Below are 57,671 nucleotides of genomic sequence, written 5' to 3' on the forward strand. Positions count from 1 at the left end.
CTCGGTATCTCAGCGCTATCAGCACACGGAGTCGATTGGGGACGTAATTGCCCGGCATGTGCTGGTAGAACTGTGATTATCGCCAAGTGGTGTTCTGCGGAGAGGTCTCGAGATCGAGACGTATAACTAGAACTATTGGTCTACTGAGCGTTTCGCCGGTACGCCTCTGGAGTCATTCCAAACCAGCGCTTGAAAGCACGCCGAAAGTTGTTGCTGTCGTGATAGTTGAGCAGTTCAGCTACCGACTGCACCGTCATCCGCTCGTCACGCAGATACCGCTGGGCTTGTCCGGCCAATACGTCGTCTCTTATTCGACGAAAGCTGGTCCCCCCTTCCTCGAGGCGCCTGGCCAGCGTGCGCTTGCTCATGAAAAGTGCAGCAGCGGCATCGTCTTCGGTCAAGGCTCCTCTGGGGTGGGTGAGCATCATGGTTTCGATCTGGCGCCGTATGCTGGGTTGCGGACTTTGCAGCTCGGCGAGCAATGCCTCGCACTGCGCCCAGGCCAGCAGGTACGTGTCGCGATTCGCTGAAGCGTTGGGAATTTCGCAAAGCTTGGTCGGCAGGCGAATCTCGAAGGCCGGGCACGAATACCGCAGCCGGCCGGGAAGATGCTCACCGTAGCCTGCGCGCGGGCCAGGATCAGGGTGAGTGAAATCGATTTCGGCCATGTCGGGGACGCGGCCGATGATGAATTCAGTAATTGAGTACAGTGCCATCGCGCTGACTTCAGCCATAAGCCGAACCACCTCGGCCGGGACGTCGGTGGTGAGCCGAAATCGAATCACTGTGACGTCTTCCCCGCGGTCATGCGTAACGTGCCACAGCGGCATCTGCGTGGCCGTGAACTGCCCGACCGCTGCCAGTGCCGTGGACAAATCCGGACTGCTGCTCGCGACAAACCCCATGGGCCCGTGCACGGCCGGGGTCAGCCGGCGGCCCAGCCGCATCCCGAAAGACGGGTCACCGGACAGACGCAGGGCGTTGCGCGCAATCTGGATCTGCTGAGGCGGCGTTAGCCGCGTTTCCTCGTCGAGTAGCTGCTCCGGCGTGATCGCCGTACCGGACAGCAATGCCGTGAGATGGGGGGTGCGCATGCCCAGCTCTTGGGCGATCAGGCGTGAATAGACCGGGGGGATGCACGCCTGCGCCACCTTCACAACAGTAGATTGTCTTGAAATGACCCCTTCGGTGTCAACTGATGACCTCACGGGCAGGCCTGGGGTGGGGGACAGTAAGCCACATGGGGAACGTCACCTTCACCGAGCATGACGGCACCGAGCACGAGGTCTCCATCGAGGAGGGCAAGTCCTTGATGAAGCACGCCGTCGACAACATGGTGCCCGGAATCGACGCCGACTGCGGCGGCGACGCGGCCTGCGGAACCTGCCACGTGATCGTCGACAGCAAATGGTTCGCCAAGATCGGCTCCAAGAGCGACGACGAGGAGCAAATGCTGGAGATGACGCCCGAAGCCGCGCCCACCTCGCGGCTCTCGTGCCAAATCAACGTCACCGAGGATCTCGACGGGCTGGCTGTGACGCTGCCCGAATTCCAGATGTAGCGAAGGGCTCGATCATGAATCTGTCAGCGACTCTCATGAACGCGACGGCGCTGGTGGTGCCGATGCATTGGCAAATCAAGGCCGCACACCTGGCCCAGAAGGTGATCGACAGGTCCGGGATCAACCCGCCGGTGCCGACATTCACCGAGACACCGCTGCCCGACGCGGACACCCTGGCGCTGAGCGATATCGACCTCAGTAATCCCTTCCTGTGGCGGCAGGGCAAGTTCGACTCCTATGCCAAGCGGCTACGCGACGAACAACCCGTCCACTACTTGGCCGATAGCCCGTTTGGTCCGTTCTGGTCGATCACGCGGTATGAGGACATCGTCTTCGTCGACAAGCACCACGAACTGTTCTCGGCCGAGCCGATCATCTCGATCGGGGATGTGCCCCGCGGTCTCGAAGTCAAGATGTTCATTGCGATGGATCCGCCGAAGCACGATGAGCAACGTAAGGCCGTCCAGGAAGTGGTGGCGCCGAAGAATCTCAAGGAGATGGAGGCGTTGATCCGCACCCGCACCCAGGACGTGCTGGACAATCTGCCGACCGATGAGCCGTTCGACTGGGTCGAGCGGGTCTCCATCGAGCTGACCGCCCGAATGCTGGCCACCCTGTTCGACTTCCCCTACGACCAGCGGCACAAGCTGGCCGAGTGGTCGGACATCGCCTCGGCCCCGCCCGAGGCAACCGGCGGGTTGGCTGATCGCGATGCGGCGTTCCCGGCAGCGACTGAGATTGCCAGGGCGTTCTCGCAGTTGTGGCGGGAGCGGGAGGCCCACCTCGAGGCGGGTGGTGAGCCCAGCTTCGACCTGATCACCCTCATGCTGACCAACGAGGACACCAAAGATCTGATTCACCGGCCGATGGAGTTCTTAGGCAACTTGGCGCTGCTGATCGTCGGTGGCAACGACACCACCCGCAACTCCATGAGCGGCGGCGTGCTGGCGCTGAACCAGTTCCCCGAGGAGTTCGACAAGCTCGAGGCCAACCCGAAGCTGATCCCGAACATGGTCTCCGAAATCATCCGCTGGCAGACCCCGCTGCCGTACATGCGCCGGGTGGCCAAACAGGACGTCGAACTGGGCGGAGCCACCATCCGCAAGGGCGACAAGGTGGTGATGTGGTACGCCTCGGGCAACAAAGACGAACGCTCCATCGACAACCCGGATCAGTTCATCATTGATCGCAAGGGCGCCCGCAACCACGTGTCGTTCGGCTTCGGGATTCACCGCTGCATGGGCAACCGGCTGGCCGAGATGCAACTACGCATCTTGTGGGAAGAAATTCTGCCGCGCTTCCAGCACATCGAGGTACTGGGTGAACCGGAGAAAGTGCAGTCCAACTTCGTGCGCGGCTACTCGCGCATGATGGTGAAGCTGACTCCCAAGAGCTGACCGGTGTCAACAGATCAGGCTTGCGTCATCGTGGGCGCCAGTCATGCGGCAGCACAGCTCGTCACCAGCCTGCGCCGGCGCGGCTGGTCCGGGCCGATCAGGCTAATCGGCGATGAGGGACGGGTGCCCTACGAGCGACCGCCGCTGTCCAAGGCATACCTCGCAGGAGAAGTCGACGCCGAAAAGCTGGCGATCCGGCCCGAGGCGTTCTACGCCGAGCACGGCATCGACATCATCGCAGACCGAGTCACCGCGATCGATCGCGACGCCAAGGCTGTGACCCTGACAGGCGGCAAAGCCGTCGCCTACGACAAGCTGGCCCTGTGCACCGGGGCCAGTCCGATCCGGCTCCCGCTACCCGGTGCCGACCTGCCCGGCGTGCACTACCTGCGCACCCTTGCCGACGTCGAAGCCATTAAGAATGGCCTCGCAGCGGTCAAACGGGCCGTCGTCATTGGCGGCGGCTACATCGGCCTGGAGACGGCAGCCTCACTACGCCAACTCGGCAAGGACGTCGTTGTCTTGGAGATGGCTGATCGGCTGCTGCAACGGGTCACCGCGCCGGAGGTCTCGGCTTTCTATCAACGCCTCCACACCGAGCAGGGCGTTGGCATCGTGACCTCTGCCGCCGTCGCACGCATCGAGGGCAAAGGCCGAGCCGAGCAGGTGGTGTGCCCTGATGGCAGCGTGTTCCCCGCTGACCTGGTGATCATTGGTGTCGGAATCAGGCCGGTAACCGAACTCGCGCAGGCGGCAGGGCTCAGCGTCGATGACGGAATCGTCGTCGACGAGTTCTGTCAGACCGCTGATCTTGACATCGTGGCGGCCGGCGACTGCGCATCCCAGCGCGATCCCCACACCGGTCAGCACCGCCGCCTCGAATCAGTTCCGTTCGCCGTCGACCAAGCCAAGAGCGCAGCCGCGGCAATATGCGGCGAGCCGATTGCTCAAACGAGCCTTCCCTGGTTCTGGTCGGACCAGTACGATCTCAAGCTCCAGATAGCCGGCCTCGATCGAGGACATGATCAGATAATCATCCGCGGGCAGGTCGACAGCGGTGATAGCTTCGCCGCGTTCTACTTCCGTGCGGGGCGGATGATTGCCGCTGACTGCATCAACAGGCCACAGGAGTTCATGCTGGCCAAGCGACTGTTGGGCAAGGGCCAGTCAGTTGATCCTGAAACCGTGGGAGATGAATCGCTAACGGTCAAGGAGCTCCTGGCTGCCGCAAACTAACTGGACGGATGAACCCCGCCGAGAAGCGGGCGTCAAGCCGGAACGGCTAGGAAATGAAGCACCCCGTGAAACAGGACAGGTCGAAGGCGCTGTGAGACAACACGAAAGAGTGCACGTCAGGGCGCCTGTCAAATGCAAACGGAATCCACGGAAGCCAGGTGCGGGAAGAGCAGGAAGGAGTCGAGAGCCGCTCTACCGCCGGACACTATCTGGCGATCGCCGCTGCCGCTGCCTCGCCTGCCTGCTCCAGCGTGAACGACTGCCCTAGCTGCAGCGACGCCAGATTGATATCCATACTCTGGTTGACCAGCGAGTTGAATTCGACGGCCATGAGCGAATCCAGTCCCAGCTCCGGTACGGGTACGGTCAAGTCGATCTTTTCGGCGGGCACACCCATGATCGATGCCAGTTGTTCGGCGAGCATATGCGCGACCGCCTCCCTGCGTTCGGCCGCATCGAAGCCGATGAGCTCGGCTCGCAACCGAGCGGTGGCCGAAGCATGCTGCGCCGCATCCGCGAACATGCGCTCGTTACGGCCGATTAAGGCCGCTTGTGGTCCAATGGTCATGGCCCGAGACCAATCGATCGGACAGATATTGACCCTGGAGACGCCGAGCCGCAGTGCCTCCTCCAGATACTGCGGTCCCTCTTCCATATCAATAGGGTCTAATCCGGCGTTGATCAGGTAGCGGGCGATATCTTGGCCGGCAACCATGCCCGCCCCGGTCATATGTCCCCAACCGACCGCAAGCACGGGGACACCTCGGCGGGCCAATGCCTCCGCGTAGGAGTTGATCGCGAGATTGGCCGCAGTGTATGGATAGAGACCGATGCCGCTCACCAGGGTGCTGACGGAAGAGAACAGAACAAACTGCTCCAGTCGCGCCCCTGCCGCCACGACCCCGTCCCATAACGCGCGGACACCAGTGAGTTTGGGTCCGAGTACCTCAGCCAAGTCGGTGCGATCCAGATCACCGATGCGTTTGTCGATCGACACACCCGCGACGTGGAAGATACCTTTCAACGGATGCGCGGCAGTATGCGCTCGCTCGATCACCGCGGCCACTGCCGCTGTATCGGTCACGTCGACCGATTCGCTGACTACTTCGATACCCTGTCGCTGCCATGTGGCGAGTTCGGTTCGGGCCGCATCCGTGGTAGCGCCCCTGCGCCCGAGCAGAGTCAGGTGCCGAGCCCCCTTGTCGACCAGCCAGCGACCGAGGGCCAAACCGAACCCACCGAACCCACCGGTGATCAGATACCGCGCATCGGCATCGATGACCACCTCCTGGATTCGCGGCCGCACCAACGGCGCTGCCTCGGTCATATCAAGCACCACTCGCCCGATTCGGGTAGAACGCGCGACCTCCTCGAAAGCCTGCCCGACATCCGCGGTGCCATACTTCTTGTAGGGCAACGGCCGGTATATACCGGCGCTGAACTGTTGGTTCTGCTCGGTTCTGATCTCGACCATCAGCTCGAACCGCCGCTTCAGCATCCGGTCGATGTCGATCGATAAATAGGTCACGTTCTTGACGAAGTGCCGCAACTCCAGCGCGCCTCCGAAGTAACTATCGGCTTTACCGAGCTCGAGAATGCGTCCGCATTCCGCGACCGCGTTGAAGTTCTGCACCAGGATCTCGCCGGGCGCGGTACTGACCACCACATCCGCGCCTTTGCCGTCAGTGAGGGCAAGCACCTCCTCGACGAAATCCAGCGACCGGGAGTCCACCGCATAATCGGCTCCCTGCGCAAGCACATAGGCACGCCGCTCAGCGGTACTCGCGGTACCGATCACCCGCGCACCGTAATGTTTGGCGACCTGTACTGCCGCCGCCCCCACCCCACCGGCCGCCCCGTGCACCAGCACCGTCTCTCCTGACTGCACCCTCGCCGCATCCCGCAGCGCGTAGATCGCGGACATGAACACGATGAAACTACCGGCCGTGCCGGGATCCATGGTGTCCGAGAAGGGGGACACCCCGCTCACACCGAGGGTGTTGTAGCGGCGAATCATATCCGGGCAACTCACCGAGACCCGGTCGCCGACAGCGAACTGGGTGACTCCTGGGCCGACGCGGACAACTGTGCCGACACCCTCCATCCCCGGATCGAGACCGAAGTAGGTGTCGCCGAGTTCACGGGTACCGAGCACACCCATGACCTTCATCGAATCTTTGTACCCGAGGCCGATTGTGATCATCTTTACCTCGACTTCTCCAGAACCAGGCGTACGCCGATCGCACTGCCGCCACCCCAACTGGGCCAAGATCTTGGTCTTGGGCAGTTCCAGCCGGAAGTTGGCTTCCGGATCGGTCAACGGCGCGGGTTCGTCGCGGGTATCCAGGCGATCCTGCAGCGTGCGGATCACCCTCGGCACCCACCGTATCCCGGCACGCAAGAACACCTCGTCGGCGTGATCGTCAGTGAAAGCACCGGGAATCGACAGCTCCGCGATGAGGTCGCTATCGGCGGTCCGGCCATCGAGATCGATCAATCGCCAACGCAACCACGGCTGTTCGTTGATCAGCACCCGGCAGGCACCTGCCAATGCGGCGTGGCTCGGATTCGGCTCGAAGTCCGCCTCCGGGTGGGTGAAAGTGTTCTCGGTGATCAGCGAGACGTAGAAGTCGCTGTCGCCCAGGTCTCCTACCTCGATCTCGTGCTCCGCCAACCACGCGGTGCGGAACTCTTCGGCGGTCACTGCGATGCGCCGCAGGGTCCACAGATTGTCCGTATCGCCATAACCGGTACCCGCGACCACCACCAGATGCAGCCGCTCGGCCCCCTCGCGGGTACCGGCCGTCCGGAGCCGTTCAGCGAATTCGGCTTCCAAATCCGCCCGTCCCGGTTCGCCCGCGATAAACAGTTCGGCACCTGCCGAGTTCGGCATGGTGATGCGCAGGATCTGTTCGGCAGTCGGATTCGGCGCGGTGTCCATCACCACGACCAGAGTGGACAAATTCGCAGTGGCGGGCAGGTCTACCGGATTGATGGGATCACGCATCTCCCAGACTTCTTCGTAGAAGAAGTCGATCATGCGCTGCAATGGGGCAGGTCGGGACGCGATAGCGCGGTACTTCATCCCGAAGATCCGCATACAGAGGCTACGATCGGTATCCAGCACATCGATATCCACAACCGGCTCGCTCGTGGAACCCAGTTCCGCGCCGGTAGATTTCAGCCGCGCTACCACAGTGACCGCTTCCGGCAGTGGTGCCAGCAGGTGCACCCGGCCGACCTCGACCGGAACCAGAGGACCTTCCTCCTTGCCATATGTTCCGATGAACAGCAAAGAGCTACTCTGCACGGCGGCATCGACGACCGCCGCATGCGCCGCGTACCGGCCTCCATCGGCGATGGTGCCGTCCACAGTGGCCAACACCTCGGTATCCGAGAACCGCAACGAAGTAACGCGCTGGAACAGCGGCCCGTACCGCAGCCCGTGCTCGGCCAGCATGGCGTAGAAATCGACCGGATCCATCTCGGTCATGGCGGCGGAAGGGACGTCGGCCTTGCTTTGCACGAAGGCACCTTCGAGGAGCCTGCCGGTAGCGTTCACCGTCCACACCGAACCGGTCCGGCTGCGCGAGCGGATGGTGAAACGGCGGATCGCTTCCTCCAGATCCATTCGCATAAGCGGTGTTTCACCGTCCTCGATAACCAGCGGGGCCACGAACCGCACATCCTCCACCCCGGCCTGCGTGGACTCGGTACGTGCCAAAGCGGCACTGAGAGCGGCATCCAGATAGCCTGCCCCCGGCAGAATCCGGCTACCACCGACCACGTGATCGGTCAGCCACGGCAATGCGGCAGTGCTCAACTGAAGTTGCCAGCTCGTGGTGTCGTCGGGGTCCTGATCACCGAGCATGGTGTACCCGTCCGGGGTGCCGTAACGACGGAGCTGGTCATAGGTCAACTCGCTACGCAGGTGAATGTGCTGCCACGGATAAACCGGCAGATCCACATGTGGGGTCGGGGAGGACAGATCAGCGAACACCCCCTCGGTATCCAACGCTCCAGTAGCGTACAGCCCGGCGATGAGCTTTCTGAGACTTTCGGCATCGTGCTGTTTGCGATTGAGCGTCGCGACGGCAGCGCCGGTCTCGCCGGTCGCACGCAGAATCTCCCGGATATTGGCACCAAGCACCGGATGCGGACCGATCTCGACGAACACTCGACTGCCCGCAGCGACCAGTTCGGTGATCGCATCGGCGAACCGTACCGGTTGGCGCACATTGGCGCACCAGTACTCGGCGTTGGCCGCCGCGTCGGTGCAGCGGGTACCGGTAACCGTGGAGTACCACGGAATCCGCGGCGGTGCGGGGCGCAGCCCGGCAAGAGCCGTGCGCAACTTATCCGGGACCGGGTCCATAAAACGGCTGTGATAAGGCGCTTCAACCTGCAAGCGCTTGGCGAAAATTCCCTTCTCCAGGAGAGACTCGGCGATCTCGTCGAGGCGGTGGACATCTCCGGCCAAGGTCACCGCCGAGGGACTGTTCACTCCCGCGATGTCCACCATGGCATCCCCGGCGATGAGCTCGCCGGCCTCCTTGGCAGACAACCCGATCGCGAGCATGCCGCCGGACCCTGCGGTGGCGGCCTGCAACCGGGCCCGGTGATAGCCCACCAGTATCACGTCGTGCAGCGACAGCGCCCCAGAGACATAAGCGGCGGCGACCTCGCCGACACTGTGCCCGATCACCGCGGCCGGGCGGATCCGGAATTGGTCCAACTCGGCCACCAGCGCCACCTGCACCAGGAAATTCGCCGCCTGCGCGACCGCGGTATCGGTCACTCGCGATTGCTCTTCCGGTCGGAGCAACTCCTCGATGATCGACCAGCCGGAGATCTGCTGGAACTCCGCATCCACCCGAGCAGCCTCGGCTGCGAAAATTCCACCGGCCGAAAGCAATCCGCGGGCCATGCCCCACCACTGCGGACCCATTCCGGTGAACACGAATACCGGCTCCGGCGCCGGGCCTACCACCGTCCGGCTCACCCGCCCGCTGCCCTCGGCCAACTCCATCAGGCCTTGCACCACATCGACATCATCGGCGAAATCAATCCCCGTCCGGAACGGATGATGATTGCGCCGCGTCCACGCCGCCTCGGCCAACCACCCCGGATCCTCATCCTCGGCGAGCCGCTCGAGGAACCCGCGCGCCAGCTCCCGCACTGCCTGCTCACTACGTGCCGACAGCGGCAACACCCCGAAATGCCGAGGTGTTCGCACCTGCCCATTCACACCGGAATGTCCGGGAGCCCGATACTCCTGCAGGATGGCATGGGCGTTGGTTCCGCCGTAGCCGAACCCGTTGATCGCGATCGTGACTCGGTCGACCTCCGACCCTACCGGTTCGGCCTCCAGCTGCAACCGTAGGTTCAACTCCTCGAACGGGATATCCGGATTCGGGGTTTCCAGCCAATACTGCGGGGCAATAGTGCGGTGAGAGATCGCCAAAGCGGACTTGATCACACTCGCGATCCCCGCCGCGGCTTCGGTATGCCCCAATTGTGTTTTCACCGACCCGACCCCGAGCGGTTCGGTACGTCCCGCCACTGCCCCGTAGACATGGCCGATCGCCTCCAGCTCCAACGGATCCCCCGTCGGGGTGCCGGTGCCATGCGCCTCCACATAGGTGACCTCATGCGGTTGGATACCCGCCCGCTTCGTGACGTCCCTGGCCAATTTCTCCTGCAAGTCGGCGTTCGGCACCGTGATCGCGATGGTGCGCCCGTCCTGATTCGAGCCGGTCGCTTTCACCACCGCGTAGATCCGGTCCCTGTCCCGTTCGGCGGCGTCCAGTTTTTTCAACACCACCATCCCCACCCCTTCGCCCCGACCATAGCCGTCCGCGGACACGTCGAACGCTTTACTGCGCCCATCTGGGGCCAAGAACCCCCCTTTGCACATCGACACGAACGCCTCCGGCTCTCCCAGCACCGTCACCCCGCCCGCCATAGCCATATCGCAGTCGCCGTTCTCGATGCCCTGACACGCCAGGTGCAAAGCGACCAACGAGGACGAGCACGCGGTGTCCACCGTGATCGCGGGCCCCACCAGATTCAGTGCATACGCCAGCCGATTGGAGATCATCGTGTACGACGACGCCGCCGCCGCATGCATATCGGTGAACGGCAGCCGGTACGGAAACACGGAGACATTCATCTGATCCATGATGAACGCACCCACATACACCCCCAGTGAAGAGCCGAGGATCCGGCCTGCGACCCCGGCGTCGTCGAATGCCTCCCACGCCACTTCGAGCACCAGTCGTTGCTGCGAATCCATCGCAGCCGCCTCTCGCGGCGAGATACCGAAGAAGTCCGGATCGAACGCCCACGGATCACTGGCCAGGAACGCCGCCCGCTTGGTGTAGGCCCGACCGGGCACGCGTTTATCCGGGTCATAGAATCGTCGCCAATCCCAACGCTCCGGTGGAATCTCGCGCACTCCGTCTTTTTTGTCGAGAACAAAATCCCAGAAAGTTTTTGGAGATTCGATACCACCGGCATAACGACAGCCGATACCGACAATAGCAATATCAGACATCACTGACTCCAGCAATAGACATGTGGTTACACGTCCACGCGCCCGGATATCCAGGCCCGGCGGTGACGACAGACCTCACGGAGGCGGACTTCGGTACAAATATTCACTTCGGTGCAAATATTCCAGGAATAATAGCTACTAGTCCGGCAGTGTAGTGGAAATGCGACTTCGAAACACAGCATTGCAATGTCTCAATATTGTTATCCATAAAATCTCGAACCGACGACTACCGAAGGTTTCGTGAATTCTTCGTTATGGAGTCTGTGCTTACTCCGAGAGCTGCCCTGCCTGAACTACCACCTCCACGAACAGATCGGCGGTCGAAACCAGCTGCTCCGACGTGTGTTCCTAGTTCACGAAGAACCGCAACCGCTCCCGGCCCGCAGGGATAGTCGGCGCGACGATAAAGGTGACATAGACGCCATATCGCAACATCGCTGAGGCGGAGACGAAGGGGCGGAGCTCGCCAAGCACGGTGCCAGGGCAGATCAGGGTGCCCGCGGAGATCCCGAGAACCAGGCCACGCTCGGTGAGTAAGGTATGGAAATGTGCGGCATTGGCCCATAGCCGGGTCAGTCGTTGCGACTCGTCTTCTATGACCTGACTTGCACAGATTCAGCACCCCGATCAGCGGGGAGATAAATCCAGTTCGGTGAGGATAGCGACGGCATCGGGGGTGGTCGGGTCGGTGGCTGCGTGTGGTTGGTCGGCGATGGTCACGCTGATCTCCTGTAACGGGCGCAGGGTCTTTACGATGCACCCGATCGAGATTCCGGTCGCGGTCCGCAGGTAGCTGGCGACGGCGAGTGCGGTGAACACTATGGTCAGGTGAGCTTCGATCGCTTCTCGGGTGGTGGAATATCGGCCGGGCAGGAAAATCGGTTTTGACGTGCTAAACGACTGCTCGACATGCCACAGATCGTGGTATTTCGCGATGACCTCGCCGGGCCCCATGGTCGTGGCGAGGATGTTGGTGACGTGGCCCTCGGGCCCGATCAGCGATCGGGCCCGTTCCAGAGCTGAAGTGTCGCGGACCGCACGCTTGTTCGAGTACTGCCATACCGCCCGCCACGCACTCGGGTGGCTGGTGGGGGTTTCAGGTCGGTTCAGTGCGCTTTTCACGTTGTCGACGATGCTGTTCCCGTGATGCGATGTGGCAGTGTCGATGATCTGACCGTCGGTGAAAACATCACCATTCCAATGAAAGTGGTTCGCGAGGTCACCGGGTGCCTTGGTAACGCGGGAGCCGACGATGAACGTCAGCCCGACCTCGTCGAGGGCAGCGAGATTCACGACGGAGACCATGCCGGTGTCGGCAGCGATGACCATATCCACCCCGTTGATGTGGTGGTCCTGGCACTGGCGGATGATCGGGACAATGATGTGGGTTTCGGCCTTGTTCCCTGCGACCGCAAGGCCGCGCACTTCCTCGCCTTCCTCACCCTCGCCGCCACGCTGACCTGCTACAAGAAGCTCGCGAATCAGCGATATGCGACACACTCTAAGATCCAAGCGGATAAACACTTCCTGAGATCACTTGAGTAGCGCCGATCCCGGTACCAGCACAAGATACCCCATACGCCTTTACTATAACAACGATTATAGTAAATTGAATTCTTTTGGCGTTTGAATCGAAGGTCGACCATTGTGCCGAGTTTGAATGATTTGCACTTTCAGTGATCCCATTCTCAAAGAATGGGATCACTCGCGTTCGAATTGCAGAAAGGCAATCACATCGCGCAGCGGGCGGGCGGCATTGCGCGCCAGTGTCGGCGTCGGGTTCGGGGCGCGGGTGTAATCGGCGGGAACATCGCGGCCACGCGTCTGCTCGTAGCTCACTCCGCAGTGTAGACAGAACAGGAAAGGGGAGGGGATGAATACCGCGTCGCGCCCGTCGGCTTCCTCGACGCCGAACGGGTCGGCGGTGACTCGCCGCAGCAAGCGAGGCAGGTAGGGCTTACGTACTATCTCTTGTCCGTCGGCATCCGGTTCCAGCCAGGATTCGGGAAGACGCCGCTGTTGGATGGCCTCGGTAATGGTGGCAGGCCAGGGCTCGCCGGACCGAGCCAATTGCGCCGAAACCCTCTGCGCTGGGGCGGTCGTGACTCGGCGACGAGCTTACAACCGAGTCACGACCGCTCCACACTTACCTGCTGTTCTCCGGGGATATCAACTGATGGCCTCGATAACGCGTGGGCGGAGTTCGGCAGCGCGAATAACGGCGTCGACCGAACCGACCTCGACGGCGCGATGAATATCGTGCACGCGGTCGAATTCCGCGGCGACATCACCGAGTTTCTCCGCGCGGACCGTTGAGCGGACCTCGTCGAGTTCCGCGGACAGGGCCGCGCGGTCGATGCCGGACGCGTTCGTGACGCGCGCCTCCAGCTCGCGTACCCGAGGATCGGCCGTAGTGCGTGTGTCGACCTCACTGGAGAACACCACCGCGGCGGCAGGCGCGCCGCCGAGCACCGAGGCGAACGAACCTTCCAGTGCGAGCACGGTCATATTCGGGTTCAGCGCCTTGGAGAACACCACGAACGCACCGCCGTGATACCGGGAGATCACACAGAACGCGATGGGTCCTTGGAAGTTCACTATCGCGCGGCCGATTTCGGCGCCGTACTCCAGCTGCAACTTCCGCATCGACTCGGGCGAACCGTCGAAGCCCGACAGGTTTGCCAGCACGACCAGCGGTCGATTGCCACTGGCCGTGTTGATTGCCCGTGCGGCCTTCTTCGACGACTGTGGGAACAATGTGCCCGCAGTGTAGGTGTCCGGGCCATCGGTGGGGGTGAAGCCGCGCCGCGGCACCCCCCGTGATTCGATGCCGAGCAGGCACACCGGGATGCCACCGAGATGTGCGTCCAACACCACCGCGGTCTCGGCGTCGGCCATCCCAGCCCAACGTTCCAGCACAGGGTGGTCCTGATCGGCGACCGCCCGCAACACAGTCCGGATGTCGAAGGGCTTCTTACGATCCGGGTTGGCGGCGGCGGAGAAGATCTCGCCGACAGTACTGAAGTCGCTGCCCGCCAAGACATGCGGAAAGCTGGAGATGTCACGATCGACCGGATCGCTGGTCTGCGCACGCCACGGCGCCTGCTCACCAGGAACGATGTACGTGTGGTCGTAGTGCGACATCAGCACATCTCGCGCGGCGGGCAGGTTCGGCGTCCAGTACTGCGCCTGACCGTTCGGACCCATCACCCGGTCGTAGCCGCCGATACCGAAGTTGTCCTCGGCCGAAACTCCGCCGGAGAAGTCCAACGACTGCTTACCAGTGAGCACCATCGCGGAGTCCGGCGTCATCACCAGAATGCCCTTGGTGTGCATGAGCATCGTCGCCTCGGCGTTCCAGTACGGTTGCGCGCCGACGTTGATGCCCGCGACCACGATGTTGATCTCTCCGCCTGCCTGGGTGAATTCGACGATCCGTTTGAGCGCCGCCGCCACCCAATCCATGTTCTCCGTACCCGACTGCATGGAGATCCGCGCGCCTGCGGACAAGGCATACCACTCCAGCGGTACTTTCATTTGCTCGGCCAGATCCAATGCGGCGACCACACGGCGGCATTCCGGCTCCGACAGCGCGCCCAGCGACTTGGTCGGATCACCGAGTAACACCACCCGCGTGACACCCTGCGGATACTTCTCGGTCGGCGTGGTGACCACACCCGCGACGATCGCTGCGGTGTTGCGCCCCTTCGGCCGATCGACCGGCACCAGCGCGTGGTCGGCGTCGAGGTCGTACTCGGCGAACTCACCGAGCAGAGTGGTCAGCTCATAGGGGTAGACGGTATTGCGGCTACTGGCGCGCAACACCTTCTGCCGGTACGCGTCGAGCGGTTCGACCGGCTCATTGGAGGGCGCGCCGACAGTCACCTCAGTGCCGCCGGTGGCATCGAGGCGGATGCGCACGGCGACCTTGGTCAACTCGCTGGTCTCCGGATCACGCTGTCGTGCGATGAGCAGAATCTCCTCGAGCCCGGCGCCGGCGGTCGTGCCGAGCACATGCCCGGCGATCGCCTCCAATTCAGCGTGGGTGACGTCGATCGGAGGCCAGATGTACATCACGATGCGATTGGTGTTGAAACGTTTGGCCGACGGCCGCTGCGACTGTGCCCGCCGGATCGAGTCGAGGCAAGTGGCGATCATGATCTCGGCTGTCGGCAGTGCGAGCAGCCGACCGTCTTGCTCACGCAATGCCGCCAGGTCACGCACCTGCGCGAACGCGATGAGGCGATCGTCCGCCGGATTCTCTTTCGCGACGCATCGGAACAGGTAGATCTCCTCGTCGTCCGAAGATGGCAGCCTGGTGAGGTCGAACTTGCGCAGCCGCTCTATCTGCATCCGCTGCGCGATGTAAGGGTGCAGGCCACGAATCAACCGCTCCTCGACCATGCCGGTGGCCGACGGCCGGAAGGTGAAGTGATGGTGCATCACCGCACCGCCGCTACCCGCGACAGTAGCGGTGATCCGGTACACCTGGTTGGGCACCGGACGCGCGCTGAGAACCTCGTGCAATGCCGCTGCCATCGCATCGAAATCTTCCGGCTGTTTCTCCCAGCTGAGATAGATATCGGCATCGATAGCCGCAGTGCCGCTCGCCAGTTCGGTGAGCCCGCGCAGCACGGTGTCGAGCGCATCGAAGCTCACCGCGGCGGACACCAGGCTGGAACCATCGCGTTCGGCGATCACGAATGTGCAATCACCCACTCGGCGGGTACGAGCGCTGGTGATCCCCTTGTTTCCGTAGTACCGCCGGGTCAATACCTCCAACATGACTGTGTTGTCCGAATGGCCGCGCACCAACCGCTGGCCGAGCAGCCGCACCAGCGGCTCGGTGCTGCGCACCATATCGGAGATGCGCTCGGCGCGATCGGGTGCGTCCGGGTGCGCGTCCAGGTGACTCAGGTGCTTGCGAACGTTGGTATAGACCCTGGCGCGATTACGTCGCAGCAACGGCTGGCCGTACCAGGCGTACACCACGCCGCGCGCGAGGTCCGCGATCACAGGGAAGCGCACCTGCGCTGCCGCCACCAGCCGCTCCAGCGTCAGACCGACCGGCTCACGCAACGCCTGGTCCGGCATCGGCTCCCGCAGCCACTCACGCAACAACGTCACTATGACAGTAACGGTGTCGGCCGGGCGTTGCTGGGCGAGGAAGACCCGAAAGACCGCTGCTTCGAGTTCCGGGGAACGCTCCAGATCGGTGACACCGTAGTGCCCGAGCGCCTTGGCGAGTTTGCCCTGGAAAGACTCGGACAGTCCGGCTCGTTCGACATCGAGGCTCTGCAGGTAGGTGTGGAAGTACTCACGCGCGCTATGGACACGCACCTGGCTGCCATCTTCGCCCGACGGCCGATTGTGGCTCAGCTCGGCGAGGTCGGCGAACACTTCGATGAGTTCGAGCTCCTCGGTGAGCGGTCTACGGCCATCGGCGAGGGCCGCCCGGCGTGCGGTGAGGTAATCGTCGAGTACTCGGCGATTATCGTGTGGGTCGACGTCGAAACCCAGCAGCAGGCTGCGCAGATCCTCCTGACCACGGGTGGTGCGCTCATGCGGTTGGGCTTGCGCAGGCGCTGAGGGCAGATCCAATTCGACAGAACCGACCGCGACTTCCTCGGCCTGCTCGTCTTCTACGAGCGGCTCCAACCTCAGCAGCGGCGCACCGGTCTCCACTTGCGTACCGACGGACACGGCGCATTCCTTCAGCCGTGCTTTGAACGGCGCGCGCAGCACCGTTTCCATCTTCATACTCTCCAGCACCAGAACCGGCGCGCCCGCCTCGATCTCGGCGCCGACCTCCAATGGCGTGGCGACGACCAGAGCGGGAGCCGGCGACCGGACGACACCGCCCTCATCGCGACTGACCCGGTGCGCCACACCGTCGACATCGACCAGGTGGATCGGTCCATGCGTGCCGATGATCAGGCGGTATCGGATGCCGTTGACCACAATCTGCCCGGTATGCCGATCGAAGCGCTCCAGGTCGACATCGGCAGTACGGATGTCGGAACCCGCCTCGATGCCGATACGGAACCGATGCGCGCCGATACGCGCGACGCGCACGCGGTAGCCGACACCGCGTAGCTTGAGATCGAGCGGTCGGCCGCTCTCGTGCTGCACTTGCGGACGTCCGCCGGACGCGGTGGACAGCAGCCGGTGCCGCTCGACTCGTTCTTCCTCCTCGTAAGCATCAATGGCGGCAGCGGCCAGAGCGATGGCGGAGTGCTGGTGCGAAACCAGCCTGCCCTCCCCGCGGACGCGATCGATCCAGCCGGTGTCCGCACTCGCGTCGATCACTTCGGGCTGGTTCAGCAGGTCGAGCACGAAGCTCTTGTTCGTCGCGCCACCCTCGATGATCACTCTGGTCTGGGCCACTGCCCGGCGCAGCCGACCCAGCGCCTCGGTGCGGTCCCGGCCATAGGCGATGATCTTGGCGATCATCGAGTCGAAGTCCGCGGGGATGGTGTCGCCCGCGCTGACGCCGGTGTCGACGCGGATACCTGGCCCTGCGGGCAGGTCCAGGCGCGCGATACGGCCAGGAGCGGGCGCGAAATCACGGTCGGGGTCTTCGGCGTTGAGCCTGGCCTCGATGGCGTGCCCGCGCTCATTCGGCGGGTCGCCCTCCAGCCGACCGCCCGATGCCACCCACAGCTGCGCCCGAACGAGGTCGAAACCTGTGGTGTATTCGGTAATCGGGTGTTCGACCTGCAGGCGAGTGTTGACTTCTAGGAATGCGAACAGCTTTTTACCAGGGTGGTAGAGGAACTCGACGGTCGCCGCACCGCGATAGCCGACCGCAAGCGCCAGCCGCTCGGCCGACGACTTGAGCTCAGCGGCCTGCGTCTGGCTGAGCACGGGTGACGCCGATTCCTCGATGATCTTCTGATTGCGCCGCTGTACCGAACAGTCGCGGACACCGAGCGCCCACGCGGTGCCCGCGCCATCGGCGATCACTTGGACCTCGACGTGCCGAGCACCGGTGACCAACTGCTCCAAGAACACCACAGCACTACCGAACGCTCGTGCGGCTTCCTGGCGGGTGCGCTCATAGGCATCGACGAGCTCGGACTCGTTGGTGATCACCCGGATACCGCGCCCACCACCCCCTGCCGTCGCCTTCAGCATCAGCGGGTACCCGATTTCGGCCGCGGCGGCCAAGGCGGCGTCCACGGTCTCGACCGCACCACGGCTCCAGGGCGCGACCGGAACTCCGACCTCCTCGGCGATCAGTTTCGCTCCGATCTTGTCGCCGAGCTTGCGCATGGCCTCTGGGCTCGGGCCGATGAAAGTGACGCCGATCTGTTCACACAGCTCCGCGAACGCCGGATCTTCCGCGACGAAACCCCAGCCGACCCAGGCGGCATCGGCTCCGGTCGCCACCAAAGCTCGTTCGAGTGTCTTCAGATCCAGATATGGGCGTGCGGCTGCCGGACCGATGTCATAGGCGATATCGGCCTCGCGCACAAATGTCGCGTTCCGGTCGACATCAGTATGTAGAGCGACGGTCTCGATCGTGCGCGCGGACTCTGCGGCCAAGTCCCGGACCGCGTGGATGAGGCGCATGGCGGCCTCACCCCGGTTCACAATGGCAATGCGGCTGAACACTCGCCAATTCCTTCCTGTCCGAAGCATCGCCCGGTCGATGGGCGAGTGGGTGCGGCTCTCAGTTGGGCGTAGTGTGCGCTTTTATCCGCTACATGTACACAGCGCGCGGGTGTTACTCGCCCGTATCGGTAGAGCGGTCGGCTCGACCTGATCCATGCGCGCAAGTCTACTAAGTAGGAAAGATCACCGAATGCTGTGGCAACAGCAATCCGCAGCAATCCGCTCGCCCGAGTAACACCCTTCGCACCGACCACGACGTCCCTGTTAACACTTGGCCCGCCGGGGCCTGCCTACCCACTTGTCGGTGAGGAATGGAAATCGGGACATGACTCTTTACGCGTTCTTTGCGCGGCATCGCCTCGCTTCGACAGTTGTCGCACCTGCGGTATTGGGGGTGGCTGCGATCGTCGCGGGATCGTGGGCACTGACCTCGGCACCGCGCACCGACGATACGCGGCTCACCACGTCCGTCACGGAGTGTCGCGACATGGTGACCATATCGGTGGCGGGCCGCGGCGACACACCTGCCAAAGGGACCACGAAGCTGCTCGTTGGAGCTGATGGCGCGGCCTTGCCCGCCGCATTGTCTGGCGACTACAGCAGCAAGTGGGTCGATCCGGTGGTCAATGCCCCTGCCGCTACTGTCGATCCCGGCTCCTACGCCGCGATCTACATCGCCTATCCGGCGAACCTGGCCACCTACGAAGACGCCGTCAACACTGGTGTGGCGAATACCGAGCAGGTGATGCGCGAAATCTCGGCGGCATGCCCCGGCACCAAGTTCTCGATCGTCGGATACAGCGAAGGCGCTGATGTCGTGCGCCGCGTCGCGACAAAAATCGGACACCAGAAATCCGGCCCGGATGGTGGATACGGGATCGCCGACCCCGCCAATGTCGTCGGTGTCGTCATCCTCTCCGACGCGGGGCGTTCGGCGGGGGAGGGACCGTTCCCCGGCGCACGGAATCCGTTCGGCAATCCGGATGGCTTCGACAAGAAGTATCAAAACAGCGCCGACCCGACCTCCGGTCGGGGCGTCTTGCCGGACACCAGCGGTAATTTCGGCGCGCTGAACGGCAAGATCGCCTCTTTCTGCTCCGACGGCGATCTCACCTGCGCGGCGCCAGACAACATCTCGCTATTGCAGTTGGCGGTCAACGTAGGCAGGCAGCTGAACGCCGACGCACTCGAACGCGACGGGCTCACCCCAGCGACCGGGCAGGATGTCGCCGTCGTCCTGGGCCGGATCGCCATGTCGGCGTTCGCGGATATTCAGTCCAAGCCGAACTGGATGCAAAGCGACGAGACTTTTCTCCACGTGTTGTTACGAGTGTCAGATCCGGCATACCAACCGGGAAAAACGCCGAAAAAGCCGGTGCAAGCGGCGTCGATCTCAACCGACGAGATGTCGCCACTGGCCTACTTGCCGAAAAAGGTGCTGAACGAGGTCATCGGTCTCATCGTGACGAATCAGAACACGATCCCGGTGATCGCGAGCGACCCTTACCAGCTCACGTTCGGACCGAACGCGACCGGCCACCACTTCGACTATTGGCGAAACGCCAATCCGAATAACGGTAAGCCGCTGTCCTCCTCCGAGTATGCGGCTGCCTGGCTCACCCACCTGGCGCGGCAGGCACAAGCGGGCAAGCCGGTCGATACCATGGCCAAGCCGAAAGCGGCTGACCTGGCCGCCGTATACCAAGCGGTGGCGAGCTCCTCCGCGGCGCCGACCAGCACAACGGCTGAAGGTGCGGCTCCGACATCTGAGACCACCAGCACTGATCCCGCGAAAACTGCCGGTACTGCGCCCACCGAGACCAACTCGAGTGCTAGCCGAACAACCCTGGTACCGACTACTTCCGTGCCGACGACTTCCGTGCCGACGTCCACGCCCCAGAGCACGACAGCCACACCGAAGGTGACCACTCGACCAGCTCTGTCCCCGATCGCTTCGTCCACCGAGTCCACAGCACCCAGCACCGCCGAATCCACTACGCCGACTACCACCACAGCATCCGTGACACCCGCCACCGGCACGAGCCATGCGGACAGTCCATGATCAACCTATGGAATCCGGCCCGCGCACGTAGCCAGAGGACGCGACCACCAGTGGCATAGCATCCCGACGGACAGATATCGCAGCGTTTCCGCTGCTTCAGGAGAGGCGCCGGATTATCCGGCACGGATTTCCCGCGGCGAAAACTCCCGACGGTAGTCCCCGCGTGACCACACTTCCAGCCCCGACCACAGTGTTCGCGCCGATCGTAACCCCAGGGCAAACGATAACGCCGCCACCCAGCCAGGCATTGTCACCGATGGAGATCGGCGCCGCAGTCTCCCAGCGCTGCCGCCGCAGTTCGTGGTCGTCTACCGGGTGCAGCGCCGTCAGCAGTTGGGCGCGCGGACCAATGGACACGTCGTCCCCGATGACGACCGGAGCGCAATCCAACACGATCGCGTCGTAGTTCAGGAAACTATTGCGGCCCAAGCTGATCAGGTAGCCATAGTCGCATTGGAAGCGCGGCATGATCCATGAGCCCGCACCGAGCGTGCCGAGTAATCGTTCGAGGATCTCGCGGCGTTGTATGTCTTGGCCCGCGCGCGTCGCGTTGAAGCGATCCAGTAGCGACTGACAGCAGCGCCGTTCGTCGACCAGTTCGGGATCACTGTCACGATAGGGCTCCCCACTCAACATCCGTTCCTTGTGCGTACTCATGCCAACCCATGGTGCCCGAACCACATCGGCCCACCACCGCACACAAGGCGCAGAACTCACGCGTTGTTCGAATTTCGCACCAGCGAAGGCGAATTCGGAGTCCGCATCGGTATCCACGATCTCGGTCGCGGTATCCGAGTGTCCCGATATCAAGTATCGAATGGTCGATGAAGACCTCCACCTGTGACGAATAGAACACGCACAGGTCCGGCAGCGGCCGCACCTATCGGACTGGAGTCCGCCACAACCCGGCCTTCGTTACTTACTCCCCACAAAAACTAGAACATGTTACTGTCAAATAATGGTGCGGAGTGCGTACACGGCAGCAACTGGTGCTTACTGGGGATACCAGTGCTTGCGTCCGCACTGGCCTGTGACATGCCTCGGCAACCGAGCGACAATAATGCAACTAGTTCTAGAACATCTGCGCCGCGCCGTTCGCGGCGGAGCAGTGAGGGAGACCAGCACGTCATGCGTACCGAAATCTGCGAACGGCTCGGGATCGAATTCCCCATCTTCGCCTTCACTCATTGTCGTGATGTGGCAGCCGCGGTCAGCAACGCCGGTGGTCTCGGCGTACTCGGCGCGGTCGGCTTCACCGCTGAGCAGCTAGAGGTCGAACTGGCCTGGCTCGATGAGCACGTGCACGGCGGCTACGGTGTCGACCTGGTGATTCCGTCCAAGTACGAGGGCAAGGGAATCGAAGGCCTGACACCTGAACAGCTGGAAGCCAAGCTGGCCGAAATGGTTCCGCAAGGTCATCGTGACTTCGCCGAGAAGATCCTCGCCGACCACGGCGTGCCGAAACTACCCGAAGAAGAGCACCACAATCAATTGCTCGGTTGGACCGCTACTACCGCGGGCCCCCAGGTAGAAGTGATTCTGCAACATCCGAAAGCAAAGCTGGTCGCCAATGCGCTCGGTACCCCACCCGCGGACGTGATCGAGCAGGTGCAGGGCTCCGGCAGGCTGATCGGCGCACTGTGCGGTTCGGTCAAGCACGCGCTCAACCACAAGCAAGCGGGCCTGGATTTCGTAGTCTGCCAGGGCACTGAGGGCGGTGGCCACTGCGGTGAGGTCTCCTCGTTGGTGTTATGGCCACAGGTGATCGACGCGGTCGGCGATCTGCCGGTGCTGGCCGCAGGCGGCATCGGCAATGGCCGTCAGGTAGCCGCTGCCATGGCGATGGGTGCCGCAGGCGCATGGACCGGATCACTGTGGCTGACCGTGGAGGAGGCCAATGTGCCGCCCGAACAGATGAAGACCTACATTCAGGCCACCAGCCACGACACCGTGCGTTCACGCGCATGGACCGGCAAACCCGCCCGCATGCTGCGCAATGACTGGACCGATGCTTGGGAACAAGCCGATACCCCGGATCCGCTGCCGATGCCGCTGCAGATGATGGTCGCGTTGGATGGTGTGAAACGCGGCCACCGCTACCCAGAGGCCGCCAAGAACGTCAACTTCAACCCGGTCGGCCAGATCGTCGGCATGATGAACCGAGTGGAGCGCTCCGCCGAAGTAGTGAACCGGCTGATCGAGGAATATGTCGAGGCGTGCGAGCGGCTCGACAAGATCAACGGCGGGCTCTGAGCCTATCGGCGCGAGCACACAGCAAGATCGGAATGGGCGGCCGCGCAATACCGACGCGGCCACTCACCCAGCTGAAGCGCGTTGGCAAGGATGCTCCCGGCCGAGTCTGGTAACCCTGCTCGCAGCTCCTATGCCGTCGCAGCGCAGGTTTCGTCGATGCGCTCCTCGATCCCACCCACCAGCTCCTCGAACCGGGTGACGACCCTCTGGTGGTACGTGGCAAACAAATCCTCGAACAAAGCCAGCTGCGCATCGGTCGGGCCGGAACCTGAATCCCATACTGCGGCAAGCGCTCGCCAGACCAACACATGCAGATCAGGGGAACTCGCGAAGAACGCCGCGACCGCCTCCGGCACCTCAAGCACCATCTCACCGATCGAGTTCAAAATCGCGCGCTGCATAGTGAGTCCAAGTGCGGTCAGCAGTCTGCGCACTAATGTGACCTCGATATCCAGGATGCACCGCAGGTCTGGAACAGCTTGCCTGGCAGCTTTTTCGAGTTCGCCGATAGTACCCTTCAGCTCGTCCGGATCGATCAGCTTCGCACTGCTGGTGTACTCGAGCAGGGCTTGGAGCACGAGAGTACGTTCGATCTCGACAATGTCACGAAACATCTCGATTGCGGTGTCGGGCATTGGAATCGAGAACCGGAACAGCCGACGGTATACATCGACACCGCCCGTCTCTCGGACATCCCGAATCGTAAATCCCTTACCGCGTCTGGCTTCGACGAAACCGTACGATTCCAACCGGCCCAGAGTCAGCTGCGCGGTGGCGCGATTCATGTCGAACTCTTCTGCGACCTGACGCACCGATGGTACGAGTCCCCCCTGCCGATAGTCTCCGGCGACAACCCGGCGCGCCAGCTCATCGGCGGCATCGGCGACTACTGTCCGGGATCCCATCGAAGTCACCTTCCGCCAGCATTCGACTATATCCCGGACAGACTAAGCCTCAGTATGGAGTGGTGCATCCCAGCCGCGTCTGCCCGCGCATATGCGCGGGCAGACATGCCGCATCAACCCTACGACTATTTGCCCGATTCGATGTCGGTGAGCCGTTCGGACATCGCCCACAGTCGCTGCGCGAGCTCGGCATCGAGCGCTTGCCTGTTCTTCGGCCGCTCCAGCTCGACCACGTGGAAGTACTGGCCATTGCTTGCCGTGCTGTCGGCAGTGGTGGCCAGATTCACCAGCGACTCAGCGCCTTTGTCGGGGCCGATGAAGAATGGGCGCGACAGCGGGGAACGAAGGAGCCAACGCAGGAAGGGCGGAAAGTTCTCGTAGATATTGGTCGCGACCGAGCCTGGGTGAAAAGCCACAGTGGTCAGCCCTGTGCCCTCGGTGCGGCGGGCGAGTTCCCTGGTGAACAGGATGGTCGACAGCTTCGATACGCCATAAGCACCGAACTGACTGTATGGTCCCGTCGCCGCGTTGACCGTATCCAGGTTCAGCTTAGCCCTGCGGTACATCATACTTCCGGTGTTGACCACCCTGGCCTGCGACTGCCTCAGGCGCTCCAGCAGCAGGTTGGTCAGCAAGAACGGCGCCAGATGGTTGACTTGAAAAGTCAACTCGTTGCCGTCTTCTGTGACAGTGCGTTCGGGCCAGATACCGCCAGCGTTGTTGGCCAGGATATCGATCCGCGAATAGCGGTCGAGCAACCGACCGGACAGTTCGCGCACATCAGCGAGCCGAGCAAAGTCCGCGACGAACGACTCAGCACCCAGCTCGGCAGCGACCTTCGCCGTGCGTTCCTGCGATCGGCCGACCACCGCGACAGTAGCCCCACGGGCGACGAACCGCTGTGCCGCCGCAGCGCCGATGCCCGAACTGGAGCCGGTCACCACCACTGTCTTCCCGGACAGATCCCTGCCCTCGGAAATCTGATCCCACGCCGTCATATTCCGCCTCCAGAACCTCGACCAACGGCCCGATTGTTATCGGATCGAGCACACTCGGCAAGCAGAGCGGCAGTCACATCGGGTTCGGCGACCTCCGTGCCCGCCGATGGTCACGCCGCATGATCTGGCACACAATGCGTGTCGCAACAGTGGTAGCGGCCAATGCTGGGGCAGCGTGTTGATGTGTATCGTCCACGCTGGTCACCAGCGTAGAAGCTCCCATCGATCCGAAAGTACCTGAAAACCATGCGAGTCGACGGGCGGGAAATCCCGGTTACGGGCAGCCTGCTACAGCCGCTTATCCGGCGGACAAGTGACATCGTCCGAGTTGTCCTCGCGTCGCTATGGGTAGCCGTTGTCATCGCGGCTTCTCTGATCACCCGCCCGGAATGGCTGGCCTTGGAACGCTCGGTCTCCAATATCGTCGGCTTTCTGAATCCCGAGCAATCGAACCTGGTGTATCTGGTCTACGGCATGGCGATTCTGGTTCTGCCGTTCGCGATCCTGATCGAGTTGATCATCGGCAGACAATGGAAGTTGCTCGCCGGCTATGCCGCAGCGGGCGTGCTCGCCGGACTACTACTTTCCATCACCGGTACCGGCCTGTCCGCGCCGAAGTGGCATTTGCAAGTACCGGACCGATTGGACACGTTCCTGTCACAGTTCCTGGATGACCCGCGCTGGATCGCGATGATCGCCGCAATGCTCACCGTCTCCAGTCCATGGCTGCCCACGCGGCCACGGCGCTGGCTGTGGGTTCTGCTGCTCGCGTTCGCACCGATCCACCTGGTGGTCAGCACGGTGGTGCCCGCGCGAGCGATGTTCGGCCTTGCGGTCGGCTGGCTGGTCGGCGCGGTAATCGTGCTGGTGGTCGGCACGCCCGCATTGGAGGTTCCGTTGGATGCCGCCGTCCGGGTACTCACCAAGCGCGGCCATAGCGTCACCGGGTTCACCGTGGTGCATCCCGCCGGCCGTGGGCCTTTGGTGCTCGCTGCCGCTGTCGAAGGGCCGGAACGCGAGCTTGTCGTCGAGATGTTCGGCAAGAACCAGCGCTCCTTCGGTGCGCTGCGCCAACTATGGCGCTGGCTCACTTTCCGCACCAGCGAAACCGCGGCCATCCATGGTTCCATGCACCGCGTGGTCGAGCATCGCGCACTAATGGCTATCGCGGTCGGCGACCTCGGGCTCGCAGGCTACAGCCCAATAGCGGTGGCCGGGCTCTCCCGCGGCTGGGTGCTGCTCACCCACACTCGGCCGCTGGGCGCGCCGATCACCGAACAGTCCAGTGATGTGCTGCCCGGAATGTGGCAGGCACTCGGCACCCTGCACCAGCAGCAAATCGCGCACGGCGACCTGCGCCCGGCCGATATTCGTATCGACAACGGCGCAACCAAGTTCAGTGGCTTCAGCAGTGCTGAGTTCGGGGCCTCGGACACACAGTTGCAGTCCGATATCGCCCAGCTGCTCGTGACGACCACCGCGGTATTCGGCAGGGAACAGGCCGTGCGCGCGGCCATCGAAACGCTCGGTGAAATGCGCGTGCTCGCCGCGGCGGGCCGATTGACCAAGTCCGCCATACCGGCGGGGATCCGCAAGTCGGTTCCGGAATGGAAGACCGCGCTGTCCGAGGCGCGCGAGGAGCTGCGTGAGCAAACCGGCAAGGATCGGATCGAAGCTGAACAGATCACCCGATTCTCCCGCAACCAGATCATTCAGCTGGCGCTGCTGATCGGGCTTGTATATGTCGCCTATCCATTCATCAGCGCGGTCCCGACCTTCTTCACTCAGCTGAAAACAGCGAACTGGTGGTGGGCGCTGCTGGGGCTATCGATCTCGGCACTGACCTATATCGGCGCGGCGGCAGCCTTGTGGGCTTGTGCGTTCGGCGTGGTACGCCTCGGGAATCTACTGGTCATGCAGGTCGCCAACACCTTCGCCGCGACCACCACCCCCGCAGGCGTCGGTGGGCTCGCGCTGAGCGTGCGTTTTCTGCAGAAAGCAGGTATCGGCACGGTACGTGCCACTGCGGCCGTGGCCCTGCAGCAGGCGGTGCAGGTGATCACGCACATCGGCCTGCTGCTCATATTCAGCATCGTCGCGGGCACTTCGGCGGATCTCTCGCATTTCGTTCCCGACGTCACAGTTCTGTATCTGCTCGCTGGGGTCGGCGTCGGTATCGTCGGCACCTTCATGTTCGTGCCGAAACTGCGTCGCTGGCTGAACAACGCCGTCCGCCCACAGCTACAGGAAGTCCTTGGTGAACTCGTCGCGCTCACCCGCGATCCGCGTCGATTCTCGGTGATCGTCCTCGGCTGCGCCGCGATCACCCTCGGCCTCGCAGGCGCACTGTGGGCCAGCGTAGCGGCGTTCGGTGGCAGTACCACTTTCGTCACTGTCACCATCGTGACCATGATCGGCGGTACTTTGGCCGCGGCCGCGCCGACCCCGGGCGGTGTCGGCGCGGTCGAAGCCGCGTTGATCGGCGGTCTAGCTGCCTTCGGCCTGCCTGCGACCATCGCGGTGCCTTCGGTGCTGTTGTACCGCGTACTCACCTGTTGGCTTCCGGTGTTTTGCGGCTGGGCCGCCATGCGTTGGCTGACCGCGAAGAATATGGTGTAGAGCTCGCGGCCCTCGGCACAGCTACACAAGGACGCGCTCCGTCGTGACAAGTTCCTGATCGACTCGCGTATCTTCATGTGCCGCTGAATCAGCGGCCGCTCGACCGCCCGAACGGATTACCCGGCCGCGCGGGCAGTGACGGCCTCGTAATCGTGGGCTGCGATGAGTTCGATGCCATCGGGCAACATGTGCAGACGGTGAATCGTAGTGAACGAGTCGTCACGGTCGATATCGACCACCCAGCCCGGCATCGGTGCCTTCTCCCGGAGCAGATCGACCTGCAGCTTGTTCCACACGGCATCGCCGGCGAACAACACCCGGCTGCCGTCGTCAACCGCGAGTAATATGCCGATACTGCCCGGTGTATGGCCGGTGAGATCCACCAACAACACCGAACCGTCACCGAATAGATCTTTGCTGCGCGGGAAGGTCAGCACTGGCGGCCCGTCCAGTTCGAGACGGTCGAAGCTACGACCACGAAGTGGTCCACGCGCCACACCGGCCGGAGCATGCGGTCCACTCATCGCCCAATCGTATTCGGCCGCAGGCAGGCGGACCTCGACCGAGGGCGGCAATTCCAACAGGCCAGAGACATGATCCCAATGCAGATGAGTGGGCACCACGAAATCGATATCGCAGACCGTGACGTCGTGCGCGGCCAGCGCGTCGGACAGGCCGAGTACCGGTTTTTCCGGCGCGACCAGCTCCGAGATCGGAAACGGCAGCTCGGGCAGGACACGATCGTGTACGTCCGCGCACAAAGCCGGATCGATCAGGAAACGCGCCCTGGGATGTTCTACCAGGAACGTTCCCATCGACATCGGTATTCTCCGCAGGCTATGCACGCCCTCGGCCACGATGGTGGCCGGGGCCGACATAGTGCCCTGCGTCAGCACGGTGAGCCGCACTTCGGCGCTCGCCGTGGGCGGCGGGCGCACTTCGAGGCGCGCCAGCAAATCGTGGTCGGGGCGGCGCGGCCACAGTAATCGGCCTGGTGTCGCAGCCAGTGCGGCACAGCAGCGCAGCACGGTGGGCAGAGTAGGTGTGCGCTCGGAACGGGTGTCGACACCGCTGTCCGGTTCGGTCACAAATGCCACGATAAGCGATTACTGCCTCCGGGCACTGGCAGACATCGGAATACCTCTTGCCCCAAGCCGTTTCTCCGGCATAATCGCCTGAGTACTGTTCTCTGTGGGTAGCACCGGCCGGGAGATGGGTAGAGGGACGCGATATAACCCGACTTCCGGATGAAAGGTAGCGATACGCGAGAGGGCGCGTGGGTGGTCGGCGGTTCGATCGGTGCTCGCCGACGATCCGCATCCCCCAGCCGCTGTCCTCGCGGTCGCTGATCTGCTAGGCGTCGACGCCTCGGCGGTGTCGGCGAGTTCCACCTTGACCGATCTCGGCCTCGGTTCCCCCAGCGCGCGAGGCTGACCGCACATCTAGAGGACACCATGGCAGTCGAAGTTGCACTGATCGCGCTCTACCATCATTCGGTTATCGAACAGCTTGTCGAATATCTCGCGATGCGATGAGTGGCGCGCCTACCGACTCCGCCGGCTCATATCCCCACGTCGCCATCATCGGCATCAGTTGCCTACTGCCCGAAGTGGCGAACTTCGCCGAGCTCTGGCGACTATCGCTCGACGGCCACGACTCCACCCCCACCCCGCCTATCGGACGGCTCGGCATCCGACGCAGCGGTCAACTCGCCGATGTCGAATCATTCGACAACGATCAATTCGATACCTCCGAGCGAGAGGCCGCCGTCACGGACCCGAGACAGCGGCTCGCCCTCGAGGTCGCGGTAGCAGCACTCGACGACGCCGGAATCGGTTATTGCGCGCGTGGTTCCGGAGCCACGGTTGTGTTCGGGGTGTCCGGATACGACCACGGCATCACAATGCTCGACCGGACAGGACACAATGCCGGGTACACGGCGAGCGGGACCACGCTCGGTGACATCGCCAATCAATTGTCCGCTGTACTCGACCTACACGGGCCGAGCCTGGTGCTCGACAGTTCCTGCTCTTCCTCACTCGCCGCAGTGGATCTCGCGGTCCGGCTGCTCGCGGATAGCACCGTGCCTTTCGCCATTGTGGGCAGCGTCGATCTCATGCTCCTCGAGCACCTGTCGGAGTATCTGGCCGAGAACGTTTCCCTATCCACTGATATTTCCCCACCCACTATGGGACGAATCTCGGCAAGACTAACCGAGCCATTCGATATAGACACCAACAGCTACCCTCGTGGCGAAGGTTGCGCTGTGGTGATCCTGCAGCGGACTGTGGACGCTCAGCGTGCGGGCAACCGAGTGTACGCGGAGATCGTCGGAACAGGCGGGCACTCGAACGGCTCGGTGAGGTCTGATATCAGATATCCGACGGATGCTACGGGAATCACCGGATTGATCAGAACCGCACTGTCTATTCAGCACAGCATGCTCGCGCCGACCAATGCTGTTCGCAGCGGGCTCCCGCTGCTGAACCCAGCCGAGCTGGGACCGCACGCGTCGAGCAAGCCGGTAGCTCGGCACCGAGTACCCGCGCACGAAAGCACAGCAGGCGTCAGCTCATTCGGATCCCGCGGCACGCACGTACGCGTCGTGCTGCGCGGAGTGGCCACCGCGCGATACGAACGAGGCGAACAGTTCCCGGTACTGCTCGCGCTGACCGCCCACGACGAGCAAGAGCTACGCGAACACGCGCTGCGATGGGCCGACGAGCTGACAGCCACGCATCCGCCACTGTACGAGTTCGCCTCGGCCTTAGCCAGATCGCTTCCGGAGCCGACAAGGGCCGCGGTCGTGGTGCGCGACCACGACGACGCGATACGCCGACTGCGCGCACTCGGTCGTGGCGAAGCCGACGCCGCACTCGGTCCGACGTCCACCCGCCGCTACGGTGGCCTGTTGTTGCTGTTCTCCGGAGAGAGTGACCACCATGCCAGGATGGGCCGCGCGCTGGCGGCCAGATATCCGGTATTCGCCGCCGCGCTCGCCGAAGTGACCGAAGCGATCACGGCAGCGGGTGGACCACGGATCTGGACGCCACGGTATGGCTTCGCCGCCGCCCACGAGATGTACACCACCGAATCGGTACAGCCCGCCCTGTTCGCATTCCATGTGGCATTGGCACAGCTGTTGGCGCAGTGGGGTATTCGTCCTGACGCGGTGGCCGGGCACGGCTCGAGCGAGATCGCGGCAGCTGTCGTCGGTGGCGCGCTGACCCTGCGCGACGCGGCGCGCATCGTAGTATCGCGCTGCGCTACCCAGACCAGCCCTGGCAGTCATGACGTGCAGGCGGAGCTGAAGTCAGACCAGGGCAACGTCAAGAGATTGGTGGAGCCGATGCGCGGAGAAGTGCGCATCGCCGCGGTCAACGGTCCCCGATCAGTGGTCGTGTCCGGCACACCGCGCTATATCGACACCCTGCTGCGCCGCGCTGCCCGACGCGATATTCTCGCGCATAGGTTAGTGGTCGATTCCGCCGCACACAGTCCGCGGACCGCCACTGTGCTCCCTCAGTTCGTCACGGCCCTGGCTGAAATCACCCCGTTGACACCGCACGTGCCGGTGTATTCGACAACCCGGCGCGGCACGAAAATCACCACTGCGGTCATGGATCACGCCTACTGGGCCGAGAATGTCACAGCTACCGTCGAATTGACAGCAGCACTGAACCATGCAGCCGAAGACGGAATCTCGACCGTGCTCGAACTCGCCCCACATCCGCTGTCACTCTCCGCGGTACAGAAGCACCCGGCCTTCCGAGAAAGCACCCATCCGGTCGCACTGTCCGAAGACGAAGTGAGCGGGTTCCTCACCTGCCTGGCCCGGCTGCATCTGGAAGGACGGTCGATCGACTGGTCGGCGCTCGGCCCCTTCACCGCGCCATTGCCGCGGCAGTGGCGCCCCCGGAATTCTCCGCTGTTCGCGCCGAGTCCAACAGATCATTTTCCGCCGGCCAGTCGATATAGCGCTCAATTATCCTATTTCCCAGAAGAACTCGCCGATCATGTGGTGGGGGGAGAAAGCACAGTACCCGCCGTGTACTGGCTGCGCAGGCTGCTGCGTCTAGCCCACGACACCACTAGGGCGACCGCCCTCGCCGACTTCGTGATGCACGAGAGAATCGATCAACGCGTGCTGCCCGAGGTCGATTACCATGGGCCTGGAAATGGAGAAAACGTACGGGCGGAGGCCACTGGCCCCGGAACGCTGGCTTCGGCCCGGCTCACCGGTGACCCCACACCCGCGGATATCGTCGCATGGATGCGGGTGATCGACGCAAATCGGGCCGCTCATCACCACATGCGCGTCATCCCCACCGGAACTTTCTACGAGGAACTGCGCCGCAGACGACTGGAGTACGGCCCACGCTTCCGTGCATTGCGCAGCATTGCCACAGGAGAAGGCCGAGCGCTCGGCCTGTTCGCCGCCGCCGAATTACATCACGACGCGACTCTGGACAGTTGTCTGCAATTGCTGATCGCCACGATATTCGACAAACTTCCTGGCACAGCGATTCCGCTGCCGATCGGCATGGATTCCGCCTGGCTGTCGCACGAATCGAATCGCACTGTGTTCGAAGTGCACGCGCTCGTTCGAGAACAGACGGACACCGAACTGGTCGGCGATGTCATAGCGACCGACCAGCACGGCGTACCCTGCCTCGCCTTCTCCGGCGTGCACATGCACTACACCGACCCCAGTATCGTGAGTGGAATCGACATGCTTCGGACACCACGCGCAGTGCATGGTATTTACCCGGTGCTGTTCCGCCAGGAGAGCTGGGAGCCGAGCGATCCGGGGTCATTCGGGATCGGCGATGCGCCCGAAACCCACCCACGACGCGCAGTCGTGATCGGCGCCTCCGATCTGGCCGCGCAACTCGAAAGAACGCTGAGTGCCACTGTCGCCACCGAGCTGATCCCACAAGAACCCGACGAGACGAGCTCGCTCGTTACCGCGGCACTGTCCGGGCACGGTAACGCAGACACCGCGATGGTGGTGGTCTGGCCCATAGACGCCTTCGAAGGAAGAGAGCTCACCGCAGCGCTGGGCCGAGTCCTCGCTCTGCTGCAACAGATCTGTGCCGCGACTACCCTCAGGTCCGCGATACTCATGCTGCCACAGCACGCTACCGCTTCCTCACCCATGCGGACCTCGATGTGGACTTCGGCGATCGCGGGACTGGTGCGCTCGCTGCAACTGGAGACAGGCCGAGCAATACGCCTGGTCTGGACCGACACCGACCCCCGAAATCTACCACTACTCAGTCGCCTGGTGATCGCCGCGGGTGCTACTACTCCCGACGAACTGCGCCTGTTCGCGGGCGAAGTCGCTGCCCGGCGCTTCACCCCCGCACGAGCGGAGGCGCTGCCAGGCACGAACATCGATACGAACGGGACCTACGTGGTTACCGGTGGGCTCGGAACTCTCGGCGCGGTCGCTGTGCGCTGGCTACTCGACGCGGGCGCCCGAGACGTCGTAGTGCTGACGCGAGCGCCACGCCCAGTACCCGCACTGCTCGACGGAATGGAGAATCGCCTCGTCGTGATGCGCTGCGATGCCACCGACCGGGACGATCTGGCCAACGCGCTCAACGATATCCGGGACTGCGGCTCCACTATCCGCGGCGTCGTGCACGCTGCGGCGACGCTGGAGGACACCGCGTTCGATGCGGTCACGGCAGGGCAACTGGCCAGAGCGCTCGCTCCCAAAATCACCGCGGCGAGCAATCTGATCGAACTCACCGCAGCTGACGCGACCGACTTCGTCTTGCTGTTCTCCTCGGCGACCGGCGCACTCGGGGGACCGGGACAGGCCGCCTATGCCGCGGCCAACGCTGCCATGGACTCCTTGGCACAGCGCGAACCCGGTAGGAGGATTCTCAGCATTGGTTGGGGGCTCTGGAATTCCGGCCCAGCCACAGCGGCTGATGGAGCGAAGCAGCTGCGACAAGCCGACGTCGGGACGTTCGATCTCGACCGGAGGACCGCCGTGCTGCGCCAGGCTCTGCGCTATGCGGGTCCGTATCTGCTCGCGCTGGACTACACTCCGACCGCCGACACGTCGCCGTTAGCGATGCGCCTGGCATATCTGCTGATGCCGTTACCTGCTTTTGGACAAGCGCCGCACCACAGCCGGAAGCACCACCCGGTTGGTACCGCTCGGCGCTAGATCAATGCTCGGATCGGCCCATGAGACGGTCGGTCTCGCGGCGCTCACGCTTGGTAGGTCGCCCCGCACCGCGATCACGCCGGGGCATGCTCGCCAGGATTTCCCGAGGCGGAGGTGGTGGGCTGCGATCTATCAAACATTGCGCGGCGAGGGGAGCGCCGACCCGCTTGGTGACGATGCGTTCGACTACGACGATGCGCTCGACCCCACTCACCCGGATACGCACCTCGTCACCAGGACGCACAGGTTGCGCGGGTTTGGCCGTAGCGCCATTCACCCGAACGTGTCCGCCACGGCATGCCTCAGCGGCAGCGGATCGGGTTTTGAACAGGCGCACCGCCCAAGTCCAAGAATCGACACGAGCCTGGTCAGCAGTGCTCTGAGTACCGGATTCGACGCGGGCCACTCTTTAGACGATACGGCGCGCGGTAACCACCATGTCGGGACGTAGCGAGGTGTAGGACACCGACTGACCCGCCTGCGGCGCATTCAGCAACTTGTTGTCACCCGCATAGATGCCCACATGGCCACCGCCGTTGGTGATGACGATGTCACCGGGTCGCATGTTCTGATAGGCGACCGGAGCGCCGACGTGGGACTGCTCGAAGCTGGTGCGGGGAAGTTGGACGCCCGCCTGGCGGAAAGCCCACTGAACCAGGCCGGAACAATCAAAAGCGAACGGCCCCGTCGCACCCCAGGAATACTGGGCGCCGACCTTGGTCTTAGCGGCATCGAGAGCGATATCACCGGCGGTAGCCTGCTGTGCGAGTGGCGGTGGTGGCGGCACCGCCGGGAGACCGAGAGCCTGCGGCGGCATTGCTGGGAGACCGAGAGCCTGCGGAGCCGCCTGTGGTGCGGGGGCTGCGAGCGCCTGCTGGATGTGTTGATTGAGCTGCTCGACCGACTGCTCGAATTCGGACGGGACCGGAACGTCGAAATCGCCGACTCCGGGGACATTGATGGTCGCGGCCATGGCCGGAATCGCGGGCATAGCGCCGGTCGCGGCCACCGCACCCATGACAATCGCACCCTTGACGGAATTCGGAACTCGAGAATCCCGCTGCAAGCTATGTTTACCCACCGAGCTACGTCTCCGATCTTGCTACTCTCCCGCCGTCCGGTTCAGCTGATGGGCTCGGGCCGGGATAGCCCTACCCAGCGGCCGAAATGGCCGCAAGGACTCGCCCAGACGAACCTGCGGATCCCCAGCACGGCAACCGGGACCGAGTGTGACCCCGCATGCCGTTGAGGCGGTAACTCGTGGCGCCGTCTCTCTTGCAAAACGACTTGTTCCACGAAGTCACAAAAAGATTACGATGTCGAGGCGTTCTTGTCCAGCGCACAGAGCTGCTATTTTTTTCCTACGCCCGGTCCACAGCGCGATCGACGGCGAGCCCGCGACCCCTGATAGATAACGGTCAGGTCTCGTATACCCGCTTCGACCGCCATATCCACAAGAACAACTATGCCGCGCCGCGGTCAGTGACAACTATGCCGCGCCGCGGTCAGTGACAACTATGCCGCGCCGCGGTCAGTGACAACTATGCCGCGCCGCGGTCAGTGCTGCGCACCGTAAGTTACTGCGCACCGCGCACCATACGTTCGAGCTCGTCGATTCTGTCCCGCGCATCAGCCAGATCGACCTCCAGCCTGCCGAGCGCCATCACCAGCGGGCCCACTGCGAGGTCGGCGACCAGCTGGGGGTCGTCATAGCCCTGCTCGATCGCGACGAGGATGTTGGCCTTGATGCGTTGGGCCAACGTAGCGCCCACCGGAATGTTCCACGATCCGACGACCTCGGCAGTAGTGGCGGGGGTTACTCCCTCGGACATGCCCCTCCGTTTCCACAGATCGTTCCAGCGAACCACCATCAACGTCGAACTGACAGCGGCATCAATCGGGATCAATAGTGCAGTACGAATCACTAAGGCTCTCTAGGACACGCCGTAGATGTCCCCAGATCATCGGATACAACACGCTACGGTGTCAGAGCATGGACCCCGTGCGGAATCCCTATGCCCCCGGCGCGGGACAGCGCCCGCCCGAATTGGCCGGGCGCGATAAGCAACTCACGGCTTTCGACATCGTGCTCGAGCGCGTAGCACGCGGTCGCCCTGAACGTAGTGTCATGCTCACCGGGCTACGTGGAGTCGGAAAGACCGTGCTGCTCAACCAGCTTCGCTCAGCAGCGATCTCGCGTGGCTGGGGCACCGGAAAGATCGAGGCGCGGCCGGACCAAGAACTGCGTCGCCCGCTTTCATCAGCGCTGCACATGGCAGTACGCGCGATCGCAATGGCGCATCGGAATCCGGAGCGAGTAGATGATTTCCTCGGTATTCTCAAAGCTTTCGCGCTGAGGGCCACCTCGGATAAAGGAATGCGGGAACGCTGGCAACCCGGTATCGATGTCCCCGCGGTACGTGGTCGGGCCGATTCCGGCGACATCGAGATCGATGTAGTGGAGTTGCTGGTGGAAGCGGCTGCACTGGCCGGTGACATCGGCGTCGGCATCGCGATCTTCATCGACGAGATACAAGATCTCGGACCTGCCGACATCTCCGCGATCTGTGGCGCCTGCCATGAGCTGAGCCAGGACGCCGCACCCCTGATCATGGTGGGCGCAGGCCTCCCGCATGTCCCTACCGTACTGTCTGCCTCGAAGAGCTACTCAGAGCGACTATTCAGCTACCACCGCATCGACCGACTGGACCGGGAGTCTGCGGATCAGGCGTTGATCGCACCCGCCCAGCGCGAGAACGTGAAATTCACCAATACGGCACTCGATGCCTTGTACCAGAAGGCTGACGGATATCCCTATTTCGTACAAGCGTATGGCAAGGCGACCTGGGACCAAGCACCGGAGAGCCTGATCACAGCCGAAGATGTCGAGGTTGCCGCACCCGCTGCCGAGGAAGAGCTAGCAGTAGGGTTCTTTGGTTCCCGCTATGAACGAGCAACACCTGCTGAACGCGAATACATGCGCGCCATGGCCGACCTTTCCGGCGATGACGGCCCCGTGGCCACTGCTGCGGTCGCCAATGAACTGGGACGCAAACCGGCCTCACTGTCGCCCGCCCGCGACGGCCTGATCAAGAAGGGGCTGATCTATTCCGCCGAACGCGGCACTATCGGCTTCACTGTGCCGCACTTCGGTCGTTATCTACGCTCAGTCTGATCACCTGGCGCTGTCCGCCCGACGATATGTCACCTATCCTAGATATCTCTTCTATAAAGAGTAGATTCTCTTAGATTTCTCTCGACCAATATGCCTACCAGCGAGTAACCACCCCTCCTACACTCGAATATGATTCTGATCACCTCCGAGGGAGGACATCATGGCAACACCCGCGAAAGTCGAAGCCACCGAAGAACAGGCCCGCGCGCTGGTCGAAGAATCTCGCGAAAAAAGCTGGGCCAAGCCATCATTCGCTAAAGAAATGTTTCTGGGCCGATTCCGGCTGGATCTGATCCATCCCTACCCTCAGCCCAGCCCCGAGGACGCCGCGCACGCAGAGGCGTTTCTGACCCGGTTACGAACGTTGTGCGAGTCCCTCGACGGATCTGTGATCGAAGCCGAGGGCCGAATCCCGGACGAGTATGTCAGCGCCTTGGCCGAACTCGGCTGTTTCGGCCTGAAGATCCCACAGTCGTACGGTGGCCAAGGACTTTCCCAGTACGGCTACAACCGGGCAATGATGCTGGCCAGCTCGGCACACATCAGCCTGGGCGTCCTGCTGTCGGCGCATCAGTCCATCGGTGTGCCCGAACCGCTGAAACTGGCGGGCACCCCGGAGCAAAAGGCGGCGTTCCTTCCCCGCTGCGCGGCGGGCGCGATCAGCGCGTTCCTGCTCACCGAGCCCGATGTGGGCTCCGATCCGGCCAGAATGGCCAGTACCGCGACCCCCATCGAAGACGGCGAGGCCTACGAGCTCAACGGTGTCAAACTGTGGACCACCAACGGCACCGTCGCCGAACTGTTAGTGGTGATGGCGCGCGTACCCAAGAGCGAAGGACATAGGGGGGGTATCTCGGCATTCGTGGTCGAAGCCGATTCACCGGGTATCACCGTGGAACGACGTAACTCGTTCATGGGCCTGCGCGGCATCGAGAACGGACTGACCCGAATGCACAACGTCCGGGTGCCCAAAAGCAATCTGATCGGTCGCGAGGGTGATGGCCTCAAGATCGCGCTCACCACGTTGAACGCAGGCAGGCTCGCTATCATCGCGACGTGCACCGCGGCCGCGAAGTGGTCGTTGAAGATCGCGCGGGAGTGGAGTGCGCAGCGGGTGCAGTGGGGCAGACCGGTCGGAGAGCACGCGGCCGTCGGCCAGAAGATCGCATTCATCGCGGCCACCACGTTCGCACTGGAGGCGACGCTCGATCTGTCGGCCATCATGTGCGACGAGGACCGCAACGACATCCGGATCGAAGCAGCGCTGGGCAAGCTGTGGGCCAGCGAGATGAGCTGCCGGATCGCCGACGAACTCGTGCAGATCCGCGGTGGCCGTGGCTACGAGACGGCGGCCTCGCTCGCCGCTCGGGGTGAGCGCGCCGTCCCCGCCGAACAATGGTTGCGCGATCTGCGGATCAATCGCATCTTCGAAGGCTCCAGCGAGATCATGCGACTTCTGATCGCCCGAGAGATGGCCGACGCGCACATGGCGGCGGCAGGCGCGCTGGTCGACCGCGATGCCGATCTCAGGGACAAAGCGAAGGCAGCGGCCGGGGCGACCGGTTTCTATGCCAAGTGGTTCCCTCAACTGGCCGTCGGTGCGGGGACGGTGCCCGCGGCCTATACCGAATTCGGCGTGCTGGCCCGGCACCTGCGATTCGTCGAGCGCAATGCGCGCAAGCAGGCCAGGTCACTGATGTACGCGATGGGACGCTGGCAGACCGGGCTGGAATACCGGCAGAATTTCCTGGGCCGGATCGTCGATATCGGTGCGGAGCTGTTCGCTATGTCGGCTGCCTGCGTGCGCGCCCGGGAAATGCGTACGTCGGGCGCGCCGGAGGGCAAAGCGGCCGAAGAACTAGCGGACACCTTCTGCAGGCAATCACGGGTTCGGGTACGCGCCCTGTTCGACGCGCTGTGGGACAACACCGACGACGACGATCGCACTCTCACCCGTGGTGTACTCGACGGCCGCTACCAATGGCTGGAAGACGGCGCGCTCGATCCGAGTGAGGGAACCGGGCCGTGGATCGCGGAGTGGCAGATGGGTCCATCGACCGAGGAGAACCTCCTTCGCCCATTCCTCCCATCGACCCGTAGCAGGGCAGAGGCCTGAACTACTGGGTCTTGAACAACTGGCGAACCCTGCCGTCACGGCCGGAATCGACACGACCGCCGCCGACGGCAGGGCGCCGCACATTATTTGGCAGTATCTATTTTTTAGTAGAAAGCAGCAGATTATTCTGATTCGTTATTTTGATTCGGCCAGCACCGATTCCACCAGCACCGCGAGCAACCGAGCCAGCGGGGAAGCGATGAGGACCGTCCCACCATATATAGCAAATATGCTATTCGTTCGTAGATTTACCTGACAAGCACTCGGACAGTCTGCGACATCGGTTGTACAACTTGTGCATAACAGCAGGTGTTCAGCTGTAACAACGGGGCATTCCGATTCGACAACTGGACAAGAAGCGCAGATAAGACGCCTCGCCTCAGGAGCGCGCCATGTCCACGACTATCGCCCCGCACGCTGCGGACTATGACGGCCATCGCGTCATAGTGTCAGCCGATGATGGCGTTCCACTCGCGGTTCACATCATCGGCGCCGAGAGCACCCGAGTAACCGTGGTATTCGTCCACGGCCACTGCCTGCGCGCCGAATCCTGGTCCGCCCTGCGCGAGCACCTACTCCGACGGTGGGGAAGCGGCACCAGAATGGTGTTCTACGACCACCGCGGCCATGGCGCGTCCGGAGCAGGGCATCCGTCGACCTACACCATCGAGCAGCTCGGCCATGACCTGGACACCGTACTTCGGTCGGTTGTCCCGATCGGTCCAGTGATCTTGATCGGCCATTCGATGGGGGCCATGGTCGTGCTCGCCTACGCCCGGCTGCATCCGGAGGCCATCGGCCCGCGGATCGTGGGTGTCGGCCTCCTCGCGGGTGCGGCCAATGGACTCACCGAGGTGGGACCCGCCCGTCTCCTCAACCGGCGCACGGTGAATTCACTACAGGCCGCCGTCCTCCGCGCACCACGCGTCATGCGGGCGTCCCAGTGGCTGACCCGACATCTGCTGCGATCGATCGTGCTCGGGACAGGCTTCGGGACGAGCGGAGTGAACTCGCGTATAGCCGCACTGGCCACCGCAATCCTGAACGACACCCCACTACTGACAATGTCCGGCTTTCTACCCTCGCTGATTACCTTCGACGAGACAGCCACCCTGCACCGTCTCGGCGCCATCCCGGTTCTTGTGCTGGCCGGTTCCGCCGACATCATCATTCCGTTCACACACTCGGTGGTGCTGGCCTCCCAGTTGGCCTGCGCGGAACTGGTACGCCTGGAAGGAGCCGGGCACAACGTGATATTAGAGCGAGCCGAAGAAGTCGCGCTGTCCATTGTCGGACTTGTCGAACAAGCTTTCGCCGCGCTGCGCATCGGTTCCGGGCACACTGCCGCTTGTTGACTTACGGCAACTTTTCAGCACTTAACGACTTCGGCTGCACACAAGCCAGAATCGCATTCTTTCTGTACTGTGTTTTAGATCACGTTGTGTGGTGAGTCACACAACTCGGTAACGCATGACCCGAGGCAGACAGGCGCTCGCGTTCCACACGCCTAGTTCACTTGTCCGCCAAGGATTACAGGAGGCATCAATGACACACAGTGACTTCGCAGAATTGCGCTATGCGGTCGGCCAACTCCGGCAATCCATCAGCGCCCTGCGCACCCACTATGGCGACGCGGGCAGCGTGCGCCGCCTGGAGAACGACCTGGAGCGCCTGGTCATCGACGCCGAAGAATTCGAGCAAGCACCTCCCCCCGAGGTACGTCAGCGCGCGCAAGAGACCATCTACGTGCCGGACAGCAAATCCGACGAGGCCGCGTGGATGGGCGCGCAGGACGAGGGGCTCGGCTTCCATTCTCGCCCACGGACCATATAGCGCCCACCGTGGAATATCCCGGCTGCCTCGCGCAGCCGAAGCGGACTCGCACGCCGCTACACGCAACCGCTCGACATAGACAAGTCACACGAGCGGCACTCATCAGAGCATCCGAGCCGGATGCGGCAGGTGCCGCATCCGTCCGTTTCCACCAAGAACATCAGCGTGGCTCCAGCGAAGTTGCCGCAAAAACGAGGCGCTGCCCATTCGGCGCACGCAGGCCACCGCAGTAGCAATCTCGTCCCGCTCAGCCGAGCGCACCGGATACCCCGCTCAGCCGAGCGCCAGGCATAACCATCACCTGGTTCAACAGTCGACTCCGAATAGCAGGCCTCAATGGTCGACTTAACAGTAAATTGTGGTGCAAATCACTGGCACTGGGGGCTGATAGAGCTGCCAGGCCCACTCACCTGATAGTGGTCGTGTCGTAAGGTGCTCACCATCACATTCGATCGCGGAGGTAATGATGACCACCCGCATACAAGATCAGCGAGGCATCTTCCTGTGAGTGCCGCACCGACCGCCGCCCCGGAACTGGGTACCGGCGTATTCAGCACGACAAGAGCCCGAATATCGCAACGCACGTTACGCACCGACCGATGGTGGGTTCCCCCACTGTTCACAGTGCTGGGACTAGCCGCGTTCGTGATCTACGCGACGATCAGATCGTATGTGCGCACGGCGTATTGGGTTCCGGACTACCACTATCTGACACCGTTCTACTCGCCGTGTCTGAGTACCTCGTGCGTCGAAGGGGCGAGCCACTTCGGCACCCCGATCGGCGAGGTGCCTGCGATTCTGCCGCTCGGTTTCGTGGCATTGCCGTTCCTGCTCGGCTTCCGGCTGACGTGCTACTACTACCGCAAGGCCTATTATCGGTCCGTATGGTTCTCCCCACCCGCCTGCGCCGTAGCCGAGCCACACGCCAAGTACACCGGTGAGACCAAGTTGCCGCTGATCATCCAGAACGCACACCGCTATTTCTTCTACGTGGCGGTGGTGATTTCGGTGATCAACACTTATGACGCCATCATCGCTTTCCACGGTAAGACCGGGGGCTTCGGCTTCGGTCTCGGCAATATCGTGTTGTTGGGCAATGTGATCTTGCTGTGGGCCTACACGCTGTCGTGTCACTCCTGTAGGCATATCGCCGGTGGGCGGCTCAAAAACTTCTCCGCACATCCGGTGCGTTATTGGTTCTGGACTCAGGTATCCAAGCTGAATACCCGGCACATGGCACTGGCCTGGACCACGCTCGGCACGCTCGTGCTGACCGACTTCTACGTCATGTTGGTCGCCAGTAACACGATTTCTGACCTGCGGTTCATCGACTGACCGCCGCACTGAGGAGTTACTCCGCATGGTAGAAGTAGAAAGGCATAATTACGACGTTGTCGTGATCGGCGCAGGTGGTGCCGGATTGCGCGCGGTGATCGAGGCCAGAGAGCACGGGCTGTCCGTCGCGGTGGTGTGTAAGTCACTGTTCGGTAAAGCGCATACGGTAATGGCCGAAGGCGGCTGCGCCGCATCGATGGGCAACGCCAACGAGAAGGACAACTGGCAGGTTCATTTCCGGGATACGATGCGCGGTGGCAAGTTCCTGAACAACTGGCGCATGGCCGAATTACATGCCCAAGAGGCACCCGATCGAGTATGGGAGCTGGAAACCTATGGGGCACTGTTCGATCGGACTTCCGACGGCCGGATCAGTCAGCGCAACTTCGGCGGCCACACCTACCCACGACTCGCGCACGTAGGCGACCGGACCGGTCTCGAGATCATCCGCACCATGCAGCAGAAAATTGTCTCGCTGCAACAAGAGGATTTCGTGAAGACCGGCGCTTACGAGTCCCGCATCAAGGTATTCGCCGAATGCACCATTACCGAATTGCTCAAAGATGACGACCGGATTTCCGGGGCATTCGGGTACTGGCGGGAGTCCGGCCGCTTCATTTTATTCGAGGCTCCCGCCGTGGTGTTGGCGACCGGCGGTATCGGCAAATCGTACAAGGTGACCTCGAACTCCTGGGAATACACTGGCGATGGGCACGCACTGGCCCTGCGCGCGGGCGCGACGCTGATCAATATGGAATTTCTGCAATTCCACCCGACCGGCATGGTCTGGCCGCCCAGTGTGAAAGGCATTCTGGTTACCGAAGGGGTGCGCGGCGACGGCGGAGTGCTGAAGAACACCGAGGACAAGCGATTCATGTTCGACTACATTCCGCCGGTCTTCAAGGGGCAGTATGCCGAGACCGAGGAGGAAGCCGACCAGTGGTTGCGCGACAACGATTCCGCGCGCCGCACACCGGACCTGCTCCCGCGTGACGAAGTCGCGCGCGCGATCAACGAGGAGGTCAAGGCGGGTCGTGGCACCGAACACGGCGGCGTCTACCTGGACATCGCCTCCCGGATGCCTGCCGAGGAGATCGTACGGCGGCTGCCGTCGATGCACCACCAGTTCAAAGAACTCGCGGATGTGGACATCACGAAGGAGTCGATGGAGGTCGGGCCGACCTGTCATTACGTGATGGGCGGAGTCGAGGTCGACCCGGACACCGGGGCAGCGACAGTACCCGGTCTTTTCGCCGCGGGCGAATGTTCCGGCGGAATGCACGGCTCCAATCGGCTCGGCGGGAACTCACTATCGGACCTGCTGGTGTTCGGTCGCCGTGCCGGTCTGGGCGCCGCCGCTTATGTGGAGCGGTTGAACAAGCGTCCGTCAGTCGCCGAGGCCGATGTCGCGAAAGCAGCGAAAAGCGCACTGGCGCCGTTCGATCCCGCTGGCGAAGCCACTGGGGAAAACCCGTATACCTTGCATACCGATCTGCAGCAGTCGATGAACGACTTGGTCGGCATCATTCGCAAAGAGCAAGAAATGCATTCGGCGATCGACAAGCTCACCGAGCTGCGCTCCCGGTTCCAGCGGGTCACCATCGAGGGACATCGTCAGTTCAATCCCGGCTGGCATCTCGCGCTCGATCTGCAGAATATGCTGTTGGTCAGTGAATGCGTGGCACAGGCTGCGCTACTGCGCACCGAGAGCCGTGGCGGGCACACCAGAGACGATCACCCGGCGATGGACCCGGACTGGCGCAATACGTTGTTGGTCTGTGCGGTGGATCCGCGCACGGCCGATGATCCGGTTCCGACTGTCGTGGTGGAGAGCAAGGAACAGGTCCCGATGCGGCCCGATCTGCTCGCCCTTTTCGATCTCGGCGAGCTCGAAAAATATTACACCCCGACTGAACTCACCGGGCATCCGGCTGCGGCCGGTAATTCGACGGAGCGAGAGGCGTAGAGATGGGTTACGACGCCAAATTCCGCGTCTGGCGCGGCGATCTCGACGGCGGAGAGCTGCGCGACTTCACCGTGCTGGTGAACGAAGGCGAGGTGGTGCTCGACGTCATACACAGGCTACAGGCCACCCAGGTGCCTGACTTGGCTGTCCGTTGGAACTGCAAAGCAGGAAAGTGCGGTTCCTGTTCAGCCGAGGTCAACGGTCGACCACGGCTGCTGTGCATGACGCGAATGTCGAGCTTCTCCACGGATGAAGTGATCACCGTGACACCGATGCGCACATTCCCGGTGATCAAGGATCTGGTCACCGATGTCTCGTTCAATTATGAAAAGGCTAGAGAGATACCTTCTTTCACACCACGGGACGATCTCAAACCAGGCGACTATCGGATGCGTCAGGTGGATGTGGAGCGCTCGCAGGAGTTTCGCAAATGCATCGAGTGTTTCCTGTGCCAGAACACCTGCCACGTAGTACGTGACCACGAGGAGAACAAGAAATCATTCGCCGGCCCCCGGTTCTTGATGCGAATCGCCGAGTTGGAGATGCATCCGTTGGATGTCGCCGACCGCAGGGATTCGGCACAGGACGAACAGGGGCTCGGCCTATGCAATATCACCAAGTGCTGCACCGAAGTTTGCCCAGAGAACATCAAGATCACCGACAATGCATTGATCCCGATGAAGGAGCGGGTAGTCGACCGCAAGTATGACCCAGTGGTCTGGTTGGGCAACAAGCTGTTTCGTCGCTAGAGCCGGTCACTCGAGTTGTCAGCAGACGGATACCGCGGCTCGAAAAGTTGGGGTTCTTTCGGAAAACATCCAGTAATGAAACCGATGCGAGGCGGGCTCCGAGCACCCGCCTCGCGGCGTTCTACTTGGTGAGGGCGGACAGCTTCGGGTCGGTGGCGTACACCTTGGCAGCGTTGGACTTGGTGACGATAACCGGCGGAAGCAGATAAGCCGGAACATCCTTGACACCATTGTTGTACGACTTGGTGTCGTTGATCTTTGGGGTGCCACCGTGCTGCAGCGTTTTGATCATCTTCACAGTTTCCGCGACAAGCTTGCGGGTGTCCTTATTGATCGTGGAGTATTGCTCACCCGCCATGATCGACTTGACCGACTCGACTTCGGAATCTTGGCCGGTAACGATCGGAATCGGCTTACCCGCGGACTTGATCGAGGTGATGATCGCACGGGCAAGGGTGTCGTTCGGCGACAGTACGCCGTCGAGGGTCTTCGTACCAGAGTAAGTCGAGGTCAACAACGAGTCCATGCGCCGCTGCGCGCCTTCGGCTTTCCAGCCCTGGATCGCAGTCTGCTTGATGTCTGTCTGACCGGAACCGACGATGACCTTGCCCTTATCGATGAACGGCCGCAGGACATCCATCGCGCCATTGAAGAACATCTTGGAGTTGTTGTCGTCCGGTGAACCAGAGAACAGCTCGATCGTCCACGGCCCTTTCGGCTTCCTCGCCTTCATGCCGTCCAGCAGTGCTTGCCCCTGCAGCTGGCCGATCTTGAAGTTGTCAAAAGCGATGTAGTAGCTGACGTCTGGCGTGTTGGTGATCAACCGGTCGTAGGCGATGACAATGGCCCCGGACTGTGCGGCCTGCGTCACCTGGGTGGACAGCTGCGCGGCGTCGGCAGCTCCGATAACGATGACCTTCGCCCTTTTAGTGATCATGGCGGATATCTGCGCCTGCTGGTCGGCAACGGTGGAGGTGGCACTGGCGTACTGCACGTCGGGTTCGAAACCCGCTTCTCTCAGGTCATGGGTGAACAGGTCACCAGCGAGAACCCAGTTCTCGGATGTCTTGGACGGCAATGCGACACCGATCACCGAATCGGCCGCGAAACCGTTGGTCGTCGTACCACCGCTACCGTCGCGCTCGGTGGAGCAAGCAGCCGCGCCGAGCACTAGCATTGCTGCGGCACCGATCGCGAATGCCTTCATGCGATGTCTGTACATATTTCGTGACCTTTCTTGGCGCACAGCAGGCTTTGTCCACGGTGCTAGCGAGAGGAGAGTGAGTCAGCTTGCCGCCGAAACTTTTTCGGTCCCACTACGCGTTACGATCGGCGTGACCACCGATGGTGGCTCTTCTCGACGAAACGGGCGCATGATCGAGCCGATGATCGAAAACTGGCCCTCTTTCTTGTTGTAGACATCGACGGCGACGGCGAGCAGCAGCACCAAGCCTTTGATGACCTGCACCAGATCCGATCCGACACCCATGAGTTGCAGGCCGTTGTTGAGCAGCGCCATGACACTGCCACCGACGATCGAGCCGCTGATCGTCCCCAGTCCACCGGAAACCGCGGCGCCGCCGATGAACACGGCCGCGATCGCGTCGAGTTCCCAACCGAGTCCGTCCTGTGGGCCGGAGGCGGCGGAACGCGCCACGAAAATGATGCCCGCGAGCGCGGCAAGGACCGACATGTTCATCATGACGAAGAAGTTGACCCGCTGGAGTTTCACGCCAGACAGCTCAGCGGCTCGGCTGTTACCGCCTATCGCGTAGATGCGCCGACCACCAACGGTATTGCGGGTGTAGAACGAGTACGCGATCACCAGCGCCAGCAGGATGATGCCGGACACCGGGAAACTCGTGCCGATGCGGCCACCAGCGAAGCGCAGCGTGATGAAGATGATGACCCCCATCTGCACGGCGAGCCGGATACCGGTCACCCAGATCGGCGCAGGCTGCGCACCCATATCCCGCCTGATCTGCCTGGCACGCCACTCTCGCCACACCACCCCGGCACATCCGGCAAGGCCCAGTAGGAGAGTCAAGTTGTTGTAGCCGGTGTCGGGTCCTACCTCGGGTAGAAAACCGGCACCGACGATGCGGAAACCCGACGGAACCGGCACGGTGTCGGCATTGCCGATGTACTGGTTGCCACCACGGAACAGCATCATTCCCGCCAGCGTGACGATGAACGCGGGCACGCCGACGTAAGCGACCCAAAATCCTTGCCATGCACCGATAGCCGCGCCGACAAGCAGGCCGAACGCGATCGCCACCGGCCACGGCAGGTGGAAGTGCTGCATAGATTTGGCGACGACGATGCCGGTGAACGCGGCAACCGAACCGACCGACAAGTCGATGTGCCCGGCGACGATCACCATCAACATGCCAATCGCCAAGATGAGAATGTAGGAGTACTGGCTGACGACCGCGATGAGATTGCTGGAGGTCAACGTGAGGCCGTCGGTCAGAACCTGGAACAGCAGCACGATCGCCACCAATGTGAAGATCATGCCGAACTGGCGGGCGTTGGCGGTCACGCCTCCGAACAGGTTCTTTCTGAGAACGTGAAAGTGGCTCATAGCGTCTGCGTCTTCTTGGTAGAGGTCATCTGCTTCATGAGGAGTTCCGGCTCGGCTTCGCTGCGCGGCACATCACCAGTGATGGTCCCCTCGAACACGGTGTAGAGGCGGTCGCACAAACCGATGAGCTCGGGCAGCTCCGAGGAGATGACAATGACGCCCGTACCCTGCTCGGCGAGCCGCTGGATAATCCCGTAGATCTCGTATTTCGCCCCCACATCGATACCGCGCGTCGGCTCGTCGAGGATCAGCAGGTCCGGGCCGGTGAACATCCACTTCGCCAAGACGACTTTTTGCTGGTTGCCGCCCGATAGCTTCGCGACCCCCTGGTCGACCGTAGGCGCTTTGATGCGTAAGCTGTTGCGATACTCCTCGGCAACCCGGTGCTCCTCGACTGTGTCGACCACGCCATGCTTCGAGATCTTCGACAGCTTGGCGGATACGATCGAGGTCTTGATGTCGTCGAGGAGATCGAGCCCGATCGACTTGCGGTCCTCGCTTACGTAGGCCAAACCATGCTTGATCGCGTCGGAGACCGATCTGAGCTGAATCTGCTTGCCGTTCTTGTAGACACGTCCGCCGAGCCAGACCCCATAGGATCGGCCGAACAGACTCATCGCGAGTTCGGTTCGGCCTGCCCCCATCAGGCCAGCGAAGCCGACGATCTCGCCGCGCCGGACATGGAAGCTAGAGCCTTTGCACACCAGCCGATCGGGGGAAATCGGATGGCGCACTGTCCAGTCCCGTACCTCGAAGAAAACCTCGCCGATACTCGGCTCCCGGTTCGGGAACCGGCTGTTCAGTTCCCGGCCCACCATGCCGCGCACAATGCGGTCCTCGTTCATTCCCTTGACGCGCACATCGAAGGAATCGACCGTCCGCCCATCGCGCAGGATCGTGATCGAGTCGGCGATCGCCTCGATCTCGTTGAGCTTGTGCGAAATGATGATCGAGGTGATCCCCTGGCGCCGGAACTCGCGCAACAGATCCAGCAGATGCTGCGAGTCGTCCTCGTTGAGCGCCGCTGTCGGCTCATCGAGGATCAGCAGCCGCACATTCTTGGCGAATGCCTTGGCGATCTCGACGAGCTGCTGCTTCCCGACTCCGATGTCCTTGATGAGCGTGTCGGGATCTTCCTCTAACCGGACCTGCGCCAGCAATTCGATCACACGGCGCTGCGCGGCTCGCCAGTCGATCGCGCCGCGTTTGCGCGGCTCATTACCCAGAAACACGTTCTCGGTGATCGACATGCCCGGCACAAGTGCGAGTTCTTGGTGAATGATGACGATACCGGCCTGCTCACTAGCACGGATGTCGCCGAACCGGACCTCCCGGCCCTGGTAGACGATGTCACCACTGTAAGTGCCGTACGGATACACACCGCTGAGGATCTTCATCAGCGTCGACTTCCCGGCGCCGTTTTCTCCACAGATGGCATGGATCTCTCCAGCACGGACCACCAAGTCGACCCCGGACAGGGCGGTACCTCCGGGAAACTTCTTGGTGATCGAACGCATCTGCAAGATCGCAGTGTCACTCATGCTCACAGATCACTTCTCAGCACGTCACGACCAGCCGAATGCGGTCTTCGAGAGGCGCAGCTTGGTGGTGACATCGATGTCCTCCGAGGCCCTTGATCCACGCGCCCTACCCAGGATAGTGAGGGCGCTCACACCAACCGCCAGACTGTAAATCCATTTGCTTTATAAAGTCAACCCCTCGACTGAGAGATAAACGTAAAAATGCCCGGCAGTAGCCAGTTAGTAAATCTATTTGCTTTACTAACTCGCCAGCTTGCGGCAAGATGATCGACGAACAGCACAGGAAGGACTCCCGGTGCGGCAATCAGGCACGAATCTCCCCAAAGTGGGGCGATACAACCGGGCAGTGGTGCTCGATCGGATCCAGCTTGCTGACGGCATCAGCAGGCAAGAGATCGCTCAGCACACCGGCCTCACGGCGCAGACCGTCTCGGGGATCGTACGCAAACTGCTGGACGAGGGCATCGTGCGCAAGGACGAGACCAGCCGAGTCGTCAGTGGTGGACGACCGCGCACCCCGTTGCGGATCAATCCGGACGCCGGGCGCGCGGTCGGGCTGCATTTCGACCCTGCCGAGCTCACCTGCGCTGTGGTCGATCTGCTCGGGCGGTCGCTGGTTACCCGGCGGCAACCAGCACCGCCGGGTGCCGAGCCCGCGGAAACTGTCGCGGCGATGGCGGACCTGGTTCGCGACGTACTCACCGAGGCAGACGTGCCGAGAGATCGGGTACTCGGTCTCGGTCTGGCCTGTCCCGGCCCGATCGACCAGAATCAGGGCATTGTCGTCATACCGCCCCGGCTGGTGAACTGGACGCGAGTGCCGATCAAGCAAATGTTGAGTGCGGCGACAGGCCTACCGGTGACGATCGACAACGACGCCACGGCCGCCGCAATCGGTGAACGGTGGGCAGGCTCCGGGCGTGGTGTGGCGAATTTCGCGTATTTCTTCTTCGGCACCGGCGTCGGAGGCGGTCTCGTCCTCAACCACCAAGTTCACCGGGGCGGCTCGCTCAACGCCGCGGAGTTCGGGCACACATCCGTATTCGACGACGGTCCCCGGTGTTACTGCGGCAACCGCGGCTGCCTCGAAACTCTTGTCAGCCCAGAAGCGATCGTCGCCGAGACTTATCGGCGACTGCACGACCAGCCCCTCGATACGATTCTGTCGGAACCGTTCCGCCGTGAGCCCGCCACACTCAACCATGCCACCATCCGGCTCGCTGCCGCCGATGGCGATTCCCTCGCCACTGCCGTCATCGACCAGGCGGCACAGCGCGTCGCCACTGTCGCGGTCAACGTCGTGAACATCACCGATGTGGATTTGATTGTGCTCGGTGGTCACGGCATCCGCCACGTCGAGCAACGCTATGTCGACGCCGTCACCTCGGCAGTTTCCAGCAGACCGTTGGCCAGGCATATCCGAGTCGTCGAGGTCGCTCATTCACCATTAGGCCCGGATGCCGCTGTTATAGGTGGTGCCGCACTGGTCCTACACCACACTTTCTCACCGCAGCTGTCGGTACTTCTCCCCAACTGACCACACACGAAGGACATTCCATGAAGCAGGAAGTCGTGCTCGCGGTCGATATCGGCGGCACCAAGATCAGTGCGTGCCTTGTCGGACCAGACCGAAAGGTGCGCGAGCACAACGTGATCGCCACACCTAACACCGAGCCCGACATCAGCGAGGCGCTCCAGGGCCTACTCACATCAGTAGCAAGTGGTGCGCGGCCGAGCGCCATTGGAGTGGCCTCAGCCGGGCCTATTCATCCGCAATACGGCACCGTCAGTCCGATCAATATCCCGGCATGGCGTAACTTTCCGTTGGTCGACCTGGTCAGCGCCGCCCTGCCAGAAGTCCCGGTCACGCTGATCGGTGACGCCATCGCAGCCGCGGTGGGCGAGCACTGGGTCGGCGCCGGTCGCGGTGCGGCGGCCATGCTCGGAATCGTCGTATCCACCGGAATCGGCGGCGGTCTCATCCTCGACGGAGCGCCTTACCTCGGACCGAGCGGCAATGCGGGCCATCTCGGACACCTGGTCGTCGATCCGGCAGGCCCGTCCTGCTCATGTGGTGCGGCCGGCTGCGTCGAGGCCTACGCGAGTGGCCCTTCAATGGTTCGGTGGGCTCGCGAGCACGGCTGGATCGGACCGGACGCCCGCGCCCTCGCCGCCGATGCCGCCAACGGAGAAGCCATCGCTCTGAACGCATTCGAGCATGGCGCAACGGCACTGGCACATGTCATCACCACAGCGGCTACGTTCTGCGATCTCGACCGCGTTGTGATCGGTGGCGGTGTCTCCGCCGCAGGCCGAGTGCTGTTCGCTCCGCTGCAATGGCACTTAAGCCGCCTCGTCACACTTGATTTCACACAACGGATGACCGTCCATCCCGCTGCGCTCGGCGGACACGCCGGCCTACTCGGCGCCGCATACAGCGCACTCTCGACGCTCCGGGAACCACCCCGGTCCCGCGCTCGGTAACCCCAGTCACGGTTGGAAATCTAACTGGTACAGGATAGGCCGACCGGTTCGAACCCGGTCGGCCGATACCTTCTTATAGGATCGCCACCACACCAAGAGCCACGATCCACACCAGCAGACCGATGGACAGCGCCGACGACATCGAGCCGGTGAGGATGAAAACACCAACCGCCGATACCGCGAACAGTAACGCGAGGATCAGCCACCCCACCCGATCCCCTGGCCATAATTTCTTGTGTCGGAGACGGGAACCCTTGAGCCCTCGGTCCACAAGGAATGAAATACCCCGAATCAACCGGGGTAAACACGATTTCGTTGCCGAATCTGTGTAATTTCGTGATCTACGAACGCGCGGATTCCCTCCCAGCACATCACGAACCTGCTTCGCAAGGGCTTACGACTTCGGCCCAGTAGCTCTCCTGCTGTCACCGGTGACGCGGCGATTACCGCGGATAGTCGAACTCACCATCGTGCACACCCGCGGTGAAGGCGGCCCACTCACCCGGCGTGAAGATCAGCACTGGCCCCTCCGGAGCTCGCCCATGGCGCAAACCAACATGTCCGTCGGCAAGCAAAGCCACCTCGACGCCGTCGTTACCCACCCCTTCCGCAGACTTCCGCCAGGTAGCCCCGGCCAGTTCGACATTAGTATCGTCTCGAATGCTCACGACATGAACCCCTTCGCTTCCAGCTAGATCAGCTGCCTACGGATTACGCGAGCCGATACACCCACCGGGCGCGACTTCGCCCGATCGTACCGTCGCCCGCCATCTCCGTCCGGCATACGAACAAGCTATTGATCGCGCTGTGCGCAGTGCGATCCCGGCCGAGTTCGGCGGCTAACCCATGCGGGCGGGGCACACTCGTGCCGAACGCATCGACGGCAGTCCCGAGCTGATACGCGATGCTGCTCAGTGCCTGCTGTGGTCGGTGAGCGGGGTACGCGGACCGAACTTCGGTTTGCGCAGGTGGCCGCTGACCTCGAGGAGGCGGATCGCCCGATAGCGATGCGGGCGTAGTGGTTCCAGGTATTCGACCATCGCATCGTCATCGATGGGGCGACCGAGCAAAGTCCAGCCGACCGTAGCGGCGAGGTGGTAATCGCCGACCGACAATGCGTCCGCATCGCCGAAAGCCCGTTGCGCGATCTCCGCGGCAGTCCATACCCCGATGCCGCAGAGACTGCGCAGCATGCGCTCCGCATCGACGGGATCGGCCTGCGCCGCACGCTCCAGTGAACTGGCTATCCGGGCCGCACGCACAATAGTCCGCGCTCGCCGCGGCCCGACATCGGCCCGATGATAGGTCCAAGACGGAATCCGTCGCCAGGTATCGGCGGCCGGCGGCAACCGCATCCCTTCCGGGGCTGGGCCGGGCGCGATTTCCCCGAACTGCCGCACCAACTTTCGCCACGAGGCATGTGCGGAGCGGGTGTGCACTTTCTGTTCCAGTACAGCGGGCACCAGGGCCTCGAAGACCAAACCTGTGCGCAACATACGCAGGCCAGGGAAGCGTCGGTGCGCATCGACGAGCTTCGGATGATCCGGGACAAACCCCGAAAGGTCTTCGTCCAGGCACAGCATGCGCTCGAGGTTATCGAGGAATTCCGCCGCCCCCGGCCCCCAGGCGCGGGCCTGCACCGCGCACGGACCAGACTGGGCCAGGCAGTAGGTAACTGGTCCGGCAGGCAGCCGGGATACGTGCCAGTGCGCGCCATCACTGGTCACCCGATGACACGGATCGCCTGCGCCGCGACCGAGCGGGGCGACAGTGCCCGCCAGATCGATCGGCCGATCCGTCGTCACGGTCCGGACATATCCCGACTCGACCATCGCACTGCGCACCGCATCATTCTGCTCGTCCCCGCCGCGCGGTACCGCGTCGCGCTCCCTGAACTATCCGGGATTATCATCTGGCGTGCGAGGAAACGCTCGTTACCGCGATTCCGCATGAGCCGGACCCTCGCATTCAACACAACGCAGAATGCGGCGATACCGATTGCGATCGGCGAACAGTCAGCGCCGCCATAACGGAGGTTCTTGATGATCACCACCATGCTCAACTGGTTGCTCGATGCCTGGGGCAATCTCTTTGCCGGAAGCTCGGGCTACCATATTCCGCCGGGTACCCTACCCTTCGGTAGCTGAACCGCACGGCAAGGAAGTACACGACCGTGACACGCAGGTCACCGCACCGAGCCGAATTCGCATACCTAGCGTGTTTTCAGCTCTCCCGCCGGGGGAACGCCGTGCCCTTCGGCTCCCGGCGGGGGCGCCTACCGACGTCGGCAGTCGTAAGGGGAAACTGACTGTCCCAAGAGAAATTGCGCGAGATGCAGGCCACGCCACCCGGTCAGGGCAGCGGCCTGGGTGCGGCAGGAGAAGCCGTCGGCAAGGAGGATCGAGTCTGCACCCGCCGCACGCAGCGCGGACAGCATGCCGTTCTCGGCCACAGCGACCGAAATATCGTAATGATCGGTCCGCATGCCGAAATTTCCCGCCATACCACAGCATCCAGTGATTTCGGTTATATCTACCTGCATATCGGCCAATAGCTGACGATCTGTATCGAACCCGAGCACCGCGTGCTGGTGACAATGCGGCTGAACCACTACCGAATGTCCGGTCCGCACCGGCGGACGCCACGTCGGCTGTTCGGCAAGAAACTCGGCGAACGTGCGTATCGCGGCAGCGATCGGCGCCGACCTCGGGTCATCCGGGAGCAGTTCCGGCAAGTCCGCGCGCAGGACCGCGGTACAGGACGGTTCCAGGCCCACGACCATGCCACCTGCGCCGACGTGCTCCGCCAGCGCGGCCACCGTGGCGCGCAACCGCGCGCGAGCGCCGTCGAGCTGGCCGGTGCTGATCCAGGTGAGCCCACAGCAAACGCGGCTGTCCGGAATTCGGACGCGGTAACCCATGGTGGTCAGCAGCCGCGCCGCGGCCAGCGCAATCTCTGGGTCGAAGGCATCGGTGAAGGTGTCGACCCACAGCATCACCTCACCGCTGCCCCGCACGGTGTTCCGTTCCTCCGGGGCGTAGGACGATTCGGCGAGCGCGGCGCCGAAGTCCAGATCACGCCAGATCCGGCGGAAGCTGCGCTCGGCCAGACGGGGCAGATCACGGCGTGGGTCTATACCGGCTGCCCGCGACCCGATACGACGCAACACAGCGCGATCGGCCAGTGCATTGACCACGCGCGGCATCCGGGTCGCGACGGCCAGCCAGCGAGGCAGCCAACCCAAGGAATAGTGATCGATCGGACGAAGCCTACGACGGTAGCGGCGGTACAACATCTCCGATTTGTAGGCAGCCATATCCACACCCGTTGGACAGTCCGCGCGGCACGCTCGACACGACAAACAGAGATCGAGCGATTCGGCGACGGCCTCCGACGACCACGGTAGAGCACCGCGCACCACTTCCTGCAGGACTCTGGCGCGCCCGCGCGTGCTGTCCTTCTCGTCTCTGGTCGCCAGGTAGGACGGGCACATAAAACCGCCATCAGCACGGCATTTACCCACGCCCACACAGCGATGGACCGCCGCGCTCACATCACCGTCGTTCGGGAACACATACCCGTTCGACGATCGGACAGGTGGGAGTCCGACCAGTCGCAGATCAGCATCGAGCGGACGCGGCGCGACGAGCACTCCTGGGTTCAGCATGCTGTCAGGATCGAACAACGCTTTGTATCCGGCGAATACCTCTAGCACCGCGGGGGAGTACATCACCGAGAGCAGCTCCGAACGAGCCCGGCCGTCACCGTGTTCACCGGAAAGCGAACCGCCGTAGCGGACCACCAGCTCGGCCGCGTCGAAGAGGAAAGCGCGGAAGCGTCGCGGTGCGTCGGCAATGGGGAGATCGAGACGGACATGGATACATCCGTCGCCGATATGTCCATAAAGTAACCCGTCCACGCCATGGTCACGGGTCAGCGCGGCGAAATCGCGAAGATAGGCGCCGAGCCGGTCCGGCGGAACAGCCGCGTCCTCCCATCCTGGCCAGGCCGGACGTCCTTCCGGTGTGCGACCCGCCAGCCCGGCGCCGTCAGCGCGGATCTGCCAGAGCGCGGCGGCGGCACCGGGGTCGGTGACGATCCTGGTGTCGAGCGGGTCCGCGGTGCGGCACAGCCGCTGTGCGACGGCGACTGCCTCGGCCTGCGTCTGCCCCGCGGTCTCCACGAACAACCAGGCGCCACCACGCGGCAGGTCCGGAACAGATCTGCCGTGCGCGCGCACCACGTCGATCAACCGCGCGTCGATGCCTTCGACCGCGATCGGCGCGCAGGCCGTCACCGCAGCGACATCGTCGGCCGCAGTGGCTATATCGGAATAGCCGAGCACTGCGAGCACCGTCGCCCCAGGCAAGGCGACCAGCTCGACCGTGGCTTCCAGCAGCAGGCCGCAGGTGCCTTCACTACCGACGAATGCCTTGGCCGCCGACGCACCACGCTCGGGTAGTAACTGTGCCAAGTTGTAACCGGATGCTTGGCGGTCGAAACGTCCGAGGTCTGTCCGGAGCACCGCGAGCCGCGCCCGGCTGAATTCGACGAGGCCGGGCACTGTGGACAGATCGGCGGCCAGGGTACGCTCGGCGCCTGCGCCGTCCACGATGCGCAGTTCGCGCACAGTATCGCAGGTGCGGCCCCAGGCGACGGCCCGTGGCCCGCACGCGTTGTTGCCGATCATCCCCCCGAGCGTGCAGCGGCTCTGGGTGGAAGGGTCGGGCCCGAAGCGCAGCCCGTGCGGGCGGGCGGCGCGCTGCAAGTGCGACAGCACCACCCCCGGCTGCACCGTGGCGACACCCGCTGCCGGATCGATCGCCACGATCCGGTTCATGTGCCTGCTGAAGTCGAGCACCAGTCCGGGACCGATCGCGTTGCCCGCCACCGAAGTTCCCGCGCCACGCGCGGTCACCGATAGACCGTGCTCGCGGGCGTATTCCAAGGTGGCCAACACGTCGGCATCGGTACGTGGGAAAACGACCCCGGCCGGACGCACACGATAGTTCGACGCGTCCGAGGAGTACTCCGCCCTACGTCGCTCGGAGGTATCGACTTCACCCACAATCGTGCTGCGCAATGCCGTCATCCGGTTCTCGGTCACCTCGCCAGCCTAGGCGCGCGGTCGCGCTATCGGCGTCAGTCGTTACTCCGGGAGTTCGCCGAACGACTGACGCCGATGCCATCACTCCGATCGGTGAATCCGTCACCTCTCCGCTACCTCGAGCTCCAGCAACTTTGATCTCAACCAATGTTGAGGTTTTAGTGTCGGTGGCCAGGTGTTCGATAGCGGAATGAGAAGGAGGATGACGTGAGTATCGAATCCGTGGCGTGGAGCCAACTGTATCGGCGCGCGAACGCACCGCAGGAGCTGCGGCCGTTCCGCCGCGCCATCATCGAGCGCATCCTCGGATTCGCGGCACCCCACCGCCGTCGGATCGGCGCGTTCCTGCTGTTCAGTGTGGTGTCGGCATTGCTCGCGGTGGCCACGCCAGTACTGGCGGGACGGGTGGTCAACAACATCATCGAGGGTGCGCCTGCCCGGGTCGTGATCATCCTCGCGCTGGTGATCGGCGTACTCGCGGTGTGCGACGCCGGTCTCGGGCTGGCGACTCGCTGGATGTCGGCAAGAATCGGTGAAGGGTTGATCCTCGATCTGCGTACCGCTGTGTTCGACCATGTGCAGAAGATGCCGATCGCGTTCTTCACCCGGACCAAGACTGGTGCGTTGGTCAGCCGCTTGAACAACGATGTGATCGGTGCCCAGCGCGCGTTCAGCGACACCTTGTCCGGGGTGGTGGCCAACCTGGTGACCCTCGTGCTCACGCTCACTGTGATGGTCGGTATTTCTTGGGAGATCACTTTGCTCGCGCTGGTGCTGCTTCCAGTGTTCGTGGTCCCGGCACGCCGGATGGGCGACCGCCTCGCAAGCATGCAGAGAGAAGCTGCCCGGTTGAACGCGGCGATGAGCACGCAGATGACGGAGCGATTCTCCGCGCCTGGCGCGACACTGGTCAAGTTGTTCGGCCGGCCAGAGCGTGAGTCCGGCGAGTTCGCGGTGCGGGCGCGCCGGGTCGGGGATATCGGCGTGCGCACTGCGATGCTGCAGACAGTATTCATCACTTCGCTCACGCTGGTCTCAGCGCTGGCTATCGCATTGGTATACGGGCTAGGCGGCTGGTACGCGATACGCGGGCAGCTGGACGCGGGCGCGGTCGTATCCCTGTCGCTGCTGCTGACCAGGCTCTACACTCCGCTGACCGCGCTGGCGAACGCCCGGATGGAGATCATGGCCGCGCTGGTGAGCTTCGAGCGAGTTTTCGAAGTGCTCGACTTGAAACCATTGATCGAGGACGCACCCAATGCAGGCCCGGTCCCGGCCGGTCCAGTTTCGGTGGAGTTGGACCAGGTCAGCTTCAGCTACCCGACAGCAGACAAGGTGTCGCTGGCTTCGCTGGAAGATGTGGCGACCTTGGATTCCCGCGGCGGAGTGGAGG

General features: G+C 62.8%; 38 protein-coding genes (1 of these 38 running past the window's edge). 18 read left to right on the forward strand and 20 right to left on the reverse strand.

Annotated elements, in window-relative coordinates:
* Positions 1 to 140 precede the first annotated feature (140 nt).
* A complete protein-coding gene (locus ACX4ZE_RS17670; RefSeq protein ID WP_480274556.1) occupies positions 141 to 1,157 on the reverse strand; it encodes an AraC family transcriptional regulator in 1,017 nt (338 codons plus the stop codon).
* An 83-nt stretch (positions 1,158 to 1,240) separates the two neighbouring features.
* On the opposite strand from ACX4ZE_RS17670, the gene ACX4ZE_RS17675 reads away from it, so the two are divergent.
* The 3 genes from ACX4ZE_RS17675 to ACX4ZE_RS17685 are packed head-to-tail and all read left to right on the forward strand — an operon-like array spanning position 1,241 to position 4,194.
* The gene (locus ACX4ZE_RS17675; protein WP_480274557.1) at positions 1,241 to 1,561 is read left to right on the forward strand and encodes a 2Fe-2S iron-sulfur cluster-binding protein; all 321 of its coding nucleotides are present in this window, start codon (positions 1,241 to 1,243) and stop codon (positions 1,559 to 1,561) included.
* A gap of 14 nt (positions 1,562 to 1,575) precedes the next feature.
* Positions 1,576 to 2,958, forward strand: coding sequence for a cytochrome P450 (locus ACX4ZE_RS17680; protein ID WP_480274558.1), 1,383 nt, complete (start codon positions 1,576 to 1,578; stop codon positions 2,956 to 2,958).
* 3 nt (positions 2,959 to 2,961) lie between these two features.
* Positions 2,962 to 4,194, forward strand: coding sequence for an NAD(P)/FAD-dependent oxidoreductase (locus ACX4ZE_RS17685; RefSeq protein ID WP_480274559.1), 1,233 nt, complete (start codon positions 2,962 to 2,964; stop codon positions 4,192 to 4,194).
* Positions 4,195 to 4,399: 205 nt separating this feature from the next.
* On the opposite strand, the gene ACX4ZE_RS17690 is transcribed toward ACX4ZE_RS17685, so the two are convergent.
* From ACX4ZE_RS17690 to ACX4ZE_RS17710, 5 genes are all read right to left on the reverse strand, one after another.
* Positions 4,400 to 10,750 carry a type I polyketide synthase gene (locus tag ACX4ZE_RS17690; RefSeq protein ID WP_480274560.1) on the reverse strand — a complete coding sequence of 2,117 codons (6,351 nt, stop codon included), beginning with the start codon at positions 10,748 to 10,750 and terminating at the stop codon, positions 4,400 to 4,402.
* A 348-nt stretch (positions 10,751 to 11,098) separates the two neighbouring features.
* Positions 11,099 to 11,224, reverse strand: a complete 126-nt coding sequence (locus ACX4ZE_RS17695) for a hypothetical protein (RefSeq protein WP_480274561.1) — start codon at positions 11,222 to 11,224, stop codon at positions 11,099 to 11,101.
* A gap of 153 nt (positions 11,225 to 11,377) precedes the next feature.
* The gene (locus ACX4ZE_RS17700) at positions 11,378 to 12,250 is read right to left on the reverse strand and encodes a transposase (protein ID WP_480274562.1); all 873 of its coding nucleotides are present in this window, start codon (positions 12,248 to 12,250) and stop codon (positions 11,378 to 11,380) included.
* A 201-nt stretch (positions 12,251 to 12,451) separates the two neighbouring features.
* The gene (locus ACX4ZE_RS17705; protein ID WP_480274563.1) at positions 12,452 to 12,820 is read right to left on the reverse strand and encodes a hypothetical protein; all 369 of its coding nucleotides are present in this window, start codon (positions 12,818 to 12,820) and stop codon (positions 12,452 to 12,454) included.
* Positions 12,821 to 12,919: 99 nt separating this feature from the next.
* Positions 12,920 to 18,367, reverse strand: a complete 5,448-nt coding sequence (locus ACX4ZE_RS17710) for an ATP-binding protein (protein ID WP_480274564.1) — start codon at positions 18,365 to 18,367, stop codon at positions 12,920 to 12,922.
* A 325-nt stretch (positions 18,368 to 18,692) separates the two neighbouring features.
* Here ACX4ZE_RS17710 and ACX4ZE_RS17715 point away from each other — a divergent pair, with 325 nt between their 5' ends.
* A complete protein-coding gene (locus ACX4ZE_RS17715) occupies positions 18,693 to 20,429 on the forward strand; it encodes a cutinase family protein (protein ID WP_480274565.1) in 1,737 nt (578 codons plus the stop codon).
* Positions 20,430 to 20,525: 96 nt separating this feature from the next.
* Here ACX4ZE_RS17715 and ACX4ZE_RS17720 read toward each other — a convergent pair whose 3' ends face one another.
* Positions 20,526 to 21,086 (reverse strand): sugar O-acetyltransferase, encoded by a 561-nt coding sequence (locus ACX4ZE_RS17720; RefSeq protein ID WP_480274566.1) that lies wholly within the window; start codon positions 21,084 to 21,086, stop codon positions 20,526 to 20,528.
* A gap of 471 nt (positions 21,087 to 21,557) precedes the next feature.
* On the opposite strand from ACX4ZE_RS17720, the gene ACX4ZE_RS17725 reads away from it, so the two are divergent.
* Positions 21,558 to 22,682, forward strand: coding sequence for an NAD(P)H-dependent flavin oxidoreductase (locus tag ACX4ZE_RS17725; protein WP_480274567.1), 1,125 nt, complete (start codon positions 21,558 to 21,560; stop codon positions 22,680 to 22,682).
* Positions 22,683 to 22,810: 128 nt separating this feature from the next.
* On the opposite strand, the gene ACX4ZE_RS17730 is transcribed toward ACX4ZE_RS17725, so the two are convergent.
* Together ACX4ZE_RS17730 and ACX4ZE_RS17735 are read right to left on the reverse strand one after the other, a co-directional pair.
* Positions 22,811 to 23,587, reverse strand: a complete 777-nt coding sequence (locus tag ACX4ZE_RS17730; RefSeq protein ID WP_480274568.1) for a GntR family transcriptional regulator — start codon at positions 23,585 to 23,587, stop codon at positions 22,811 to 22,813.
* Positions 23,588 to 23,712: 125 nt separating this feature from the next.
* Positions 23,713 to 24,585: an SDR family NAD(P)-dependent oxidoreductase gene (locus ACX4ZE_RS17735; protein WP_480274569.1), complete on the reverse strand. Its 873-nt coding sequence runs from the start codon at positions 24,583 to 24,585 to the stop codon at positions 23,713 to 23,715.
* A gap of 246 nt (positions 24,586 to 24,831) precedes the next feature.
* Between ACX4ZE_RS17735 and ACX4ZE_RS17740 the strand changes: the two genes are divergently transcribed.
* Complete coding sequence (locus ACX4ZE_RS17740; RefSeq protein WP_480274570.1) at positions 24,832 to 27,204, forward strand: flippase-like domain-containing protein; 2,373 nt, start codon at positions 24,832 to 24,834, stop codon at positions 27,202 to 27,204.
* A 116-nt stretch (positions 27,205 to 27,320) separates the two neighbouring features.
* Here ACX4ZE_RS17740 and ACX4ZE_RS17745 read toward each other — a convergent pair whose 3' ends face one another.
* A complete protein-coding gene (locus tag ACX4ZE_RS17745; RefSeq protein ID WP_480274571.1) occupies positions 27,321 to 28,292 on the reverse strand; it encodes an MBL fold metallo-hydrolase in 972 nt (323 codons plus the stop codon).
* Between the two features lie 211 nt (positions 28,293 to 28,503).
* Here ACX4ZE_RS17745 and ACX4ZE_RS17750 point away from each other — a divergent pair, with 211 nt between their 5' ends.
* Together ACX4ZE_RS17750 and ACX4ZE_RS17755 are read left to right on the forward strand one after the other, a co-directional pair.
* Positions 28,504 to 28,638: a hypothetical protein gene (locus ACX4ZE_RS17750; protein ID WP_480274572.1), complete on the forward strand. Its 135-nt coding sequence runs from the start codon at positions 28,504 to 28,506 to the stop codon at positions 28,636 to 28,638.
* 97 nt (positions 28,639 to 28,735) lie between these two features.
* On the forward strand, positions 28,736 to 33,388 hold the full coding sequence (locus tag ACX4ZE_RS17755; RefSeq protein WP_480274573.1) for an SDR family NAD(P)-dependent oxidoreductase: 4,653 nt from the start codon (positions 28,736 to 28,738) through the stop codon (positions 33,386 to 33,388).
* Between the two features lies 1 nt (position 33,389).
* Here ACX4ZE_RS17755 and ACX4ZE_RS17760 read toward each other — a convergent pair whose 3' ends face one another.
* From ACX4ZE_RS17760 to ACX4ZE_RS17770, 3 genes are all read right to left on the reverse strand, one after another.
* Complete coding sequence (locus ACX4ZE_RS17760) at positions 33,390 to 33,794, reverse strand: RNA-binding S4 domain-containing protein (protein WP_480274574.1); 405 nt, start codon at positions 33,792 to 33,794, stop codon at positions 33,390 to 33,392.
* Positions 33,795 to 33,797: 3 nt separating this feature from the next.
* Positions 33,798 to 34,469, reverse strand: coding sequence for a C40 family peptidase (locus ACX4ZE_RS17765; RefSeq protein WP_480274575.1), 672 nt, complete (start codon positions 34,467 to 34,469; stop codon positions 33,798 to 33,800).
* A 496-nt stretch (positions 34,470 to 34,965) separates the two neighbouring features.
* A complete protein-coding gene (locus tag ACX4ZE_RS17770) occupies positions 34,966 to 35,220 on the reverse strand; it encodes a hypothetical protein (RefSeq protein WP_480274576.1) in 255 nt (84 codons plus the stop codon).
* 161 nt (positions 35,221 to 35,381) lie between these two features.
* On the opposite strand from ACX4ZE_RS17770, the gene ACX4ZE_RS17775 reads away from it, so the two are divergent.
* From ACX4ZE_RS17775 to ACX4ZE_RS17805, 7 genes are all read left to right on the forward strand, one after another.
* Positions 35,382 to 36,563: an AAA family ATPase gene (locus ACX4ZE_RS17775; RefSeq protein WP_480274577.1), complete on the forward strand. Its 1,182-nt coding sequence runs from the start codon at positions 35,382 to 35,384 to the stop codon at positions 36,561 to 36,563.
* Positions 36,564 to 36,723: 160 nt separating this feature from the next.
* Complete coding sequence (locus ACX4ZE_RS17780; RefSeq protein ID WP_480274578.1) at positions 36,724 to 38,679, forward strand: acyl-CoA dehydrogenase family protein; 1,956 nt, start codon at positions 36,724 to 36,726, stop codon at positions 38,677 to 38,679.
* Positions 38,680 to 39,071: 392 nt separating this feature from the next.
* Positions 39,072 to 40,034 carry an alpha/beta fold hydrolase gene (locus ACX4ZE_RS17785; RefSeq protein ID WP_480274579.1) on the forward strand — a complete coding sequence of 321 codons (963 nt, stop codon included), beginning with the start codon at positions 39,072 to 39,074 and terminating at the stop codon, positions 40,032 to 40,034.
* A 190-nt stretch (positions 40,035 to 40,224) separates the two neighbouring features.
* Positions 40,225 to 40,512 (forward strand): hypothetical protein, encoded by a 288-nt coding sequence (locus tag ACX4ZE_RS17790; RefSeq protein WP_480274580.1) that lies wholly within the window; start codon positions 40,225 to 40,227, stop codon positions 40,510 to 40,512.
* Positions 40,513 to 41,016: 504 nt separating this feature from the next.
* The gene (locus tag ACX4ZE_RS17795) at positions 41,017 to 41,847 is read left to right on the forward strand and encodes a hypothetical protein (RefSeq protein WP_480274581.1); all 831 of its coding nucleotides are present in this window, start codon (positions 41,017 to 41,019) and stop codon (positions 41,845 to 41,847) included.
* Positions 41,848 to 41,872: 25 nt separating this feature from the next.
* Positions 41,873 to 43,813 (forward strand): fumarate reductase/succinate dehydrogenase flavoprotein subunit, encoded by a 1,941-nt coding sequence (locus tag ACX4ZE_RS17800; protein ID WP_480274582.1) that lies wholly within the window; start codon positions 41,873 to 41,875, stop codon positions 43,811 to 43,813.
* A 2-nt stretch (positions 43,814 to 43,815) separates the two neighbouring features.
* Positions 43,816 to 44,562 (forward strand): succinate dehydrogenase/fumarate reductase iron-sulfur subunit, encoded by a 747-nt coding sequence (locus ACX4ZE_RS17805; protein WP_480274583.1) that lies wholly within the window; start codon positions 43,816 to 43,818, stop codon positions 44,560 to 44,562.
* 121 nt (positions 44,563 to 44,683) lie between these two features.
* Here the strand turns inward: ACX4ZE_RS17805 and ACX4ZE_RS17810 are convergent, their stop codons facing one another.
* From ACX4ZE_RS17810 to mmsA, 3 genes are all read right to left on the reverse strand, one after another.
* Positions 44,684 to 45,769: a substrate-binding domain-containing protein gene (locus tag ACX4ZE_RS17810; RefSeq protein ID WP_480274584.1), complete on the reverse strand. Its 1,086-nt coding sequence runs from the start codon at positions 45,767 to 45,769 to the stop codon at positions 44,684 to 44,686.
* 78 nt (positions 45,770 to 45,847) lie between these two features.
* Positions 45,848 to 47,104, reverse strand: coding sequence for a multiple monosaccharide ABC transporter permease (gene mmsB / locus ACX4ZE_RS17815; protein ID WP_480274585.1), 1,257 nt, complete (start codon positions 47,102 to 47,104; stop codon positions 45,848 to 45,850).
* Between the two features lie 38 nt (positions 47,105 to 47,142).
* Positions 47,143 to 48,687: a multiple monosaccharide ABC transporter ATP-binding protein gene (gene mmsA, locus ACX4ZE_RS17820; RefSeq protein WP_480274586.1), complete on the reverse strand. Its 1,545-nt coding sequence runs from the start codon at positions 48,685 to 48,687 to the stop codon at positions 47,143 to 47,145.
* Positions 48,688 to 48,982: 295 nt separating this feature from the next.
* Between mmsA and ACX4ZE_RS17825 the strand changes: the two genes are divergently transcribed.
* The gene (locus ACX4ZE_RS17825) at positions 48,983 to 50,224 is read left to right on the forward strand and encodes an ROK family transcriptional regulator (protein WP_480274587.1); all 1,242 of its coding nucleotides are present in this window, start codon (positions 48,983 to 48,985) and stop codon (positions 50,222 to 50,224) included.
* Positions 50,225 to 50,244: 20 nt separating this feature from the next.
* Positions 50,245 to 51,171 (forward strand): ROK family protein, encoded by a 927-nt coding sequence (locus tag ACX4ZE_RS17830; protein WP_480274588.1) that lies wholly within the window; start codon positions 50,245 to 50,247, stop codon positions 51,169 to 51,171.
* A 73-nt stretch (positions 51,172 to 51,244) separates the two neighbouring features.
* On the opposite strand, the gene ACX4ZE_RS17835 is transcribed toward ACX4ZE_RS17830, so the two are convergent.
* The 4 genes from ACX4ZE_RS17835 to ACX4ZE_RS17850 form a co-directional block, all read right to left on the reverse strand.
* Positions 51,245 to 51,442 carry a hypothetical protein gene (locus ACX4ZE_RS17835; RefSeq protein WP_480274589.1) on the reverse strand — a complete coding sequence of 66 codons (198 nt, stop codon included), beginning with the start codon at positions 51,440 to 51,442 and terminating at the stop codon, positions 51,245 to 51,247.
* A gap of 172 nt (positions 51,443 to 51,614) precedes the next feature.
* Positions 51,615 to 51,839, reverse strand: a complete 225-nt coding sequence (locus ACX4ZE_RS17840) for a DUF397 domain-containing protein (RefSeq protein ID WP_480274590.1) — start codon at positions 51,837 to 51,839, stop codon at positions 51,615 to 51,617.
* Between the two features lie 243 nt (positions 51,840 to 52,082).
* Positions 52,083 to 53,003: a DNA-3-methyladenine glycosylase family protein gene (locus tag ACX4ZE_RS17845; protein WP_480274592.1), complete on the reverse strand. Its 921-nt coding sequence runs from the start codon at positions 53,001 to 53,003 to the stop codon at positions 52,083 to 52,085.
* A gap of 443 nt (positions 53,004 to 53,446) precedes the next feature.
* Complete coding sequence (locus ACX4ZE_RS17850; protein ID WP_480274593.1) at positions 53,447 to 56,263, reverse strand: FAD-binding and (Fe-S)-binding domain-containing protein; 2,817 nt, start codon at positions 56,261 to 56,263, stop codon at positions 53,447 to 53,449.
* A gap of 222 nt (positions 56,264 to 56,485) precedes the next feature.
* Between ACX4ZE_RS17850 and ACX4ZE_RS17855 the strand changes: the two genes are divergently transcribed.
* The coding region annotated (locus ACX4ZE_RS17855; protein ID WP_480274591.1) for an ABC transporter ATP-binding protein crosses the window boundary (this coding region is incomplete at its 3' end): on the forward strand, positions 56,486 to 57,671 show 1,186 of its 1,585 nt. 399 nt of the annotated region lie beyond the right edge of the window.

The sequence above is a fragment of the Nocardia sp. TBRC8007 genome (assembly GCF_056629435.1).

Excerpts from the sequence above, each read along its gene's own strand:
- ACX4ZE_RS17675 (WP_480274557.1), top strand. The coding sequence starts at position 1,241 with ATGGGGAACGTCACCTTCACCGAGCATGACGGCACCGAGCACGAGGTC.
- ACX4ZE_RS17680 (WP_480274558.1), top strand. The coding sequence starts at position 1,576 with ATGAATCTGTCAGCGACTCTCATGAACGCGACGGCGCTGGTGGTGCCG.
- ACX4ZE_RS17690 (WP_480274560.1), bottom strand. The coding sequence starts at position 10,750 with ATGTCTGATATTGCTATTGTCGGTATCGGCTGTCGTTATGCCGGTGGT.
- ACX4ZE_RS17715 (WP_480274565.1), top strand. The coding sequence starts at position 18,693 with ATGACTCTTTACGCGTTCTTTGCGCGGCATCGCCTCGCTTCGACAGTT.
- ACX4ZE_RS17720 (WP_480274566.1), bottom strand. The coding sequence starts at position 21,086 with ATGAGTACGCACAAGGAACGGATGTTGAGTGGGGAGCCCTATCGTGAC.
- ACX4ZE_RS17725 (WP_480274567.1), top strand. The coding sequence starts at position 21,558 with ATGCGTACCGAAATCTGCGAACGGCTCGGGATCGAATTCCCCATCTTC.
- ACX4ZE_RS17730 (WP_480274568.1), bottom strand. The coding sequence starts at position 23,587 with ATGGGATCCCGGACAGTAGTCGCCGATGCCGCCGATGAGCTGGCGCGC.
- ACX4ZE_RS17735 (WP_480274569.1), bottom strand. The coding sequence starts at position 24,585 with ATGACGGCGTGGGATCAGATTTCCGAGGGCAGGGATCTGTCCGGGAAG.
- ACX4ZE_RS17740 (WP_480274570.1), top strand. The coding sequence starts at position 24,832 with ATGCGAGTCGACGGGCGGGAAATCCCGGTTACGGGCAGCCTGCTACAG.
- ACX4ZE_RS17755 (WP_480274573.1), top strand. The coding sequence starts at position 28,736 with ATGAGTGGCGCGCCTACCGACTCCGCCGGCTCATATCCCCACGTCGCC.
- ACX4ZE_RS17770 (WP_480274576.1), bottom strand. The coding sequence starts at position 35,220 with ATGTCCGAGGGAGTAACCCCCGCCACTACTGCCGAGGTCGTCGGATCG.
- ACX4ZE_RS17775 (WP_480274577.1), top strand. The coding sequence starts at position 35,382 with ATGGACCCCGTGCGGAATCCCTATGCCCCCGGCGCGGGACAGCGCCCG.
- ACX4ZE_RS17780 (WP_480274578.1), top strand. The coding sequence starts at position 36,724 with ATGGCAACACCCGCGAAAGTCGAAGCCACCGAAGAACAGGCCCGCGCG.
- ACX4ZE_RS17785 (WP_480274579.1), top strand. The coding sequence starts at position 39,072 with ATGTCCACGACTATCGCCCCGCACGCTGCGGACTATGACGGCCATCGC.
- ACX4ZE_RS17790 (WP_480274580.1), top strand. The coding sequence starts at position 40,225 with ATGACACACAGTGACTTCGCAGAATTGCGCTATGCGGTCGGCCAACTC.
- ACX4ZE_RS17800 (WP_480274582.1), top strand. The coding sequence starts at position 41,873 with ATGGTAGAAGTAGAAAGGCATAATTACGACGTTGTCGTGATCGGCGCA.
- ACX4ZE_RS17805 (WP_480274583.1), top strand. The coding sequence starts at position 43,816 with ATGGGTTACGACGCCAAATTCCGCGTCTGGCGCGGCGATCTCGACGGC.
- ACX4ZE_RS17810 (WP_480274584.1), bottom strand. The coding sequence starts at position 45,769 with ATGAAGGCATTCGCGATCGGTGCCGCAGCAATGCTAGTGCTCGGCGCG.
- mmsA (WP_480274586.1), bottom strand. The coding sequence starts at position 48,687 with ATGAGTGACACTGCGATCTTGCAGATGCGTTCGATCACCAAGAAGTTT.
- ACX4ZE_RS17830 (WP_480274588.1), top strand. The coding sequence starts at position 50,245 with ATGAAGCAGGAAGTCGTGCTCGCGGTCGATATCGGCGGCACCAAGATC.
- ACX4ZE_RS17845 (WP_480274592.1), bottom strand. The coding sequence starts at position 53,003 with ATGGTCGAGTCGGGATATGTCCGGACCGTGACGACGGATCGGCCGATC.
- ACX4ZE_RS17850 (WP_480274593.1), bottom strand. The coding sequence starts at position 56,263 with ATGACGGCATTGCGCAGCACGATTGTGGGTGAAGTCGATACCTCCGAG.